The sequence below is a fragment of the Ruegeria sp. BHSA163 genome, assembly GCF_059613365.1.
In genome coordinates this window covers 1-49284 of the sequence record NZ_JBXWSJ010000034.1, presented here as the reverse complement: position 1 = coordinate 49284, position 49284 = coordinate 1, and the positions used below count along the sequence as shown (strand labels likewise).

General features: G+C 51.1%; 44 protein-coding genes. 27 read left to right on the top strand and 17 right to left on the bottom strand.

Going from position 1 to position 49284, the window contains the following annotated elements:
- Window positions 1-848: 848 nt before the first annotated feature.
- Window positions 849-1463, bottom strand: coding sequence for a response regulator transcription factor (locus AC2FNV_RS15830; RefSeq protein WP_170606231.1), 615 nt, complete (start codon window positions 1461-1463; stop codon window positions 849-851).
- A 135-nt stretch (window positions 1464-1598) separates the two neighbouring features.
- Here AC2FNV_RS15830 and AC2FNV_RS15825 point away from each other — a divergent pair, with 135 nt between their 5' ends.
- Window positions 1599-2078, top strand: coding sequence for a putative pterin-binding protein (locus tag AC2FNV_RS15825; RefSeq protein WP_170606233.1), 480 nt, complete (start codon window positions 1599-1601; stop codon window positions 2076-2078).
- An 88-nt stretch (window positions 2079-2166) separates the two neighbouring features.
- Window positions 2167-4638, top strand: a complete 2472-nt coding sequence (locus AC2FNV_RS15820; protein WP_170606235.1) for a hybrid sensor histidine kinase/response regulator — start codon at window positions 2167-2169, stop codon at window positions 4636-4638.
- Between the two features lie 646 nt (window positions 4639-5284).
- On the opposite strand, the gene AC2FNV_RS15815 is transcribed toward AC2FNV_RS15820, so the two are convergent.
- On the bottom strand, window positions 5285-6103 hold the full coding sequence (locus tag AC2FNV_RS15815; RefSeq protein WP_170606237.1) for a cyclase family protein: 819 nt from the start codon (window positions 6101-6103) through the stop codon (window positions 5285-5287).
- Window positions 6104-6711: 608 nt separating this feature from the next.
- On the opposite strand from AC2FNV_RS15815, the gene AC2FNV_RS15810 reads away from it, so the two are divergent.
- The 4 genes from AC2FNV_RS15810 to AC2FNV_RS15795 all read left to right on the top strand — a co-directional run bounded on the left by AC2FNV_RS15810 (window position 6712) and on the right by AC2FNV_RS15795 (window position 10202).
- Window positions 6712-8208, top strand: coding sequence for an AMP-binding protein (locus AC2FNV_RS15810; protein ID WP_170606241.1), 1497 nt, complete (start codon window positions 6712-6714; stop codon window positions 8206-8208).
- Window positions 8205-8441, top strand: coding sequence for a phosphopantetheine-binding protein (locus tag AC2FNV_RS15805; protein WP_170480690.1), 237 nt, complete (start codon window positions 8205-8207; stop codon window positions 8439-8441). Before AC2FNV_RS15810 ends, AC2FNV_RS15805 begins: the two co-directional genes overlap by 4 nt.
- Window positions 8442-8469: 28 nt before the next feature.
- Complete coding sequence (locus AC2FNV_RS15800) at window positions 8470-9621, top strand: acyl-CoA dehydrogenase family protein (protein ID WP_170610769.1); 1152 nt, start codon at window positions 8470-8472, stop codon at window positions 9619-9621.
- Between the two features lie 164 nt (window positions 9622-9785).
- Window positions 9786-10202, top strand: coding sequence for an Hsp20/alpha crystallin family protein (locus tag AC2FNV_RS15795; RefSeq protein WP_170606245.1), 417 nt, complete (start codon window positions 9786-9788; stop codon window positions 10200-10202).
- Between the two features lie 464 nt (window positions 10203-10666).
- Here the strand turns inward: AC2FNV_RS15795 and AC2FNV_RS15790 are convergent, their stop codons facing one another.
- Both AC2FNV_RS15790 and AC2FNV_RS15785 read right to left on the bottom strand, forming a co-directional pair.
- Window positions 10667-11029: a YybH family protein gene (locus tag AC2FNV_RS15790; protein WP_170480696.1), complete on the bottom strand. Its 363-nt coding sequence runs from the start codon at window positions 11027-11029 to the stop codon at window positions 10667-10669.
- Between the two features lie 419 nt (window positions 11030-11448).
- On the bottom strand, window positions 11449-11772 hold the full coding sequence (locus tag AC2FNV_RS15785; protein ID WP_170606247.1) for a hypothetical protein: 324 nt from the start codon (window positions 11770-11772) through the stop codon (window positions 11449-11451).
- 337 nt (window positions 11773-12109) lie between these two features.
- Between AC2FNV_RS15785 and AC2FNV_RS15780 the strand changes: the two genes are divergently transcribed.
- Complete coding sequence (locus AC2FNV_RS15780) at window positions 12110-12298, top strand: hypothetical protein (protein WP_170480700.1); 189 nt, start codon at window positions 12110-12112, stop codon at window positions 12296-12298.
- 85 nt (window positions 12299-12383) lie between these two features.
- Here the strand turns inward: AC2FNV_RS15780 and AC2FNV_RS15775 are convergent, their stop codons facing one another.
- Window positions 12384-14612: a HEAT repeat domain-containing protein gene (locus AC2FNV_RS15775; protein WP_170606249.1), complete on the bottom strand. Its 2229-nt coding sequence runs from the start codon at window positions 14610-14612 to the stop codon at window positions 12384-12386.
- Window positions 14613-14930: 318 nt separating this feature from the next.
- On the opposite strand from AC2FNV_RS15775, the gene AC2FNV_RS15770 reads away from it, so the two are divergent.
- The 5 genes from AC2FNV_RS15770 to AC2FNV_RS15750 all read left to right on the top strand — a co-directional run bounded on the left by AC2FNV_RS15770 (window position 14931) and on the right by AC2FNV_RS15750 (window position 19582).
- Window positions 14931-15266 carry a YegP family protein gene (locus AC2FNV_RS15770; RefSeq protein ID WP_170480704.1) on the top strand — a complete coding sequence of 112 codons (336 nt, stop codon included), beginning with the start codon at window positions 14931-14933 and terminating at the stop codon, window positions 15264-15266.
- A 912-nt stretch (window positions 15267-16178) separates the two neighbouring features.
- The gene (hydA, locus tag AC2FNV_RS15765; RefSeq protein ID WP_496773821.1) at window positions 16179-17609 is read left to right on the top strand and encodes a dihydropyrimidinase; all 1431 of its coding nucleotides are present in this window, start codon (window positions 16179-16181) and stop codon (window positions 17607-17609) included.
- Window positions 17606-17995: a VOC family protein gene (locus AC2FNV_RS15760; RefSeq protein ID WP_170480708.1), complete on the top strand. Its 390-nt coding sequence runs from the start codon at window positions 17606-17608 to the stop codon at window positions 17993-17995. Before hydA ends, AC2FNV_RS15760 begins: the two co-directional genes overlap by 4 nt.
- A complete protein-coding gene (locus AC2FNV_RS15755; protein ID WP_170606253.1) occupies window positions 17992-18672 on the top strand; it encodes an aspartate/glutamate racemase family protein in 681 nt (226 codons plus the stop codon). The genes AC2FNV_RS15760 and AC2FNV_RS15755 overlap by 4 nt, the downstream gene beginning before the upstream one ends.
- A complete protein-coding gene (locus AC2FNV_RS15750) occupies window positions 18665-19582 on the top strand; it encodes a dihydrodipicolinate synthase family protein (protein ID WP_170606255.1) in 918 nt (305 codons plus the stop codon). The genes AC2FNV_RS15755 and AC2FNV_RS15750 overlap by 8 nt, the downstream gene beginning before the upstream one ends.
- A 148-nt stretch (window positions 19583-19730) precedes the next feature.
- Here the strand turns inward: AC2FNV_RS15750 and AC2FNV_RS15745 are convergent, their stop codons facing one another.
- On the bottom strand, window positions 19731-20312 hold the full coding sequence (locus tag AC2FNV_RS15745) for a TetR/AcrR family transcriptional regulator (protein ID WP_170480714.1): 582 nt from the start codon (window positions 20310-20312) through the stop codon (window positions 19731-19733).
- Window positions 20313-20401: 89 nt separating this feature from the next.
- Here AC2FNV_RS15745 and AC2FNV_RS15740 point away from each other — a divergent pair, with 89 nt between their 5' ends.
- From AC2FNV_RS15740 to gntH, 6 genes are all read left to right on the top strand, one after another.
- Entirely contained in the window at window positions 20402-20875 is a 474-nt protein-coding gene (locus AC2FNV_RS15740) for a cupin domain-containing protein (protein WP_170606257.1), read from the top strand.
- 42 nt (window positions 20876-20917) lie between these two features.
- Window positions 20918-21751, top strand: a complete 834-nt coding sequence (locus AC2FNV_RS15735; protein ID WP_170606259.1) for a cytochrome c — start codon at window positions 20918-20920, stop codon at window positions 21749-21751.
- A 287-nt stretch (window positions 21752-22038) separates the two neighbouring features.
- Entirely contained in the window at window positions 22039-23967 is a 1929-nt protein-coding gene (locus AC2FNV_RS15730; protein ID WP_170606261.1) for a DUF3604 domain-containing protein, read from the top strand.
- A gap of 242 nt (window positions 23968-24209) precedes the next feature.
- Complete coding sequence (locus AC2FNV_RS15725) at window positions 24210-25061, top strand: 5'-methylthioadenosine/S-adenosylhomocysteine nucleosidase (RefSeq protein WP_170606263.1); 852 nt, start codon at window positions 24210-24212, stop codon at window positions 25059-25061.
- A gap of 226 nt (window positions 25062-25287) precedes the next feature.
- A complete protein-coding gene (locus tag AC2FNV_RS15720; RefSeq protein ID WP_496773819.1) occupies window positions 25288-25809 on the top strand; it encodes a DUF3299 domain-containing protein in 522 nt (173 codons plus the stop codon).
- Window positions 25810-25836: 27 nt separating this feature from the next.
- Complete coding sequence (gene gntH, locus AC2FNV_RS15715; protein ID WP_170480736.1) at window positions 25837-27267, top strand: guanitoxin biosynthesis MBL fold metallo-hydrolase GntH; 1431 nt, start codon at window positions 25837-25839, stop codon at window positions 27265-27267.
- 48 nt (window positions 27268-27315) lie between these two features.
- Here the strand turns inward: gntH and AC2FNV_RS15710 are convergent, their stop codons facing one another.
- From AC2FNV_RS15710 to AC2FNV_RS15665, 10 genes are all read right to left on the bottom strand, one after another.
- Complete coding sequence (locus AC2FNV_RS15710) at window positions 27316-28242, bottom strand: 3-hydroxyacyl-CoA dehydrogenase NAD-binding domain-containing protein (protein WP_170606267.1); 927 nt, start codon at window positions 28240-28242, stop codon at window positions 27316-27318.
- The gene (locus tag AC2FNV_RS15705) at window positions 28242-28982 is read right to left on the bottom strand and encodes an SDR family NAD(P)-dependent oxidoreductase (protein ID WP_496773817.1); all 741 of its coding nucleotides are present in this window, start codon (window positions 28980-28982) and stop codon (window positions 28242-28244) included. Before AC2FNV_RS15705 ends, AC2FNV_RS15710 begins: the two co-directional genes overlap by 1 nt.
- Window positions 28982-30223 (bottom strand): aldehyde dehydrogenase family protein, encoded by a 1242-nt coding sequence (locus tag AC2FNV_RS15700; protein WP_496773815.1) that lies wholly within the window; start codon window positions 30221-30223, stop codon window positions 28982-28984. The genes AC2FNV_RS15705 and AC2FNV_RS15700 overlap by 1 nt, the downstream gene beginning before the upstream one ends.
- A gap of 10 nt (window positions 30224-30233) precedes the next feature.
- A complete protein-coding gene (kce, locus tag AC2FNV_RS15695) occupies window positions 30234-31163 on the bottom strand; it encodes a 3,5-dioxohexanoate:acetyl-CoA acetone transferase (RefSeq protein ID WP_170606273.1) in 930 nt (309 codons plus the stop codon).
- Window positions 31160-31954 carry an SDR family NAD(P)-dependent oxidoreductase gene (locus AC2FNV_RS15690; protein ID WP_170606275.1) on the bottom strand — a complete coding sequence of 265 codons (795 nt, stop codon included), beginning with the start codon at window positions 31952-31954 and terminating at the stop codon, window positions 31160-31162. The genes kce and AC2FNV_RS15690 overlap by 4 nt, the downstream gene beginning before the upstream one ends.
- The gene (betC, locus tag AC2FNV_RS15685; RefSeq protein ID WP_170606277.1) at window positions 31951-33486 is read right to left on the bottom strand and encodes a choline-sulfatase; all 1536 of its coding nucleotides are present in this window, start codon (window positions 33484-33486) and stop codon (window positions 31951-31953) included. Before betC ends, AC2FNV_RS15690 begins: the two co-directional genes overlap by 4 nt.
- Window positions 33483-34622: an aromatic ring-hydroxylating oxygenase subunit alpha gene (locus tag AC2FNV_RS15680; RefSeq protein WP_170606279.1), complete on the bottom strand. Its 1140-nt coding sequence runs from the start codon at window positions 34620-34622 to the stop codon at window positions 33483-33485. Before AC2FNV_RS15680 ends, betC begins: the two co-directional genes overlap by 4 nt.
- A 139-nt stretch (window positions 34623-34761) precedes the next feature.
- Window positions 34762-35775, bottom strand: a complete 1014-nt coding sequence (locus AC2FNV_RS15675) for a GlxA family transcriptional regulator (RefSeq protein WP_170606281.1) — start codon at window positions 35773-35775, stop codon at window positions 34762-34764.
- A 182-nt stretch (window positions 35776-35957) separates the two neighbouring features.
- Entirely contained in the window at window positions 35958-37319 is a 1362-nt protein-coding gene (locus AC2FNV_RS15670; protein WP_170480760.1) for a sensor histidine kinase, read from the bottom strand.
- Window positions 37316-37984 carry a response regulator transcription factor gene (locus AC2FNV_RS15665; protein ID WP_170480761.1) on the bottom strand — a complete coding sequence of 223 codons (669 nt, stop codon included), beginning with the start codon at window positions 37982-37984 and terminating at the stop codon, window positions 37316-37318. Before AC2FNV_RS15665 ends, AC2FNV_RS15670 begins: the two co-directional genes overlap by 4 nt.
- Window positions 37985-38123: 139 nt before the next feature.
- Between AC2FNV_RS15665 and AC2FNV_RS15660 the strand changes: the two genes are divergently transcribed.
- The 6 genes from AC2FNV_RS15660 (at window position 38124) to AC2FNV_RS15635 (ending at window position 44733) form a co-directional block, all read left to right on the top strand.
- Window positions 38124-39212, top strand: a complete 1089-nt coding sequence (locus tag AC2FNV_RS15660) for a type 2 periplasmic-binding domain-containing protein (RefSeq protein WP_170480762.1) — start codon at window positions 38124-38126, stop codon at window positions 39210-39212.
- A 76-nt stretch (window positions 39213-39288) separates the two neighbouring features.
- On the top strand, window positions 39289-41319 hold the full coding sequence (locus AC2FNV_RS15655) for a tripartite tricarboxylate transporter permease (RefSeq protein WP_170606283.1): 2031 nt from the start codon (window positions 39289-39291) through the stop codon (window positions 41317-41319).
- Window positions 41316-42383: an isocitrate/isopropylmalate dehydrogenase family protein gene (locus AC2FNV_RS15650; protein WP_170606285.1), complete on the top strand. Its 1068-nt coding sequence runs from the start codon at window positions 41316-41318 to the stop codon at window positions 42381-42383. Before AC2FNV_RS15655 ends, AC2FNV_RS15650 begins: the two co-directional genes overlap by 4 nt.
- The gene (locus AC2FNV_RS15645; protein ID WP_170606287.1) at window positions 42380-43468 is read left to right on the top strand and encodes a 4-oxalomesaconate tautomerase; all 1089 of its coding nucleotides are present in this window, start codon (window positions 42380-42382) and stop codon (window positions 43466-43468) included. Before AC2FNV_RS15650 ends, AC2FNV_RS15645 begins: the two co-directional genes overlap by 4 nt.
- 51 nt (window positions 43469-43519) lie before the next feature.
- A complete protein-coding gene (locus AC2FNV_RS15640) occupies window positions 43520-43756 on the top strand; it encodes a hypothetical protein (protein ID WP_170606289.1) in 237 nt (78 codons plus the stop codon).
- Window positions 43753-44733, top strand: a complete 981-nt coding sequence (locus tag AC2FNV_RS15635) for a D-2-hydroxyacid dehydrogenase family protein (protein ID WP_170606291.1) — start codon at window positions 43753-43755, stop codon at window positions 44731-44733. The genes AC2FNV_RS15640 and AC2FNV_RS15635 overlap by 4 nt, the downstream gene beginning before the upstream one ends.
- Here the strand turns inward: AC2FNV_RS15635 and AC2FNV_RS15630 are convergent.
- The gene (locus tag AC2FNV_RS15630) at window positions 44702-45733 is read right to left on the bottom strand and encodes an AbrB family transcriptional regulator (RefSeq protein ID WP_170606293.1); all 1032 of its coding nucleotides are present in this window, start codon (window positions 45731-45733) and stop codon (window positions 44702-44704) included. The two genes, AC2FNV_RS15635 and AC2FNV_RS15630, sit on opposite strands and share 32 nt — an antisense overlap.
- 196 nt (window positions 45734-45929) lie before the next feature.
- Here AC2FNV_RS15630 and AC2FNV_RS15625 point away from each other — a divergent pair, with 196 nt between their 5' ends.
- From AC2FNV_RS15625 to AC2FNV_RS15615, 3 genes are all read left to right on the top strand, one after another.
- Entirely contained in the window at window positions 45930-47462 is a 1533-nt protein-coding gene (locus tag AC2FNV_RS15625) for a bifunctional aminoglycoside phosphotransferase/ATP-binding protein (protein WP_170606295.1), read from the top strand.
- Window positions 47463-47718: 256 nt separating this feature from the next.
- The gene (locus tag AC2FNV_RS15620) at window positions 47719-48096 is read left to right on the top strand and encodes a nuclear transport factor 2 family protein (RefSeq protein ID WP_170480775.1); all 378 of its coding nucleotides are present in this window, start codon (window positions 47719-47721) and stop codon (window positions 48094-48096) included.
- Window positions 48097-48292: 196 nt separating this feature from the next.
- Window positions 48293-49284 (top strand): ATP-dependent metallopeptidase FtsH/Yme1/Tma family protein (locus AC2FNV_RS15615; RefSeq protein WP_496773808.1); only part of this gene is annotated, 992 nt, incomplete at its 3' end.

Here is a 49284-nt window from a genome sequence, read left to right as displayed (position 1 = left end):
GTACCTGGCAGTGCGGTCGTCCAGAAAGGATTTTTTTACTTCAAGCGAGTTCGCAAATGAGATGGGAGGACACTTGGCAACAATCGGCAACGCCAGAGAAAACCAGTTCATCTATAACCTTGTAAAAAACGACAAACGTTTCTTTAGTACGGACAGCGTATGAAATATTCACGGCCCAGCTTTCGGGCTTTATCAACTGCCTGGCAGCAACGAGCCGTCTGGCGGTTGGGTTTGGAGCACAGGTGAGCCACTCACATATACGCGGTGGTCGAAGGGTAATCCTGACAATTTTCGCGGCAGGCAAGGATATGGTCACTTTTTTGCCAACCCAAAACATTCACGCGAACCACACTTTTGGGACGACGGGAGTGACTACGCAAGGACATTTGTTATCGAGATTGAATAGCAGGCGTCACTAAGTCCGTTTATTTAAAGTTACAGTTCCAAAGATGTATTTCAAACTCAGGTCACTTGCCCACTTCGGACTGGTCAGATTTTTCTGATGGCACCTCTTCTAACTGCAAACGCAAACCCCCGACAGTTTTTTTCTCGATTCAAGGCCAGAGATTTACTATACTAAAGTAGCAATCAGTGAGTGGTTGTGTTTTCAAACGATTCTGGCCGCTTCTCCGACACATCGGCGAAGCGGCCAATTTTTTGTGCGATGGGTTTAGAACGAACATTTTCTAGCAAATCTTGTTTGGGTTATGTTTAAAGATCTCTTTTGATCTCTTAGTCCTCGAGTTTGTTCCAAGCTGCAAACCAAACTAAAGTCTAGGGTCCGTCTATTGCTCAGAAATTCTCAGGGTTAAAGACCTCGACTCTTAACTAAGAAATCCTCAACTGCATCAAAGCGAAGTGCTCGAATTTGCGAGCAAAGCTGCCTGTGTTCTGTTACTGACCCTAAGTTTTCCTAAGATATTCGTGACGTGAAATTTCACGGTTACTTCTTTCAAACTCAGATCTTGCGCTATCGACTTATTGGATTGCCCCGAAGCAAGCATCCGCAGAATCTGTCTTTCTCGGACAGTTAAGCCATAGTTTTGGAGTTCGCTGTCAGGCTGACCCTGGGAATTGCCGGCAGAGATTTCAACGGGATTATTCGCTATCAGTTCATTGATGCCGGCTAGCATCAAGTCGACTGGCATAGATTTTGGGAAAAAAGCAAGCGCCCCAAGTTCAATGGCTTTATCCGCAACTTCAGGGGAAGCAACCCCTGAAATTATCACTGTTTTTTGGTCGGGAAACCGCGATCGGAGCCGGATCAAACCTTCCAAACCGTCCATCCCTGGCATCTGATAGTCGATAATTGCAAGATCGATGTTTCTGAAAGTTGAAAGCGCGACGTATGCCTCCTCAGCACTTGAGGCTACCTTCACTTCGAAACCGGCTTTTTCAGCCAGGTAGCTGGCCAATGTATCGCGAACCAGTTGATGATCATCGGCTAGTAAAATGGTGCTCATCAAGAACCGAACAGCCTCCGAGAAAGAACTATTATGCCTCAAACAACGATTGACTTAGACTCTGTTAATCTATGTTCGACGCTCAAATCAGTGATAGCTTGATTGTAACACCATGCAACCGGGGAGGCCAATTCTATGAACTTAAGAAATGCTCTGACTATCGTGGCTACTTTCGCCGTGATGTGTTTTTCATCAGCCTATGCACAAAATTCGATCCCGTTGACAGTTGTGCTTGTGGGCGGCGAGCAGAAAGAACTCTCGTTGGAGGTTTTGGATTCGCTAGACCAAGTTTCCTTTTCCACCTCTACTATTTGGACTGACGGAATTCACCAATTCAGCGGTGTTCCGATTTCCAGTCTTATCCAACACCTAAACGCCGATGGCGAACTCCTTAAACTTTATGCCTTGAACGATTATTCCGTTGAGATGCCGGTTGCAGAGCTCGAGGAAGAAGTTCCAATTATTGCAACTCGGATTGACGGGGCCACAATGTCGGTTCGGGAAAAGGGACCTTACTGGATAATGTTTCCGTTTGACGACAGTCCCGATTATCAGACCGAATCTAACTATGCGCGCTCGGTTTGGCAGTTGAAAAGAATTGACCTTCTCGAATGATTTGTAGGCATTTCTGGGCTTTAAAGCGAAGGTTTATGGAGGTGCAATGCGATTTAGGTTAGGCCGGATTCTTATTCCGGCATCTGTTTTGTTTCTTGTTGCGCTCGTGGTCGCCTTGGGCCGTAATCTTTGGCTTGAGCAGCGCGCGCTATCTACTGCTGGCAGCGAGAACGCCCAATGGACGATTTTGCAGTTGGACACCGAGTTCGCCAATCTGCGTTCCGTCTTGCTTGAAGAATCTTCCCGTATCAGCCCAGACACCGCAAGAATTTACGTACAGACCCAAATAGCCTTAAGTCGTATCGATCTCGTTAGCCAAGGAACGGCTCGAGAAATAATTGAGAGCGATAACCGCGCGTCGGAGTTGTTACGGGAACTTCAACAATTCGCCGATGAAACAGAAAGGCTTACGCAAAGTAACAGCTCAACCAACGATGTTGTTGAAATTGTCAACTTAACGACACGGTACCAACCGGTAGCCCGTGAATTGGCATTGTTGGGTATTTCCATCGGAGCCGAAAGAACCGAGGCCCGTAGGCAAGAATTTTCGTCAGCTCTCAGAAATGCCGGCCTGGTCGCGACTTCAGTCGTCATCGTATTAGCGGCAGTACTTCTGTTTCTGTACAGAATGCTAAGTCTTTCCAGAAAGCGCGACCTTGCACTTCGCGAAACAACAGCCCGGTTAGAGTCTACAGTGTCTGCTTCGCTTGATGCCATAGTCATCGGAAATGAGAGGGGTGAAATTGTAGAATTTAACCAGGCTGCTGAACAGGTTTTTGGTTCGAAGAAAAAAGACGTTTTAGGCAACAAAATCGAGGGCACAATCCTCCCAGATGTTCATTATCAAGAAAATAATAACGAGCCTAACGCGCTAATCCCAAAACTCATTCCCGGGCTTCCCGAAAATAAGCGGGTCGAGATTTTGGGAACGAGGCGAAATGGAGAAGTGTTCCCAGCAGAGGTCAATGTGACAAGGGTATCGAATACAGGCGGCGGCTTGGTCGCCGTCTATCTGCGCGACATAAGTGAAAGAAAGCGCAACGAGCAAGCGTTATTGGAGGCCAAAGAAAGAGCGGAGCGAACTGATCGAGCAAAATCACGGTTCTTGGAAATAATGAGCCATGAAATGCGAACTCCTCTCACCGGAATTCTTGGAGTTCTCGACTTGCTAAAAACTACAGACCTCACGGAGAAGCAAAATCACTTTCTGGAGGTAGCAATCGGGTCGGGAGAGATTCTGCTCGAACAAATCAACGAAGCCCTTGATATTACACGCATTGAGTCAGGTTCGTTGGTTCTGTCGCCCGTTACATTCAATCCGTACGAGAAAATTTCTCAAGTCATCGCAATTCTTGAACCATTAGCAATGAAAAAAGGATTGGAACTTGAAACCGACCTCGATCAAAACTTGTCGGCCAACTTTATTGCCGATGAAGTGCGGGTGGGCCAAATTGTCACGAACCTTGTTGGAAACGCTATCAAGTTCACTTCCCAAGGAAGTGTCCAAGTACAGCTAAGGGGTGATAGTGCCCAGCATATTACTGAGTTGGTTCTGACCGTCTCAGACTCAGGAGATGGGATACCAGCAGACCAACTTGAAAAAGTTTTCGAAGATTATGTGACCCTAGCTCCTGTCAAAGGCCGGCAGTCCAGAGGGGATGGTCTTGGGCTTCCTATTTCAAGAAAAATTGCGAGAATGATGGGCGGGGACATTACTGTCTACTCCCAATTAGATCGCGGAAGTCGCTTCACCCTCAACCTCCCCTTAAAAACAGCTTCGAAGCCTCAGCAAATTGGGTCCAAAGTTGAACGCACAAGTATAGGGAATTCTGTCTCAGCTACGCGAAAACTTTCTGTTCTTGTCGTTGAAGATAACGTAGTTAACAATTCGGTTCTTTGTGAAATGCTATCAAGCCTGGGTCATCGGGTTCACAGTGCGGTCTCAGCAACCGACGGCTACGAACTGGCAATAAACACTAAATTTGACGTTATTCTGTTGGACATTGGTCTGCCTGACGGTGATGGGTGCGAACTAACTGAAAAGATAAGAAAATCTGGCGGGTTGAATGCAACCAGTCGGATTCATGGGCTTTCCGCATACGACGAAGAGGAATACTTGGATAAGGCCTTGGCTTCAGGGATGGACGGATACACAACCAAGCCAATTCGGCTTCACGATCTACAAAAAGCATTGCTGGGAGAACCATTGGATTCGAGCCCCGTGCCTGCCGACAAACCATTAATAGACAGGAATATACTACAGGAACTTGGTGACACATTGGGTCAAGCGCAAATGGAAAAAGCTCTTTTGGAATTCTTCCGAGAGATGTCTGATTTCTTTGCGGAGCATGAAAATCTACCTGACTTGAGTGAAAGAAGCGAATTGGCGTCTCATCTCCATAAACTTAGCGGCGCTGCTGCCTTGTTCGGGTTTCGTTCGTTGACGAAAGTTATTGAGGACACACGAAAAGAAGCAACCGAGGCAGATATAAACGGATTGGAGATTGCCTTAGATCATTTAAAGCAAGAGACGGAAAACACTCGCAGGAGAATGGGATAAGCGAAATCAAACCTGAAGATCCGCACCAACCTAACGACCCGTCCATTTAGTCGTACTTTAGGCGAGTTTTAGTTCCCCAAACTATTCTAATTGGTAGGTTGATAAAATTTTGCGATAACAAATAATTAAGGAAAGGTTCAAATCAGAAGATCTGCAACCACTCACTGGAACGATCTATCGTTCTTAGCCCGCCGACGCAGCTCGGCGGGTATTTCTTTTCGGTGAGGCGGAAATTCGGTCAGGTGACATCTAACCACTTTGAGGTCTGCTCTTCCTGGACTCTATGGTCTCGTTAAATGGTAATGTTTGGCCGTCTTACCAACAGGCATGGCAAGAATTAGACGAACCTCGGCCATATTATTTCACCAATTCAGTTGCACCTTTTAGCGACCACTTGGCTCCCTATCCCCAAGTGGAAGAGCGGCTCGCGAACGGCTTCGTCATTAATACAGTTTTGGGCAAAGCCACCGCGAACGTTCGTCTACCCGCCCAGTGGTGGGCCGCTGGGCGGGTTTCAAGAGGGTCATTTCAGAGAAACTAATTAGGAACGCGCATCAACGACCGCAGAAAGGTTCTCAGGCAAACTAAAAAAGCGCTGAGGAAGTCGCGCAGGCGTCTCTTGCACCAAGACATTAGGTCACCACAATCATATCAACGCAAAAATCCTTGCCTGACCGCCAGTGCCACCTTGGATTTTCGGCGCGCCCACGATGAGTGTTGCTCCCGATGCTGGCACTTCATCTAGGTTTGCAATGCACTCGATTCCAAATCGCCCAGTTGGCAACCAAGCATAATGGGTCGCGAAATCCTGACTGGCCCCTAAGTCGAGCGAAAGTGTGTCTACTGCAATCGACCGTGCACCCGTCTCCAGGAGCATCTGCGTCGCTTCAATATGGAATCCCGGATAATGCTGAATGCCGTCTGCGTCTGCATTCCTGAATCCGGGGGTATCCGTCTTCGTACTCCAACCTGAATTCATGGCCACACAAGCTCCATCGGGGATCGGACCGTTGGCATCTATCCAAGCCTGCAGGTCCTTTGGCGTCACTTGGGTATCGGCATCCTCTGCAGCGCGAGCGCGGATATCGACTACGGCTAATGGGCAAACCAAATCGTTAACTGGGATTTCGTCCACAGACAGACCGTCTGCTGAGAAATGCAAGGGCGCATCAATGTGAGTTCCCGAATGCTCGTCCACTGTATAGACGAACACGTTGAACCCGTGGTCGGCGAAATTTGCAGGTTGTTCGCGGTTCAAACCCGGTTCGCCGACCCAGGTCGGGAATTCTTCACTAAAGGTGTGGGTCATATCTACAACACGACCATGACCGGCCGCCAAGGTGGCCGGCGCTGAGGCGACCAACCCTGCAGCCGCTGTTACTGGCACCGCGGCTGATGCACGCAGTATGTCACGCCGGCTCAACATCCGGTTCTTTACTGAATTCATTACGCAAATATCACACAAGGCAATTCTCCTTTCTTAGATTGTGTCCGGTGCGGCGCTTGTGAATAGCCAAACCGGGGGTCAGTAAGAAGGCAATGTCGCTCGATGGGATCGCAGCCATAACAAAAATCCAAGATCCACCGTCAATCGAACTTCCGGGATTGCACCGTCGCCAATGCCACTTCCAGTCCGGTGCAAGGGACGCATAACTTGCGATCCGAAGTAGAGCGAATAAACGTCTGCGATCAGTTTAAAGGACAGCGTTCCGAACACTCGGAATTCCCCATTCCACCACTCGACTCGCTCAGAACGTTAACACGTTTTCAAAATCATTTGCTTTGATGTTCGAAAAAGAAATTGGAAACCAAATTCGTATTGCGACTGTGCGAGTGTCTCTTGTTACGAGACCTCTGCACCCAACTTCGAACTGAAGCACACTTGACATATTTCGACAGGCCCAATTTCGAGACCAAGCAACTTTGCTTTTTTTTTGATTGGATTTGATCCAAAGTAATGGATCAAACGAATAAATCATATCGTAGGGTCAAAGGAAAGATTGCGGCGGAACTCAAGGCTGAGGCAAGCTTCGACGCTTACCGATACCACGAAACTGTCGTCAGAGTGGGAATTTGAATATCCTTCAAGAATTCAACGATATAGATAAATCGTTGCCTTTTGCGGCCGCTAAGTGGCCTTACCGGGTTGCGTTCCGAAGCAATGGCGAATCCATCTCGTACCTCACGCTTCTCAGAAAAGCCGAGGCGATGGCTGTCACCCTTCGTGCGGTTGGCGTCAAACCTGGCGATCGGGTGGCGTTGGCTTTGTACAAAGGTTTGGAAATGCCGATTGCCATACACGCAATTTGGATGGTCGGAGCAGCCTTTGTGCCATTAGACCCGATGGCGCCTGTGGAAAGATCCACCCAAATCATTTCAAATTGCGACACTTCAGTAGTGGTTGGCGCACCACGAAGTTCAGATTTACTTCAAAGAATTGCACTTGAAAACAAAGTTGTAGTCGTTGGTGCTTCAATCCCAAATTGTGACTGTGCCGTGCCTGATGAGCAGGTCACTAACTTTGTTTGCCACGAAAACGCACGTGATGATTTAGCTTACATAATTTTCACTTCCGGCTCCACGGGTACACCCAAGGGTATTTGCCACACTTTCGCTTCTGGAAGCGCTTTTGCTCACGCATGGCTAAGGCAATATGGGCTCAGACCCAGCGACGTTTTTTTCAACACCGTGCCCCTTCATTTCGATTTTTCTTTGGCCGATTTTTTTACTCCGCCTATGGTCGGAGCGACGACCGAGCTGGTTAAAGAGCAGGTGCTGATGTTCCCAGCAAGCCTTTCACAGTTGTTGGAGGAAAGCAGAGGGACAATCTGGAGTTCTGTTCCGTACACATTCTTACAACTTTGCGAGCGTGGAGCCTTGGAGCAACGCGACCTGTCCCATCTCAGGTGGATAATTTACGGTGGTGAACCAATGCCTCCGTCGGCTTTGCCAATTTTGCGAAACGCTTTAAGCGCCAAAATTTCAAACTCTTATGGGCCGGCCGAAGTAAATCAGGTCTCAGAATATACAGTGCCTAATGACCACCCTACGGACATGCCAATACCGATTGGTCATAACATGGATCACGCCACTTTCTTACGGGCGGATGACGGTGAACTGCTCGTGTCTTCAACTTCGATGATGCGCGGCTACTGGAACCGTCCAGACCTGAATGCCAGATGTTTTGCAACAATTAAGGGCAAAAAATACTACCGAACAGGTGACAGGGTTAAATTAGATTCTGAAGGTCGCTGGGTGTTTCTGGGACGGGAAGACCGCCAAGCGAAAGTACGCGGCTATCGCGTAGAACTTGACGAGATCGAACTAGCTATGAACTCTCACGAACTAGTTTCGGAAGCGGCGGCAATAGTTTCGCCTGACGGATCAAAAATACTGGGCTTTGCAATTTTGGCAGACAATCAGGAGCTGGAGATGTCTGACTTTAAAGGCTTCCTGAATTCCAAGTTGCCAGGTTACATGGTTCCCGACGAACTGGAATTCAGAAAGTCATTTGCCAAAACCAGCACGGGCAAGATCAATCGAAGAAGTCTTATGGAGACCGCCAAGTGAGCAGAATAAGCGATCAAGAAATTGCAGATTTCATCTCGAAAACCATCTTGGATGGTAGGCAGGTTTCAACGACGCAAGAATTGTTGTTGTCAGGAATTCTGGATTCGCTTGGGGTCATGACCCTAGTCGCGTTTTTAGAAACGGAAATGAAAATTCAAATTCCAACCGAGAAAATCACGTTTGAAAACTTTAGCAGTGTGGAACAGGTGTCGGGGTTTTTGAATACTATCTGAACTCAACCAATCAATGGGTTATACCCTAATGCTTTCGATTGATGAAAAGTGCGAAGAATTCCGCAACTTCGGCCATGAAGTTTTGAGCGAAGATGTGGAGGAACGAGATAGACGCGGGGCCAAAGACCCATCGGATTGGATGGGCCTGTGGCAGTCCGCCGCACTTAAAGGAGTGTTGGGTATAAACGTGCCGCAACAGTTCGGAGGCGAGGGGCGGTCTTTTACAGATTCTTTTCAAGCGCTGCATTCTCTTGGTAAAGGATGCCGCGACAATGGCATGTTGCTAGGCCTTAACGGGCAACTTTGGGCTATGCAGCATTCGATATCGGTGTTTGGGAACGAGCATCAAAAGGCTAAATGGCTACCTGCTCTCGTAGACGGTGAAGCGGTCTGCGCGCACGCTGTAACTGAGACGAATAGCGGGTCGGATGTGACCGGCATACGCGCGACGGCGGAAAAAACAAAATATGGATATCGTCTTAACGGGGAAAAGATTTGGATCGGCATGGCGCCTGCTGCAGACGTTGCTCAGGTATTCGCAATAACCAACCCGGATCACGGTGCCTGGGGAATGTCGGCGTTTATTGTTGATCTCAAGTCACCCGGAGTTTCAAAAAGCGCCCCATACGATAAGTCTGGTCATCGAACAGTACCGACCGGCAAACTAACGTTTGAAAACGTAGAAATCCCGGATGAGTCACTGTTGGGATCCGAAGGTTCCGGTCACGCAATTTTTAACCAGTCTATCGCCTGGGAACGAAGTTTCATTTTCTCTAGCCATTTGGGGGCCATGAAAAGGCAGCTCGACGAAACGGTTTTGTTTGCACGCGACCGCGCCCCGAATGGTAAACCGATCATAAACAACCAGACCGTTTCTAACCGAATTGCCGACATGCAGGTTCGCTATGAAATTTCGCGACTCTTGATAGAAAATGCTGCTCGCGAAATAGACGCTGGAGTTAAAAACCGAATGACACCTTCGGTTGTGAAATTATCTGTCGCCGAAGCACTTCTGGAAAATGCGTTGGAAGCACAGCGCATCAGGGGCGCAAGCGGATACCTGACCGGAGAATGCGAGAGAATGGTCCGGGATATGGCTGGAACGATAACGCTGGGTGGAACATCGGATATTCAACGCCTCCTAATTTCCGCTTATCAGAAAGGCGCCGTCAGAACTTAATCCGGTCACAACTGATTGTATTTGGACTTCTCAGCCTCTGCAGTTGGTACAACTAGGCCCCTTTGTAATTGCCGCGAAAACTACAAAATTGATCAGGGTCAAGGAGAAACATTCATATCTGATTAAATCTTGCTTTCGGAGAACTTACCGAAAGGAGTTTGGAGATGGTTGAGAAATCCCACACCAGCGGTTTTTGGCCTTCCCTCTATGATCCATTGCGCCAGATGGGCGAACGGGTTGCTGAATGGCTCGCGCCAGCATCCGAAGCAGCCGGAAGCGACGACTCATATCGAATTGCTGTCGAGCTCCCCGGAGTAGCGGAAAGGGATATCCATCTGAGTGTTGAGGAAGGCGTCGTTATTTTGAAGGGTAAGAAGCGATCCGAGCGCGAAGAAACAGGAGAAACCTGGTTCTTCTCCGAACGGCAATACGGCTCGTTTAGCCGTTCTTTTCGACTGCCCCCAGACGCAGAAGGGGACAAAGTCGACGCACAACTCAAGGACGGTGTTCTGACAATCACCATTCCAAAGAAGACACCAAGGAAGCAAGAAACCTCCAAAGTGGAAATTCGCAAGGGTTAGTATCAACCAGTGCTACCAATGCGTTGTCGGAGAAACCGGGTATGAGGCGTAAATCGGTCGACAATTGTCTGGCAACGACCGCCTCAGACCTTTCCAGGTGCGTGGTGTCCAGGTCATGATGGTTTTAGCGCTTGTCTGATTTTCCGGACTTATCATCAACTTTCCAACATGGATTCCGCCCAAGCACTTTTCTATCCGCATTTGAAACCGGGACGATTACTTAACGTTGCAAAGCAATCCTTGGAACGGTTGGCCGCTCAGGAAGAACTCGCAACGCATCAAACAGTACAAGGGTGTTTGCATAATAATTAGAGTATGAAAGCACTCATGTTAAAGGCGTGACGGGGTCCGAAGCTGGAACGCTCTCACGGTGAATGCGCAATAAATTGCAAACGCGCGGCACCACAAAAGCGTTCCGCCTACACATAGCAGCGACCTTTAACCACTATGCCGCTAAGTTCGCTTTAAGCGTCAAAGTTCCAGATGTCGCGTTGAACCTTCCATCCATCAGCTCCGTTGCGTAGGTAAAGAACATATTTCCCAGCAAGCTGTTGCCCTCCCATCGAGCCAGCCAGCGTTCCCATTGTTACAGCAATGTCACCGCTGACATGAGCCGCAGTGATAGTGGCAACCACATCACTCAGACCTCCGTCAATTGCGGCCTGCCAATACTCACGTATGGCACTAAGACCTGACATTGTGGGCGCACCAGGCGGCATCAACGCCCCGTCTTCGGCGTATGGTGCTGTTGCCATATCTGCGTCTTTCGCATTGATCCCTGCGATGATCGCCGCATCCAGTTCTTTAACTTTTTCAATGTCCGACATTTTCTCCTCCCACATTTTTTGTATGCCCCAAGACTACCACACATTCCTGAGTCGATGTTCTTCTATGGTTCCAAGTCCCTTTTAACCAAAAAACATAATGGGATACGTCGGATCAGGATAATCGGCAGGCGATGTTATTTAGTGACCATCACCCCTAGCTTCTTCGCTCAAAGTGTTCCTCAACTGGCCTGCGTTCAATCGACGGCGTGCCGTTGGATGTTTCCTTACTCTTGGGGTTGTCGAACAAAAATTTGACCACAACTTCAAACAGCAACCACAAGGCGACGACCCCCAGTACCGCCACAAATAAATGAAACATTGGGTTCGCCATATTTCAGTTCCTTTCACTAAGATATAAAGAACGGTTCAGGACAATGGATAACTACACGCCAGGGCTCAGGGCCGGTTTCAAATGCGTGTCATTTGCTCAGCCACCATGTGCCCCAACCAATGTGAAATACGCCGGTTGACAGGTTCCGCGTCACTTCCTCGAACCGGACATCAAGCAACACTGCATTCTTTCCGTCCAAATAGCGCTGCCCAGATAGAGCGAACGCATTCATCACGTCATGAATTGTGCACGGCTGTTGGATAGTCAGCTGCATTTCCATGGGTGGAGTTAGGTCGTCATCCTGATCCCACCCTTGTATCACGGTCGCAAATTTGGTGCCGGCCTCAAAGGTTTGAGCGGCCAGAGCCGGGTCAATCTCCCGTATTGCCGTTTCTGTGTTGTTCACAAACACGGGGCGTCTCCTCTCAGGTTTCGTGGCGCGGGGTTCTAAACCTCTGCACTACCGAAGTGGTGGCACCTGAAGTTCCTTTCATGTGAGATTCCGCCAACCTAATGCGAATTTCTGCCAGCCCAGAGTTGGCATAATAGATGTTGGCGTTCCCAGCATGCATCCCGCCGCATAGCCGTGTTTATTGAACCGATTGAGCTCGGCGCACATCAATCAAACTATCTTCCGAATAGTAGGTAAACTGACGGCACTGATCTCGATGCAGAAAATCCGAAAACTTAAAACGACAAGCGAATCTTGGCATCAGTGAAACAGTGATTGAAATGTGGTAAAGTGTATTATGACTTCAAGTGATCTTTCAGCTGAAGAAGAAATGCGCCGTCGAATATTTGGCGGGGGCAGATTGCTTCTTGAAAATCTATCCCGGGACGAGCTGTCAGCGCTGTATCCCATGTTGATCAACGGTGACGCGGAAATAATAAACGAAGCCTGTAAACCTTATGTAATCCGCAAGCTTCCACGTTGGTAGGTTATCAGCGTTTTCATTAGGCGGCTTAAGTTATTCAGGCAAGCCCTGAATCTGTTTGGGTTCTGTCTCAACTTAGGTACTTACTTCACTGCCTTTCCGATTGTTCGCGTATTTGCTCGATCGAACGGGCGGCGAAGTTGCCCGACAAAGATTCATCTACCATCGCTTCCAACGCCGGCAACGCCGAAGAGGCCGAACCGCCTATTTCTCCCAGTGCTATTGCCGCTTCTTTTCTGACAAAGACTGAAGGACTATTCAGAAGTAAGATAAGTTCCGGCACTGCAGGCGCCGCCTCAGCACCAAATAACGCAAGCGATTGTGCAGCCGTTCGTTGTTCGTTGGCATCCCCGCGGGATAGGTCAGACTTGAGACTCGCTACCGTAGTACTTGGGGGCAGCGCGGCCAATCGAAGACCCTTGTTAATTCGATTGTTCAAATATTGATGTTCTCCAACCCAACGCACGATAAAGAAATACTCGCGGACGACTTCCTGCAAGGCGCCCTCATGTTCTCCTTTCTGCCACCTATCTATCATTGCCCGCGCCGCACGGCGTTTTCCGTTCAAAGCCAGAACCGATGCTGCAAAAGGCATCAATTCAATTGCCTGAGGGTTTCGATCCAACTCCTGCAAAATGGCTGCCTCGGCACTGTTTAAATCATTCTTTGCGAAATGTGCCGCCCCTTCGAACAAGGCATAATGACTGGGATAGGCAGGATCGAGACGCATTGCAGCTTGGACAAAAGCCAGACCTTCCTCTGGTTCGCCGCCCGCAATTAACGCCCACCCCATAGTCAAATGTGCTGCGGGGTCACTGGGCTGTAAAGCAATCGCTTTTGCGGCTTCCTGTCTGGCTTCGTCCGTTCCCCGGCTTACACCCGCTGCGCTATCCCAATCCGGAAGGTTGAGGCTGACGATGGCCCTTATGACGTGGATCAGCGACGTATCTTGCTGGGTTACTTCACGGAAATACTTGTAAAACAAACCGATATGCATTTTTTCGTCGGAGTTGGCGAACCCTCGCCAATGGTGAAAAATGTGCGGTCGCAAGTGGGCCAAAGCCAGTGTAGCCCACGCGCGTCCGTAGTTTGGATCAAGTGCGACTGCTTGCTCGAAATGCGGAATCGCTGCCAGATTATCCCTTTCATTAAATTGCGAGTACAACTCCCAGCCACGTTGGAAAGCTTCGCGCGCCTCGACCATTTCGGTTTCAAAATTTTCGATCGCGAACCTACTTTGAGTGTTCAGCGGAACCTCCAGTTCCTGCGCGATCGCAAGTACGATGCTGCTTTGAACATCAAAGATGTCGTTGTCTTCCGAATCGTAACGTTCTGCCCAGATCAATCTGCCATTCAATGTGTCTGTAAGGCGGATATTGACCCGAAAGTCTTTCTCTGTGCGTCTAACACTTCCATCTACCACGTACCGCACACCCAGTTTCTCGGCAAAGCCTGCAATGTCGATGTCATTGTCCTGATAAGCAAAGGACGTGTTCCCCGCGATGACAAAAATCCCGGAAATACGAGATAAATCGGTAATCAAATCCTCGGAAATACCGTCAATCAGCATCTGATTGGAAGTATCGCCAGTCAAATTAGATATTGGCCGCACCGCGATCGACGGCAAATCCGGCAACGGGTAAGCCATTTGCGCCTCCGATGCCAGCAATTGGTCCTTTTTCCATAGGTACTCAGAGAAAAATCCTATTGCCGTCAAAACGGTCAGAACCGCGCCCAGCTTCATCCAACGGGGCAATTTCATTTGTTTTGTCGCAACTAAGGATGGTGTCGACTCTGTGCGGACGCGGAAAGCCTCAACGGGTTCCGCGATATTCTTAACATTCTGCGGACCGATTGGGACAAAGCTGCAAGGTACCTTTTTACGTGCGTATTCGACAATTGATTGTGAGGCAACGATACCCCCAGGATCTGCCAAGGCTTCAAGCCGAGCGGCTACGTTTACGCCATCTCCTAAGATGTCACTTGCATTTGAGATTACATCTCCGACATTCAGACCTATCCGAAACGTGATTGCACGGTCTGGGTCAACTTCTTCATTTCTTATCGATAGTTCTGATTGTATCGCCAAGGCAGCGCGTACTGCATCGACTGCGCTGTGGAACTCGATAAGAAAACTATCGCCCGCGGTGTTTGCAATGCGCCCAGCATGCATATCAATCGTTGGCTCGATGACTTCTTTGCGGATTAGTCGAAGTTGTTCAACTGTACCTTCTTCGTCCAAACCAACCAATCTGGAATAGCCTGCAATATCGGTGGCCAATATAGCTGCTAATCGACGATTTGGTCGGCTTTCCATGATATCTTAGATTATCAGTTGGAAATTTTCCTGGGAACTTATTTTCGCTGGAACGTTAATGTTCCAAAGTCGTGTCGAGTTCACGCGCAACCCCGGTTCTCCAAAAATAGCCGCGGTGCAATCACGAACAAAAAGCACGATGTTCAAGCGAGACCCTTAGATTATTCCAAACGCTTTTGACATAACTTAGGCCGATCCGTTTTGATGGACACTGACGCTACGATCTCGGTTGTGACAGAATTTAAAGTCAAATTTTTCTTGCTATTGGAAAAACTGTTTTCAAGACTGATTTTCAGCATATTTTGAGGAGAGAATATCATGGCTGGAAAATTTGAACTCTACACAGACAAAGCCGGCGAATTTCGGTTTCGGCTAAAGGCGGGGAATGGCGAAATTATTCTCGCCAGCGAGGGATACAAGCAAAAAGCCAGCGCCGAAAACGGCATCGACTCGGTGCGACGCAATGCAAGTGATGACAGCCGTTATGAGCGCAAGGATACCAGTTCTGGGAATCCTATGTTCAATCTAAGGGCGTCGAACGGGCAAGTAATAGGAACTAGCGAACAATACAGCAGTACCGCGGCTCGGGACAATGGGATTGAGTCCGTCAAAAAAAATGCGCCTGACGCAAGACTGGATGACCAAACTGGCTGACGGCTGTTTCCAGAAAATTACCCGCGAAAGCTGAAAAGAACCGCTTTCGCGGTCAACAAATCAAATCTAAATTAGAATTTTCACTTCCCCTTTGGGATAGTGAACCAACGTGCTTTTGACACCCGCAGTAACTTTTTGCGCTCCCCAAAAAGACCTCGTATTCGGACGCCTCATCACCAATTACACGACGGCCAGTACATCATCTCAATGGCGACCTGTCCGGCATGGCGTGCTAACTGCAGCTCTTCTGCAGATTTGGTCATGCGCATTCCGGCAAGAGTTGGCGTTACGCTTACCAAGCTCACATCCGAGGCCATAGTACCCGTGAAAACACGTACTGCGGGGGCATATCATCCGGTCCGATACTGACAGAATTTGCCCCTTTGATTGCTCCAGGAAGCTCAGCACGCAACTCATCCCTCATTCCATCATTTTAGGCAACGTATCCTCGTCAGCACGCAACCCAGTAGATCGGTTACCCTTGCAGACCTTAAATAGGCCGAAAATTCCGACGCCTTCATGAGCTGAAAGTACTATCTCCACAATTCGTCAGCTATTTTGGTCTTAGTTTAACAATCTTTGAAACCGAGTTCAGGGAATTGAAGGAATGTCAGCCTCAAGTTCTGAAGTTTCGGTATATCAAATCCCACCTACGCACTCGCTAACAAACCCAAGCGCCGCCTTTTTGCGGTGAACAGAATTGTTTGATCAATTGATAAGTTACAACTTACCATTGGCCCATGTGTTCTTGTTACAAAAATCATTCGAGTATTGTCCGCGCTAATGAGGTTTTTAACGCCCATTAACGGCAACCGACCAGCTACTTCGGTTCTCATTAGGTGTTTCGCTTTGCAGAACCGCCTAATGCGGGCATGTTAAAAACAAAGGCAACTGTTGATGAAGGCAGGATTTATGAGCTCTGGGGTCGACCTTGTAATCCACGATGGTCGGGTGGTTACGCCAGAAGGGATTGTTGAAGGCGATCTTGCTATTACCGACGGCAGGATCGTGTCGATAGGAACGTCGGTCACCAAAACCAAAAGGCGCATCTTTGCCAGTGGCAAATGGGTAATGCCTGGCGGCGTCGATCCTCATGCCCATATTGAACAGATGTCCGGCATGGGGCTTTGGAATGCAGACACGTTCGAAACTGCCACAAAGTCCGCTGCCATGGGCGGCACAACAAGCGTAATTTCATTTGCTGCCCAGGCCAGGGGGCAGTTGCTTTCTGAAACAGTTGCCGACTATGCCGCCCGTGCTGCACGAGGCGCGATGATCGATTACGCATTCCACCTCACTGTGACCGATACGGAAGTCGATGAGTTTGACAACGACCTTGCTGCTCTGATTAACGCCGGTCACAGGTCACTCAAAGTCTTCACGACATACAATATCCAACTTAACGATGGCCAACTGCTGGATATTTTTGAGAAAGCAAAGCAGAGCGGCGCTTTGGTATGTGTCCACGCAGAAAACGACGCCATTATTGCACAGGCCAAGGATAATTTGATCAGGGCGGGCCATGTCTCCCCGCTGGATCACGCCCGGTCGCGTCCAAGAATGGCGGAAATTGAGGCGGTAGAACGCATATGCCGATTTGCTGAATACTTAGACCAACCTGTGATGCTGTTTCACATTTCAACTTCCGACGGCGCGTCTGCGATTGCAGCGGCAAAGGCTCGTGGTGCTCCGGTTTGGGCGGAAACGTGTACGCATTACCTACTAATGACCGAAGAGATACTAGATAAACCTGGGCTTCAGGGTGCCAAGTGGATGTGCTCACCACCACAACGCACCAAGCATGATCAGGATGCTTTATGGGCAGCGCTGCTTGGCGGAACGCTCAGCTTGGTGTCTTCCGATCATGCGCCATACCGCTTTGATGAATCTGGTAAATTGGCAGCCGGTACCAACCCGGGCTTCCATCAGATAGCAAATGGATTGCCGGGATTGGAGACGCGATTACCGATTTTGTTCAACGCGATGGTAACTCAGGGGCGCGGTGGACCCCAAGCTTTCGCCGAGTTGACCTCACACTCTGCCGCCAGGATTTATGGGCTTCAACGGAAAGGTGCCATTGCTGAAGGCATGGATGCGGACATTGTTGTTTGGGACCCCGAGAAAACTGTGACGTATGGTACGAACGATTTGCACGATAATGTGGGTTACAACCCTTGGGCCGGATACAGCGTAACGGGATGGCCTGATCTTGTAATGCTCCGTGGCCAGCCACTTGTACAAGATGGTGTTTTCTTGGGATCGCCGGGGAACGGAAAGTGGATTCATCGACCGTTTCTGGCAACCAAACCCAATAGGCGAACCGCTGAGGCGGAAACAAAATGAAAAGACCTGAAACAAACAACCAACTGGCGATCACGTTTTTTTACTACCGCGATCTGCCAGCCGCGATGCAATTCTACGAAGAAGTGTTGGGTTTGCCGCTCGCCATCGATCAGGGGTGGTGCAAAATTTACCGGATTTGTCAGGCAGCGCATGTGGGCTTGGTGGACGAAAACAAGGGCATGCACAAATGGACGGCAGTTAAGCCGGTTCAACTGTGCATTAGGGTACCTGACGTAGATGACTGGTATTCCTATGCCAAAGGAAAAAATCTGGATGGTCTGTCAGAGTTTTTCGAGAATCGCGACCTCGGCATCCGCGCGTTCGTTTTCAATGATACTGAAGGCTATCAGATTGAAATCCAATCTGCGACGGGGCTTGGCGCATGAGTGCACTGATCATCATCAACCCCAACTCATCCAGTATAGTGACAAACAGCATTGATCAGGCCGTCGATCCGCTGCGAAGTTTCGGCATTCCAATCCGATGCCTGACACTTGCCGAAGGTCCCCCAGGCATTGAAAGCCAGCGACAAGCGGACCAGACTATCAATCCGATGCTGGCACTAGCCGCCGCTCAGAAAGATGCGGCAGGTTTTGTTATTGCCTGCTTCGGCGATCCGGGGCTGCATGCATTGCGGGACCAGACTGCCCTCCCGGTTGTGGGCATTCAGGAGGCCTCGGTCATGACCGCACTTGGCCTTGGCCACAGGTTTGGTGTAATTGCGATCCTTCCCAATTCGGTTCCTCGCCATTTGCGCGCCTTTGGCGGCATGGGGGTGCTGGGCCGATTGGCGGGGGATCGCCCTTTGGGCCTTGGCGTCGCGGATCTGACAGATGAAACAAAAAGCTTGGATGCCATGATCGCGACGGGAAAACGACTTCGCGACGAAGACGGTGCAGACGTATTGATAATGGGTTGTGCGGGCATGGCGCGTTACCGTGAACCATTGCAGGAGGCAACAGGTCTGCCAGTTGTAGAACCTACCCAGGCTGCGGCAAGTATTGCATTGGGACAGATCCGCCTAAGATTATCTCACAAATTGCAAAGGGTTGATCATGCTTAATGAATCAACAAAGGGCGTCTTCACCATAGCCGCCACACCTTTCCTTCCTGACGGTGCATTGGATTTTGACAGCATAGATCGCATGATCGACGCCTATATTGAACGAGGCGCCAACGGCCTGACCATTCTTGGCATGATGGGCGAAGCCGGAAAGTTGTCAGCCTCAGAATCTGTGTCAGTCGTTCAGCGCGTCATATCACGTTGCGCTGTTCCGGTTATCGTCGGTGTTTCGGCCCCCGGTTTTTCAGCAATGACAGCCCTTGGAAGCGAAGCGATGGGAGCTGGTGCAGCTGGCGTGATGGTTGCACCACCCATGGGATTGCAAACAGATGCTCAGGTCATCGGTTATTTCCACAACACGGCAGACGCCCTGGGCGATATTCCCTTTGTTCTGCAGGATTTTCCACTTGCAACAGGCGTACAAATATCACCGTCTGTGGTATTGAAAATCGTTGAAGATTGCCCGACCTGCGTGATGCTGAAGCACGAAGACTGGCCAGGACTCGAAAAAATCACAACACTGCGCAAGGCGTCCGATGCGGGATCGCGCCGAATATCAATTCTGTGCGGGAATGGAGGGATGTATCTGCTGGAAGAATTGCTTCGTGGGGCCGATGGCGCCATGACTGGCTTTGGATATCCTGAAATGATGCGACAGGTTCTGAATGCCTTTCTTGGCGGAGACATCGACCTCGCTCGCGATATCTTTGACGCCTATATGCCCATGATCCGGTATGAGGCGCAGCCAGGTATGGGTCTTGCCATCCGAAAGCACTCTTTGGCTAAACAAGGTATTATTGCACACCCCACTCTTCGCAAACCGGGAACTGAATTAACGGCCCTTGCGATTACAGAAATCGACGCTCTTGCCGCCCGACAGGAGCAGCGTTTAAGGGAGCTTGGGATTTAGGAAAGTGGCTCGCAATTCAGAAATCCATTCTCAAAGCTCTGGTCGAAAATGGGTTTCGCCGTCGTTGCCTGCATTGGGTTCTGAGCGCTTATAAAACGGACCGCGCTTTAAGGGTTCCCGTTGACCCTGCACCCTATGCCAGAAAATCTTATGTTTCCGGCAGATATTGATCCAACAATGCATCCACGAGACCTTCTTGAAGACGGTAGCCGGTATCCCGGTCCACCCGTAGAATGTCCTCAAGTATAATGAATTGTTCCATGCCAGTGGTCATGGATAACCGTAGTTTCAGATCTTCGTATTCCCTGGGCTTCATCGAATAGCGAAGGGGTTCAAGGGCTTCACCAAACGCATCTACTCTTCTGGCTCCGCGCATTTTGACAGTTCCTTTTTTCAACGAGACCTTTAGGGTCTCTCCTAGAAACTGGCGAAAATAGGTCTCGTGATCCCTCGAAAAATCAAGGTAGTAACGCGCAACAGCATGTACGCGGGTTCGGACATCATCGATTCCGACGAGCAATTCAGACGTAGGTCTCACTTCAATGTCCAAGGTCGCGTCCAGCGCCAGTACTCCTGGATCTGAAAAGTACCGGTAGACAGTCGCGCGGCTTGTCCTTGCGCGTTCTGCGACTTTCGCCAGCGTGACCTCTTGCCCTTCGGACATAAGCTCACGCGCTGCCACTAAAAGCGCTTCTCTTGTTCTATTCTTCTGGTTGATCCGTGTACTCAATGCTCTTCTCGTATAATGAGACACTTGTCTTATAACTGGATTTGTGTATCATAACAACACGCCAAATTCAAAAAAAGGGAGTTGTCTTGATGACGCAACCTCGCCCTCGAATTTATCACTTACTTGGTAACCTTTTGACATTTCACGCTTTCCCTTCTGAGACCGGAGATCGTTACACGATTGTCGAAATTAAAACCGCGCCGGGAGCTGGAGCCCCTCCCAATTATCACGCCGGCGAAGACGAAAGCTTTTTTGTACTTGAAGGCGAGTTTGAGTTTCTTGTGAACGGTGAGACAAGGAAAGTATCAGGCGGGGACTTCGTTAAAGTCCCAGAGGGCGCAATTCATGCATTTACTTGCACCGGGCAAGAACCCGGGCGTCTGCTTTGCATTAACTCACCAGGTGCCATGCACGACACGTTCTTTACAGAGGCTGGAGAAGAAATGCCGGACGGGACGACAGACGTTCCGAGGCCTGATGGCCCGCCGGATATTCCGGCGATCATGGCCGTCGCCGATAAAGTCGGCATGACAATACTTGCCCCCGACAAAGCTCCAGCCTGAGCCAGTTTCGATGTATTGCCCGAGCCAAATGAGGATAAAGAAATGAAACAACTAGCTTTTAACATTGTTTTCATACTTTTTCCTCTGTCCACCATTGCTGAACCGAGTTTGGAACGTGGTGAATACCTCGTACGAGGGCCTGCGGCGTGCGGAAATTGCCATACGCCGCAAGGACCGAACGGGACCGATATGACAAATGAGCTTGGCGGCATGATGATCGAAAAGAATGACATGATGGAGGCATGGGCAGCCAACATAACTCCGGGTAGCCGTGTTGCGGATTGGAGCGATGCAGACCTTGCCCGAGCGATACGCGAAGGTATCCGCCCTGACGGTACAGTCATCGGACCGCCGATGCCAATCGGCTTGTATCGCGGACTGAGCGATGACGATCTCATGTCGATGGTCATGTTCCTGCGAACAATACCCTCCAGTGACATTGAGACACCTTTGTCCACCTACAATTTTCCGCTGCCACCTGCCTATGGTCCGCCACTTGAGACAGTTTCGGCGCCACCGAGCGGCGTGACGGTCGAATATGGTGCTTATCTTGCTGGACCAGTCGCGCATTGTACGGAGTGCCACACGACTTTCGGGCCCAAAGGTCCGATGTTTGATACTCATCTAGGGGCAGGAGGGTTCGAGTTTCACGGACCGTGGGGCGTTTCCGTCGCACCCAATATCACGAGCCATCAGGACGGTCTTGCAGGATATTCAGACGATGACCTGAAGACCATTATCGTTTTAGGCAAAAGACCAGACGGAAGCCAAATGCTACCGCCTATGGGTTACGCCTATTATGCAACGATGTCGCCCGAAGATCTCGAAGCCATAGTAATGTATCTGCGTACCATCCCACCCCTGCCTGATCCATAAAAAGCTAAGCGAAATGCTGCGGATTTAGCGTTATCCAGTGCGCTATTTAGACTTGTTTCTACCGAGTGGAATACGCCTTGGGTTCCTATTCTGTCTTGTCGTGGGAATTCACCGAAAATTCTTTGAATTTCTGTTTGGAATGCGAATTAGGTTTCGTAAGTCAGCTAACAGCCTATGGAATTACAAATGCCGGAGCGTTCCAAATATGCTCGGTCCATAAATCTGTGTTATTGTTACAAATGATCATTGCCGAACATGATTAGTTTTATTGGAGATTGGAGGGAATTATGCTTCGTTCATCGGCCAACCTATCAGTAATAACGATTGCACTGCCGTTTACTGCATTTGCTCAAGACATTGCTCCTGCGGCGGAAGACATTGCTGGCCCTCCTCAGAACTATTCTCCGTTTGTCGAACGCACTGTGCGCAACCGGAACTTTGCGGAAGGCCTTTATTGGGGAGACACTCATCTTCACACGATGTTTTCCACGGACGCCGGAATGATTGGCAACACGTTAACTCCAGAAGATGCTTACCGATTTGCTCGCGGCGAAGAGGTGATCACATCCTCGGGTCAGCGTGTACGAATTGGGCGACCGTTGGACTTTCTGGTGGTTTCGGACCACGCCGAAAATCTTGGCATGCCGGTCATGCTAGCCGAAGCTAATCGCGATCTTCTAGCCACGGAATATGGAAAACGTTTTTACGATCTTGTTCAGGCCGGCGAAGGCTACGAAGCGTTCAGGCTTTGGGGCACTGATGGTGTATCGCAGAACCGGGACGTGATCGACAACCCAAAAATCAACCGGACGATCTGGGACCGACAGATAGAGCTTGCCGACCAATATAATGACCCTGGAAGTTTCACAGCATTCATTGGTTTCGAGTGGACTTCCATCAACAACCAGCAACAACCTTCCAACCTGCACAGGGTGGTTGTTTTCCAGGAAGACGGACGGAAAGCAGGGCAGGTTCTGCCGTTTTCAGCTTTTCACAGCCCGGACCCAGAGGATCTTTGGGCCTACATGGAGAGCTATGAAACTGAAACAGGCGGTTCTGTGCTCGCCATTCCGCATAACGGGAACCTCTCTAATGGCCTGATGTTCGCAACTGAAAAGCTTAACGGTGAACCCATAGACTCGGAATACGCGGAAACTCGCATGCGCTGGGAACCCATCGTCGAAGTTACTCAGATCAAGGGCGATGGTGAGACCCACCCAGCTCTGTCGCCAGACGACGAATTCGCTGACTATGGAACGTGGGACAAGGGTGATATCGCGGGGTTCCAAGCAAAGACGCCGGAGATGCTTCCATTTGAATACAGCCGATCAGCCCTGCAGGTCGGTCTTCAGCAAGAGCAGGAATTGGGCATTAATCCCTTCAAGTTCGGCCAAATCGGAGCAACGGATGCCCACACAGCCGTGGCCACAACCCGGGATGATAATTTCTGGGGTAAGATGCCTTCGTCGGAACCCTCCCCAACTCGTTGGGAACACTATGTCATACAGGCACTAAGCGGCGACGACATGCTCTCTACGTTTGAATACGAGGCGCTTGCCGCTGGTCTTGCAGGGGTATGGGCACGCGAGAATACTAGGGCTGCCCTCTTTGATGCCATGCAAGCCAAGGAGGTTTTTGCAACAACTGGAACGCGGATGGCCGTAAGGTTCTTTGGAGGTTGGGATTACTCAGAAGATGATGTCTTTCGCCCTAACGTCGTGGATATCGGATATGCCAGAGGCGTTCCAATGGGCGGCGATCTTCCGTCTGCTCGTAATGGCGCAAGTGCGCCCGTGTTCATGGTCGGTGCACTCAAGGACCCAGATTCCGGCAACTTGGATCGTATCCAGATCATAAAAGGTTGGGTCGACGCGGAAGGATCGCGCCAAGAACGCGTCTACGACGTTGCTGTCTCGGATGGCCGTGAAATCGGATCCGACGGGCGAGCGAGAGAATCTGTCGGCAACACCGTGGACGAGGCTAACGCAACCTACACCAACTCAATCGGCGACGCAGAACTGCGCGCCGTATGGATCGATCCTGATTTCGACCCCAAAGTGCCGGCTGTTTATTATGCCAGGGTGCTTGAAATACCCACACCCACTTGGCAAGCATATGATGAAAAGTTCTATGGCATCCAGATGACGGCCGATGTTCCAAGGAGTCATCAGGAAAGAGCTTATACCTCGCCCATCTGGTATACTCCGGAGGGCTAGATCAGAAATATTTCTTGATAAAGAAAACCGACATCCGGATCACTAATTAGGACAAGGTTGCTGTTCTTGGAAGCACGGGTACAAATTCGAAAACCGGATGGTCAATGTGACCATCTTCTCTTGATACGATTGTCCAAATTGTTTGCAGTCGCATTGACCTTGGGAGCTTATTTGGCGCCTAAAGAAAAGGATGATTTCATTCATGGATTGGTGTTCAGTTTACAGCGCCTTTCGGAGGTAAAATGATCGCGCAGTCCGTCGACAAAAAATCCCGGCTAGCTCTCATTTCTGCTTTTGATCCAGAAATTGAGGTGCTCCGCAGTAGGCTGGAAAATCCAAGTTCACTGAATATCTTAAATCGGGAGTTTTTGATCGGGGAACTACTCGGTAGGCCGGTTATCGTGTTTTCCTCGGGTGTCTCGATGGTCAACGCTGCAATGACCACCCAACTTGCGATCGATAATTTTGACATCACTGGAATAATCGTTTCCGGCGTTGCAGGTGGGGCTGACCCTAATCTTACGATCGGTGACATCTCTATTCCCACTCGCTGGGGACAATACATGGAGATGGCTTTCGCCCGAAAAACAGAAAATGGGTTCGAACTACCTACTTTTTTATCCTCGCAGTTTCCAAGGTTTGGGATGATGCATACTATCAACGTCGGCACGTTCGAGGAACTTGCGGGTCATGGAAAAAGTCGATTTTGGTTTCCGGCCGATGCCAAATATCTTGAGGTTGCAGAACGAGCTTCAAAGAAAGTCAAACTGACTGCCGTCAGCGCTGAAGGTCTCAAGCTTGATCATTTTCCAGAGGTCCATATCGGGGGCGGTGGTGTCACCGGAACCGCATTCGTTGACAATGCTGAATTTAGAGAATGGGCCCATAATTCCTTTGACGCTCGTGTTCTGGACATGGAGTCTGCGGCAATCGCCCAAGTAGCAGATGCAAATGAGATCCCTTTTTTAGCATTTCGAGCATTGTCTGATTTGGCAGGCGGCGAAAGCGGGCATAACCAATTTGACATATTCATGTCGTTAGCGGGAACCAATCTCGCAAACCTGATCGAAGCTTTCATTTCCGAGCTGGACTGAAACACGCCCTTTACAGGTCTTCCAAGACAGGCGGCCCAAAACTTGCTGCGTCCTAAGACATCAAACCATGACTGAAATCAAATTCTTGATTGGGCTGCCCGAGGTCACTCTTACAATTTCTTAAGCAACCGAATTCGAACGTTGCAATCATTGCGTTGTATAATTCATTCGATAATATGAATGAAAAACCGGATTTGGTTTAACATTTTAGAAACGTTGAAATTGGGTGTCTGAAACAGTGTCCGCGCTCACAACAAGGCGAGCTTTTTTATTAAGTGCTCCGACTGCTTTTGTCGGCATACGCTCGGTGTTAGCTTCAGATCTGCCGCACGAAATTAGGTGGAAGGACCTGGTTCCCTTAAAGGCTAGAGGAGCGTCCTACGACCGGCAGGCATTATCCCACTCTTCGCTGCCCAGCCGGACGTTCAGCGACCCCCGCCATTATGCAATTGTTCCCGAGCTCAACCACCAAAGAGTGAGATTGCCGGGTTTTCTTGTCTCTCTCGAATTCGACAAAACACGTGGGACCGAGTTCCTTCTCGTACCGTTTATCGGTGCTTGCATCCACGTGCCGCCACCACCGCCCAATCAGGTTGTTTACGCAATTTCAAAGCGACCACAAACAATCGAGGGGATGTTTGAACCAGTCTACGCCGTAGGCGTATTGCGTACCGTATTTGCGGAAACGGATTTAGCACATTCTTCATATTCAATGCAGGTGGAGGAATTCGAAAAAGTCGAATTCTGAGCCGGCAACAGGGATAAGGAAAAGACAATGATCTTAAAAAGACTTTGCGCGATGGCATTGGCCGCCTTTCCAACGATTGTTCAGACGCAAACCCCTACGCCTCCACCGGTTGCTGAAACTTCCACGGTCGAGGACATGCGTGCTGCTTTGTTTGGTGGAGTTCCCGGCGAAAGGTGGAAGGAAGGGCTTTTGTTCGAGGGTATCTCTCCACACCCTTGGTTGAATTCAGCTTCAAATTGGTTCCCAGGAACCGAGGACATTCAACCTAACGAGATGCGCATCATATTCATGGGCACCTCTCCGATTATCCGCCCCGGACAAATGAATACTTCGATCCTTGTTCAATTAGGCAATGGCGAGAACTATTTGTTCGATGTGGGCGAGGGTTCAGTTGCTAATATCAACGCATCAAACATTGCATTGAACGAACTCGACAAGATTTTTATTACCCACTTGCATGTCGATCATTACAACGCGCTACCGTACATATATGTGTTCGGCGGTTGGGCGGGCCGGTGGCACAATCCGCTACGCGTTTTTGGCCCATCCGGCAGCGCGCCTGAATACGGTCTAGCATCAATGATCGAAGGCATGAAGCAGATGGTGCGGTGGCATACCGATGCGTTCAGCGTTTTTCCGGTTGGACAGGGGCACGACATTGAAGTCAACGAGTTCGACTACACAGACGAAGGTGGCGTGATCCTTGATGAGAACGGCGTCAAGGTAATCCATTGGCAACGCAGCCACGCCAAGGATGGAGCTTCGGCCTATCGCCTCGATTGGAATGACCTGTGCTTTGTTTGGACAGGCGACGGCCGGCCGAATGAAAGAGACGTCAAATGGGCCAAGGGTTGCGATGTGTATGTGACGGAAACCCAGACTGAACTTGTTGAAATCAGCGCCGGCGTTCAGGGCGTTCCGCCGTTTCTGGCGCGTTACACGATCGATACGCACCACACTCCCGGTTATGCAGCTGGCTATGTTGCAAACCTAATCCAACCCCGCATGTTCATGACGACGCACATGCCGTTTGACCCTTACTTAAACGAAGAAACTGTTGCTGAGATCCGCGAACACTGGAAAGGTCCCTACCATTTCGGGGCTCCGGACGGAATCGTCGTAAACGTGACAAAGGACCAGATTTGGGTACGTGAAGGCATAATTCCGGATTACCCAAACAACCGGGCGCCGCAGTTCAATTTTGACAACAACCAACTAGTTGTACCTGCGCCTCCGAAATCTCGGGAAGACATTCAGAACGCGGATGTCAGGTCATCCGAAATCGATCCGGATTTATACTACCCAGAAGGTTACAAACCTGAGCTATTGCAGGAATGGCCGACCGCCGACCGCGACTTGGTTATCGAGCTTGAAGATCTTCCTCCGAGTTTCAGGGATGGCATGGGTGACACATGGGCCAAACGAAAAGCAAATCGTGCGACATTGGGATTAGAATAAACGCGCAAACAAAGTCGGCCCGGGTCGTAAGAACCCGCCGACGCCGCTTCAGCGCAGATCCTTGATAGATTGTTGCAATGCCACTATCAGTTCATCTCGTTTTTGCGACAACTCTGCAGGTGATAATCCGCGGGCCTCGGCCACAACGCCTTCGACAAGTTTATTGGAAACTTCTTCTGTTAGATGGACTTCGCCCAAATCGTCCCACCAACCATTGAATGTGTCCGAGAAATGATCGCAGAACGCCTTGAGGCCACCTTCGCCTGCCCCAAGGTTGAATAACATCGTTGGCCCCATAGCAGCCCACCTAAGGCCGGGCCCTGCCCAAACGGCTTTGTCGACATCTTCGACAGACGCGACTCCTGAAACTACAAGATTTACAGCCTCACGCCAAATTGCGGCTTGCAGACGATTGGCTACGTGACCGGGCACCTCTTTGTTTATCCGAATGGTTGTTTTGCCGACGCTCTTATAGAATTGTTCTGTTGCATCCACCACGCCACAACCAGTCTTGTCGTTGCCAATTACTTCAACCAAGGGAATCAAATGCGGTGGATTAAACGGGTGGCCCAACACAAAACGTCCCGGATCAACCCAACCGGGCTGCATTTGCTTTAGAGTAAGGCCAGAGGCCGAGCTTGCCACAATCGCATCTGGAGAAAGTGCAGGTTCGATGGCAGAAAAAGTTGCGTGTTTTATCGGCAGTCTTTCGGGCACGCTTTCCTGTACAAACAAGGCCCCATTCACTGCGTCTGCAGCTGATGGATGAAACGAGATAGCGTCTGGTGTTCCATTTTGCGTAAGTCCCAACTGGGCCATTGCGGGCCATGCGGACTCGATATATGCGCGAACTTTTGCTTCTACACCCGGTTCCGGGTCATACATTGCAACTGATCGGCCCGAGGCCAGAAACAAGGCGGCCCAACTGGCACCAATAACACCACCGCCCAAACACGCTGTATGTTGGAATTCCATCAGAATAATCCCGGATTTAGTGGCGAGGCCGCCGTCATGCCGCCATCGATTGTAAACAACTGGCCGGTTGCAAATCCGGCCTCATCCGATGCCAGCCAGACCGACATATTGGCAATATCCTCGGGGGTGCCAAACCGGCGCGAAGGGTGTCGCGCCAATGCATCACTGCGGGCAACTGCAGGATCGGTCGCCAGATCAAAGCCGGCATCCAACATGCCCGTTTCAATCCAGCCAGGGCAAATTGCATTGCAGCGGATGTCAGGTCCATGATCAACAGCGATTGATCTTGTCAGACCGTGCACGAATGCCTTGGAGGCATTATAGAGGGCCATTGATGGATCGGCGACATTTCCTGAGATCGAGCCGATATTTACGATCGATCCACCCGACAACATGCGCGGAATAAATGCGCGGCAGACATTGAAAACACCCCTGCAATTTACACCGATCACCGCGTCCCAATCAGCATCCGAGCTGTCAGTAACTGTCTTTTCAACTTGAACACCCGCGTTGTTAACAAGGATGTCCGTCGTTTTCATATTCGACGCCAGCTTCTGAACCACTACGGCATCGGTGACGTCAAGTGAATGCCAAACAATATCTGAAGATAACCCCTCAGGTCTGGGACCGCGCCCACAAGTCGTGACAGCTGCGCCTTCGCTTACAAAAGCATCAACGATTCCCCTTCCAATGCCCTGACGTCCACCGGTAACAAATGCATTTTTTCCCACCAGTCTCATCAGTGTGCCACCATTACGTGGCGAACCGAAGTATAGGCATCCAAGGCATATACGGACATGTCGCACCCGGTGCCCGAGCCTTTCATCGCGGCCCATGGCATTTCGGCAGCAGGCATCCCGTGCGTGTTCACCCAAGTCATTCCATAACGCAGCTGCGCTGACATTTTCATCGCGGTCGAAAGATCTTTAGTCCAGATTGACGAGGCCAAGCCATAACGTCCGGCATTGGCGGTCCGAAGCGCATCTTCGGAATCCGAAAACCGCGACAAAGTGACGACGGGACCCATTTCGGCGCCATCCGACCTTGGCGCTCCCACCTTGATCTGGCCGACCTGATCGGCAACCGCAGCAACGACCTTGTCGTAGATACCATTCTGCACCATTAACCGACATGGCTGAGCGCAATCCTGACCCGCGTTAAAGAACGAGCCGTAACGGATCATTTCGGCCACTGCGTCGATATCGGCGTCGTCAAACACGATAACCGGTGCTTTGCCTCCAAGCTCCAGATGCACATGTCGGATCTGGTTGGACGCGGCCCGCATTGCTGCCATACCTGTCGCGGGCGAGCCTGTTACGGAAATCCCTTCGATACGTGGGTCGTTTATCAGTGTATCCCCGACGGAAGACCCCCTGCCATGTAATATATTCAACACGCCTTTTGGCAGTACGTCGGTCAGCAATTCCGCCAACCGCAACGTGGCAATCGGTGTGATCTCGGACGGCTTCATAACAATAGTGCAGCCAGCAGCCAGCGGGGCAGCAATTTTCCATGCGGCCATCATTAATGGGTAATTCCACGGAGCAATAGAAGCTACCGGACCGATCGGATCCTTGCGGATCATCGAGGTATGGCCAACCGCGTATTCCCCCGCCACCGATCCGTTCATGGTGCGTGCGGCGCCTGCCATAAACCTGAAAGTATCGATGATCAGCGGCATCTCTTCGTCCCGGGCCATCGGCCACGGTTTTCCGACGTCGAGGGTCTCAAGTTCTGACAGTTCCTCGATGTTCTCTTCGATCACGTCGGCAATTGTGTTGAGCAATCCGGCGCGTTCGGCTGGTGTGACGAGGCGATAGGTCTCAAAGGCCTCATGTGCCGAAACTGTAGCAGCCTCGATCTGCTCAGGTGTGGCCTCAGGAACATGGGCAACTGTTTCACCAGTCGCAGGGTCCAGAATGGGCAACGCACTGCCGCCGCCTTCGAGCATCTCTCCATTGATCAGCATTTTTGTCTGCATTTTGCCCCCGTCAGAAAGCAGTCTGGTCGTTGCCCTTGAGGTCCAATCGTTTTCGGGCCTCGTCAGGCGTGGCGACCGTTAGACCAAGATTTTCAATGATCGAGCGGATTTTGTGGACCTGGTCAGCGTTGGATTTCGCTTTCTGACCTGGCCCAATATACAGGCTGTCTTCCAACCCTACGCGCACGTTACCGCCCAAGATTGCAGCTTGTGTTGTGAAGGCCATCTGGTGGCGACCTGCCGCTAGCACCGACCACTCATAGCTATCCCCGAAGAGCTTTTCAGCAATGGTGTGCATATGCATCAGGTTATCGGGATCGGCCCCGACACCGCCCAGAATTCCAAACACCATCTGGATGAAGAAAGGCGGTTTGACCCATCCTTGATCGACCACCCAAGCCAAGTTGTAAAGGTGGCCCAGATCGTAGCATTCGAACTCGAATTTTGTGCCATGCCCTTCCCCCAGTTCCTTCATCGCGTATTCGATATCCGAAAAAGTATTGCGAAATATGAAGTCACGCGTCATGTCCAGAAACTGAGGTTCCCATTCGTGTTTCCAGTCAGAGTACTTTTGCAACATCGGGAAAATGCCGAAATTCATCGATCCCATGTTCATGCTGGCCATTTCCGGACTCGCTCGTAACGCGGCGCGCAAACGCTCTTCGCGGGTCATTCCAAGCCCACCTCCGGTTGAAACGTTCATCACTGCGCCAGTCGCCTGTTTGATGCGAGGCAAGAACTGCATGAAAAGATCTGGGTCAGGATCAGGTTGGCCTGTTTCTGGGTTCCGTGCATGAAGGTGGATGATTGACGCACCAGCTTCGGCCGCGCCAATGCTCGCCTCGGTGATTTCGTTGGGCGTGATCGGTAAATATTTCGACATGGTCGGCGTGTGTATGCCTCCGGTAGGGGCACAGGTAATGATGATAGGTTTGCTCATAGCTTCATCTGCTGAACTTGCGCGCTCAGCCCTCCATCAAGAACCCATAGTTGACCGCTTGCATATCGCGCCTCATCTGAGGCCAGCCAGTTAACCAGATTAGCTATGTCTTCCGGGGTGCCATATGTGCGCATTGGGTGGACATCGCGTACGGCTTTTTGCAATTGGTCGATTGTTTTGCCGTCGCCTCCTGATCCATCACCGGTAAAAAAACTTTGCAGCATAGGTGTATCGACATAGCCGGGGCAGATGGCGTTAACGCGAATACCTTCTGGTCCGTGATCACAAGCCATAGCCCTGGTCAACGCATGAACTGCTCCCTTGGTTGCACAATAAGCGGCAAGGCCGGGATCTGCTATGAAGCCATCATAACTGCCAAAGTTAATGATCGAAGCCGACGTTCCTGAAGACGATGCAATTCGCATAAGTGGCAGCGCGTGCTTCGAAGTAAGAAATGTTCCCGTCACATTTACCGCGAAGGACCGATTCCATTCCTCCAGCGTTGTCTGCTCGATCGTCTTTTCGATCTCGATCCCCGCAGCGTTAACCAGAATATCCAATTTACCTGAGGCATTGGAAACTTCATCCATCGCCGCGATAGCATCAGCTTCCTTTGTTACGTCCAACTTGACAAAGACGCTGCCATCCTCGTCATGCGAGGCCAAAGATCCTTCTGGCGTCAGATCAGCGGCGTAGACACGAGCACCCTCACGCAAAAACCGGGACACTATGGCGCGACCGATACCCCCGCGCCCGCCAGTGACCAGCGCAGTTTTCCCCTTCAGCATCATATGTCATTCTCCTTCAGCGGCGGATATCGATAGCGTGCAGCTGCGACGGTCCAATCCATATGATTGCGAACATATTCCTGCGAAGCGTCTCGCGGCGGATTGTAATCCCACGCTTCGCCCGCCCCGGCCTCCATCGCCGCATGTAAAGTACGACGGGATTTCTGAGTGGCAATCACATCGGCGCGCAGCTTTTCACTGTTCCAACGATTCGATACCTCGGCAGCAAATTCTTCAGCCTGCATTGCATAGGCCGGGTCCGATGCCCGATTTTCTTGTTCCATCGGATCGCGTGACAAATCGTAAAGTTGCGGAGGGTCGGGATCGCAATGAATATATTTCAATGGCCCGCGCCGGATCATGAAGACAGGGTACGGCGTCATCTCAGCGCAGTATTCACCGATTGCTTCGTCGACCGGATCACTTTCACCGCGCGCCAGCGGCATCAGAGAGCGACCGTCCACGGGCTCGCCAAAAATGTCGTCAGAGCCTCCTGCGATTTCGACAAAGGTGGGAAGTAGGTCCAACAGTGAACAAGCATTCTGCGTTGATCCCAGGCCAACACCTGGACCAGCCATAATTAAAGGCACACGGGCCGAATGTTCGAAAAAGTTCATTTTGTACCATAGGCCGCGTTCGCCCAGCATGTCTCCATGATCTGCGGTTACAATGATGATAGTATTGTCCAGCTGTCCAATTTCATTCAGCGTCTTTGTTATCGCGCCAACTTTACTGTCAAAATAGCTGACGTTGGCAAGATATGCACGGCGGGCACGGAGAACTTCAGTGTCTGTCAAAGGAACATAGCTTGCCTCGATCCCGTCCATCACCCGGCGCGAAAACGGATCTTGTTCTTCAGGCGTCAAGGTGAAGCCCGGCATCGGCACGTCTGTGTCCGTGTACAAGTTCCACCATTCTGGTTTTGCCACATATGGGTCATGAGGGTGAATAAAGCTTGCAACCAAGCAGAACGGAGCCTCATCTCCGGCAGCCCGGTCGCGGCCACGATCGATCAGCCAGCGGCGGGCGGCGAATTCGACCTCGTCATCATAGTCGGTTTGGAAAGTGGCGATGGCCTCTCCGCTTTCCTTGACCGTCTGCATGTTGTGGTACCACTTGTCGATCCTTTCATCCGGAGCTTCCCAATCCGGGGTCCAGGCGAAATCAGCAGGGTAGATGTCGGTCGTAACCCGATCCTGAAACCCGTGCTTCTGATCTGGTCCGACAAAGTGCATCTTGCCCGACAGACAGGTGCGGTAACCCAACGCTTTCAAGTAGTGTGCAAAAGTTGGGACCGAGGCGCGGAACTCGCTTGCATTGTCATAAGCCGCGATGCGACTGATCAACTGCCCCGACATGAAGGCAAAGCGTGAAGGAGCGCATAGCGGTGAATTGCAATAGGCGGCGTCAAACCGCATTCCGCGCGAAGCCAGCGCATCAATATGCGGTGTTTTGACTGATGGATGGCCGTAAGGACCGCAGAAATGCGGCGCCAGTTGATCTGCCATCACGACAACGATGTTCGGCCGCGTCACGGAGCGGCCTTTGCGTAAGCATCCAGCACAAGACCGTGGAAGTGATGAACCGCGTGTTCCGACTTTCCTGAGCCATTCGGATCATGAACGATCCGTCCTTGAGTGAAGGCCGGTGTACTCATGCCACGTTGAACGCTTTCGACGATATCGATGTCTTCGCGCTGCAGAACTTCGTCGAGATAGCGTATCGCCTCAATTTCCGCTTCGTCCGGTTCCGGGGTTTCCAGGAAGAAGTCATAAGTCTCCAGCGTTCGATCCGGACCTACGGGAATTATGTTCAACACGATCATCGAAGACCGCCCCGGATAACGCATGAGGCAAGTGGTGGGCCATAGCCACCAGACGGCATGGGTTAGCACGGTTGCGTTAGATACATCGTAAGCAGTGTTTGAATTCTTGCCCGCTTCAGCCATGTGGCTCGAGTAGATACCGTAAGTGGTCACTTTGTAGGTATCCATATCCACCAGATCGCAAAAATCCTTATGCGCTGTTGGGCAATGATAGCATTCAAGAAAGTTGTCGACGACATTTTTCCAATTCGACTTGATGTCATAAGTCAGGCGGTGACCAAAGGTCAGTTGCTCAATATCCGGCGCCCAGTGACGAATTTCAGTCTCCAGATCACCAGATACCGTCCCAAGAGGTTGCGCCGATGGGTCGAGGTTCACAAATATAAAGCCCGCGAATTCCTCGACCTGTACCTGGTCCAGACAGATGTCAGCAGTACTGAACCCACTAAGGTTCTCGGTCTCAGGCGCACGTACGAGCTGACCGTCCAGCTTGTAGACCCATGCGTGATACGGGCACATGATGCGTGTGGTTTCACCTTCACCCGAAAGCAGGTGGTGGGCGCGATGCTTACACACGTTGTAGAAGGCACGCAGCACGCCTTCGCGATCCCGGATCACGGCAACGGGGCGACCCGCGATTTCAGCGGTTACAAAGGAACCCGGAGTCCGAAGTTTCTCGACATGACAGACCCATTGCCAGTTCTTTGCAAGAACCTCATTAATGTCGACCTGATGCCACGCTGGGTCTACGTAAGCTTCGGCCTTCAACGAACTCGTGTTGAAGGGGTCAGGATTGAACCCGTCAGAAATTCGCGCGAATTGTTCTTTTGATGGAAGCTCGCTCATAAGTGACTCCACATTTCTGGGTCGGTAAAAGCCCATGTGACTGATGTGTAGAGCATATGATCTTCACAATTACACGAACAGGCTTATCTTTTTTCGCCACAATTTTTACTTTTTTAGCCATCCAGCGGATTGCGAAATACTACCCGGATTTGCGATGCATTGGCCAAGCCCTGTATTCGAATGGAACGCGCCCTTCGATACGATCATGACTAGGCGGAAGGCCAAACCTTTCCTTATAAGAACGACTGAAATGCACTTGGCTGTCGAATCCGGACGCCATGGCAATTTCGGCGATAGGAAGTTCCGTCTGTGTGACAAGCCCGCGCGCCCGATCAAGCCTGATATCGCGGTAGTACAACGCAGGAGCTTTTTTAATGTATGTCGCGAACAATCGGTTTAGTTGACGGTGCGAAACGCCAGCTCTCTTACAGATTTCCGGGAGAGAAATCGTATCTTCCAGATTGGCTTCCATGACTTGAATTGCCGATTTGAGGGTGGAGGGAATAACTGCGCCCAAAGGCTCGTTGCCTTCAGGTTGTTGCATCGCAGTCGGTCCTCTTAACCGATCGTGGAAAACATATCTGGCCGCTGCATTCGCAAGAGCACTGCCATGTATTCCCTGTAATATCTGAAGAGCAAAATCCACCGATGCCGTTCCACCACAGCAGGTGACGCGGTTGCGGTCTAGTACATAAAGATTTTCGACAACCTCAATCTCTGGAAACAGCTCTTGAAAGGCGTCGATATGTTCATAGTGTACAGTTGCACGATGACCGACCAGCAATCCGGCCTGCGCAAGAATAAATGCTCCGGTATCCAACGCGCCCAAGGTCGAACCTCCCCTGCCCCAGTTGCGCAACGCCTTGCCAATATTGACTGTCATATGTTTTTCCGGCGTCCAGCTGGACGACACAATTGCGATATCCACCGGTTGAGCGGTGATCTCATCCAGTGCTTGAGTTTCGATATTTGTACCATTGCTCGAGGGGCAAATCCCTCCGGACTCTGATACAAATACCCATTTAAAATGGGACTTACCGTCAAGGTAGTTTGCGGCTCGAAACGGGTCGATGAAGCTCATCGTAGCGGACATGTTAAAACTTGGAGTAACGATCACCACCAGACGGGTTTCAACATCTGAGTTCTTCGCCATTTCGCCGTTACCTAGATTGCAGGACACTGCATTCAGGAAATGACTTTTGAGTCAGATGCGCAAGACTGTTTAAAAGTCGGTTACCGCTCAATTCTGTTCTGTCAAATTACATTGGTTAATTTTCTAGAGATCTCTGTTGAGCTCAAACTTCACGTAGCTTTTTGTTTGGTCAGTCGGCAACCCTATCGTGGCAACATTAGTGTAAGGCTCGCGCCTTGCGGCACGTTGTCGATAGTAATTTGACCACGGTGACGTTGCGCGACCGCCAATGCAATCGAAAGACCCAGCCCACTTCCTTCGGAATGCTCCAGTTGCGAAAAGCGATCAAAAACCGTTTTACTTTGGTCCGGGGACAGACCTTTGCCATCATCTTTTACGGTCAACATCACGGCCTTTTCATCCTGACGCACGGAGACCGAAATCTTGCTCAGTTTCTCGCCACCATGCTTCAATGAGTTGTCGAGTAAATTCTTGATGGCCTCGCTTAGGAAAATCCGATCGCCCGAGACAATGACCTTGGTATCGGGCATCGCGACCTCGAATTCGATACCTCTGGCAAGAATTTGAACGCCCATTTCTGCTGCAGCTTCCTCGGCTACTTTCCGAAAGTCGAACTCATCAATCTGATCTTGCCGAGTCGGGTACCTGAGCCGCTCGAGGGACAGAAGTTGTTCCGCAACTGTGGCCGAGTTTTTGGCGGCAGTGACCAATTCAGAGATGCGTTTTTCTTTGTCTTGATCTGTCTTCGCATCTTGCAGTGCCTCGGCCATGGATTGTACCGCCGCCGCAGGGTTTCTCAGCTGGTGTGCCGCTTCTGAAATAAACCTTTGATGCGCAATTATGCTCTGTTCCGTCTGCCGAAAGAGGCGGTTAAGGGTTTTGACGACACCTTGCACCTCGGCGGGCACTGGCCTTCTGATTTCACTGAGGTCATCTGGTGAACGCAAATCAATCGCGTCCTGCAAATCCAACAAAGGCCGTAAACCATGAGCGACACCAAACCAGACAACTATGGCGAGCGTAACAAGCAAAATCCCCATTAAAACAGCGGCGCGTATCGACAGTTGATTGGCAAAGGCATTGCGGTCCGAAGTAAGTTGCCAGGCGGTGACGGTCGCGTCTCCAACAAGGTTCTCCAAAGCGACCCTCTCGGTCATCCGAAGTACGCGAACCGGTTCGTTTCGATACTCAGCTTCAAAAAAATGCGGCTTATAGGGGTCCTGTTGGCCAGACGCCGAAGAAGACGGCGGATACGCATATCCTGTCACATATATGCCGCCCGGACCTGTCACGTGGTAGAAGATCTCTCCACCCGATGCTTGTCTGATCATGTTGCGAGTTGACGGAAGCAGCGCGTCCCCACCAGAAATTGCCACGTCTCGTGAAATCGCAAGACCAGCAGAAAGTAGACTGTCGTCAAAAAGCTCTTGCGCCGTACGCTGTGCGACTGCGAAACGCCAGACCCCTAACAAAACCGCGATCAGGATCAGTGGCGTCAAAATCAGAAAAAACAGCCTGCGCCTGAGCGATCCGTGTTGGTTCACTTTTGAACCTCAAGCAAATAGCCAAGACCCCGAGCCATTTTAATCCGGATACCCAAATCCAGCAGCCTTTTCCGCAGACGTGATACATGAGGTTCTACGGCAGATTCTTCTACATCGGCGCCTACGCCATATACAAAATCGATGAGTTGGCTTTTGGGTACTATCCTTCCGCGACGTTCCAACAGGCACTCCAATACGGCAATTTCTCGACGCGGAATTTCCAAGACTTGGCCATTTACGCTGACCTGTCGTGCACTGCGGTCGAACTCAAGCCCGCCGACAATCTCGCTGGCCTCATAATCCAGCTGTTTTCGCCGGGATAATGCCCGAATACGCGCTTCCAATTCGTCCATCTCAAATGGTTTTACCAAATAGTCATCCGCACCCATATCCAGTCCCGAAACCCGATCGCTCGTCTCGGAACGCGCTGTCAGCAAAATTACCGGAGCGCCATCCCCGCGGGCACGCAGGGATCGTAAAATCTCCAACCCGGAACGGCGCGGCAGATTGATATCCAACACAATCAGATCCGCACCTTCCTGACCTAGATGAAGTTCTGCCGCGTCTCCGTCCGTTAGAACATCTACCGCATGACCACGGTCACGCAGACGATAAGCTATGGCGTTGGCGAGGGTTTCGTTATCCTCGACGATGACGATCCGCATTCGTACTCCTGCAAGTTTCACGCAAGGTTGAAGCCTCATGATTGCCAGATGGGAGGGGGAATCAACCCCACAGTTTCATTTGATGTCACGGCGGCGCGTCAAGCTCGTCTGTGGTTTTCTGGTCAATAGGGAGGAACCAATGACCATTTCAAACTTTACCCGTCGCGCAGTCGTAGGACTGATAGCCGCTGTCGGTTTGGCCGCGCCTGCCGCTGCGGAGGTCGATTTCTCGGGCAAAACTGTTGAGTGGGTTATCCCATTCTCAGAAACTGGCGGCTCGGCCAAGTGGGCCAACTTTTTTGCTCCGCTTCTGTCAGAAGCCCTGCCGGGTCAACCCACCGTTGTCGTGAAATTCATGCCCGGCGCCGGATCGACAAAGGGAGCGAACTGGTTCCAGGAACAAAAGCACGACGATGGAACTCTTTTATTTGGCACCTCAGGCTCGACCCAGTTTCCATACCTGCTAAGCGACCCGCGTGTACGATATGAGTACAATGACTGGATTCCCGTGATGGCATCCGGCACCGGAGGTGTGGCTTATCTGAATGCTGAAGATGGTGCCAAATTCGATGGCTCCGCAAACGCGCTGAAGGACACCAACTTCATATATGGCTCACAGGGTGCAACGCGTCTGGACCTGGTACCCTTGCTGGCATGGCAGATGCTGGGCATGAATGTAGAACCCGTGTTCGGTATCAAGGGTCGTGGCGACGGTCGCCTGATGTTTGAACGCGGCGAAGCAAACATTGATTACCAGACATCCTCTGGTTACCTGGGCGGTTCCGTACCGCTGGTCGAGGCGGGCCAAGCCGTGCCGATGATGACCTGGGGCGCATTGGATGCCGATGGCAATATCGTACGTGATCCGACATTCCCCGATATCCCGACCTTCAAAGAGGTTTGTGAAGCCACCGATGGCTGCGAAACCAGCGGCGAGGCTTGGGACGCATGGAAGGCGTTCTTTGTCGCCGGTTTCCCGGTTCAAAAGCTGGCCTTTCTGCCCGGTGATACACCTCAGGAAGTTGTCGACGCTTACACCGCGGCCTTCCAGGCTGTTACTGAACGAGGTGACTTTGAAGAGATTTCCTCCAAGCGTGTTGGCAAGTACCCCGTTTTTGTTGGCGACGGCTCTAAGGCTGCACTGCAAACAGCGACAAGCGTTAACGATGACGCCAAGGCGTATGTACTAAATTGGCTCAAAGAAGCCTATGGTGTCGAGCTGAACTAGGCTGACGTCCCAGCGCGTGCCAAAACATAGGGCACGCGCTATTACATTCCCAAAAAAGTAATGAAAGGCGGCCGTTATGGAGGTTTTTGCCACTGCAATGCCTGCGCTGGGTGACGCGTGGGGATTGATCCTGCAACCTATCGTTCTGGGCTATCTCGTACTCGGCGTTGTAATGGGACTGGCCGTAGGTGTTTTTCCTGGGCTTGGTGGAATTGCTGGTTTGTCCTTGCTGCTGCCGTTCATGTTTGGAATGGACCCTATCCTTGGACTGGCGTTAATGATCGGCATGGTCGCAGTCGTTCCGACCTCTGATACCTTTGCCTCGGTATTGATGGGGATCCCGGGCAGTTCAGCATCTCAGGCGACGGTTCTCGACGGCTTTCCAATGGCCAAGAATGGTGAGGCAGCGCGGGCCTTGTCTGCAGCCTTTGCATCGTCTCTTTTCGGTGGCTTGGTCGGTGCAACATTTCTGACAATGTTCATCCTTGTCGCGCGGCCTATAGTTTTGGCTTTTGGCCTACCCGAGATGTTGATGATCACCATTCTGGGTCTTTCGATGGTCGCTATCCTTGCGGGTCGCATACCGTTGAAAGGAGTAGCGGCGGCTGGTTTGGGCCTGATGGTCGGAACCATCGGTGAGGCAGACGCCGGTGGATCGCTGCGAATGGCGACCTATGACATTCCTTATCTGACAGATGGGCTGAAACTGGTCATCGTCGGGCTGGGCATATTCGCCGTACCAGAAATCGTATCGCTGCTGCGACAGGATCGTTCGATTGCCAAGGGCGCTTCACTGGGGGCCGGGTGGCTTGACGGTGTGAAAGACTGGGCCGCGAACATTTGGTTGTCTGTTCGTTGTTCGATAATCGGCGTGGTCGTTGGTGTCATTCCGGGTCTCGGAGGTTCGGTCGTAGATTGGATTGCCTATGGACACTCGGTTCAATCAACCAAAGACAAAAGCAACTTTGGCAAAGGTGAAGTACGTGGAGTCATCGGCCCGGAAAGTTCGAACAATGCCAAGGAAGGCGGCGGTTTGGTTCCGACCTTGCTTTTCGGTATTCCGGGATCAGGCTCTATGGCAATCTTCATTGGTGCTGTCGCCCTGCTCGGTTCAGGCAACATCGAGGTTGGGCCAAGCATGCTCAAGGACAATCTCGATATCACCTATTCGATTGTCTGGTTACTGGCTCTGGCTAACGTTGTGGGCACCATATTGTGCATCGCGGCTTCGGGCGGTATCGCCAAGCTAACTACAATCCGCTTTACATATCTGGCTCCGTTCCTGTTCATGCTGATTAGCTTTGCAGCATTTCAATCCGGTCAGAACTTCGAAGACCTGCTGGCCCTGTTCGTGATCGGTTTGATCGGGATATTCCTGCGTCGGTTTGACTGGTCGCGCCCAGCCTTCCTTATCGGCTTTGTCCTGTCTAACCCAGTTGAGAAGTTTACCAATCAAGCGTTCCAGATCGCATCGTTCAGGTTTCGCAAAAGCTTTGGCGAGGGTATGGAATATGTCTTCAGCCCGATCGTGATTGTTTTGATCGTGGTTACAGTTGTATCGGTCATTTTTGGAGTTCGTCAGGCCAAGATGATCATGGCTGAAGGAGAGGTTCAGTCGGGCAGCAAGCGTGCGCCTTTGATTTTTCTGCTCGTTATTATGGCCTATTTGATTGTGGCCTTGGTTAACGCCAATATGATCCCGAACTATAACATGACCGACAAGATTATCCCGCTGGTTATCGGCACAGTCTCGCTCTTCTGTTGTGTTGTTTTGTTAATCCAAATGATGCGACGGCCCGAGGGCGATCCGATCTTTGCAGACAAGGAAATCGCAGGTGAGGATGCAAATGCACCTCATGGGCTTTGGTCCACACTGGCATGGTTTGCTGGTCTGATCGCAGCTACTTGGGTCGTCGGCTTCATCCTTGCGCTATTCGGGTTCTTGATCGCCTTCTTTCGCATTCGCGCCGGATCAAGCTGGCAGATTACACTGATCCTGACCGCATGCGGCATAGGCTTTATGTGTTTCATGGCCGGTGCACTAAACCGGGATTTTCCGCCCGGCCTTCTGCAGGGTTTAGTTGATCTGCCGTGGCCTCTAAAATGACAGAACCCCTAAGGCTTCTTTGCCTCGAAGGGGATGGCATCGGGCCAGAGATCGTGAACGCGACGCTGGCGGTTGTTCAAGCCGCCGGCCGTGTCCTTAATCGCAAGATCCAAACCGAGAAGATGGATATCGGTTTTGCTGCGTTGAAAGCCAAAGGATCGACGATCCCACAGTCGGTGATTGAGGCCGCCGAGTCTGTCGACGGTGTGATCCTTGGTCCGGTTTCGCACAATGAATATCCGCCAGTCGAACAGGGTGGGCGAAATCCTTCAGGCGTACTGCGAAAAGAACTGGAGCTTTTTGCAAATCATCGACCCGCCAAGACATGGGTCGGACTAGACGCACCTTCGCGCAAATCCTTCGACCTGATCGTGATGCGCGAGAACCTTGAAGGGTTCTATGCAGATCGCAATATGTTCGCAGGCTGTGGTGAATTTATGCCCGAACCGGACGTTGCGTTGGCTGTTCGGAAGGTGACGCGCAAAGCAAGTCTCGACATCGCACGCGCCGGTTTCGAATTGGCCGCGTCCCGTCCGGCCAAACATGTTACCGTCGTTCACAAGGCAAACGTCATGCGTATGACGGATGGCTTGTTCTTGGAATGCACGCGTTCAGTCGCCAAAGAGTTTCCTTCCGTTGCCTATAAGGAAATGCTTGTAGACGCGGCTGCGGCGCATCTGGTTCGCGATCCTACACGGTTCGACGTATTGATTACGACGAATATGTTCGGCGATATTCTAAGCGATCTCGCCTCAGAGCTAGCCGGTGGTTTGGGGCTGGCTGGGTCCCTCAATTTCGGTGCTCGTCATGCGGTTGCACAGGCGCAGCATGGCTCGGCTCCGGATATCGCCGGTAGAGACGTGGCAAATCCGGTTTCGCTTGTATTATCAGTTGAAATGCTGCTTCGGCATCTCGGTGAAACTAACGCAGCAGATCTTATCCGAGCCTCTGTGGGAGTTGCATTGGAATCGCCCGAAACACGCACGCGCGACCTGCAAGGTACGCTTGGCACAAGTGCATTCACCGAAGTTCTTTGCAAACTTGTTGAGGAGGGCGCGAGATGACCCAAACCGCAATACCCTACGTTTTCATGCGAGGCGGCACATCGCGCGGCCCCTATTTTCTCAGGTCTGATTTGCCGCAGGATTTGGATAAGTTGGCGGAAGTTCTGATTGCCGCCATCGGTGCCGGCCATCCACTAAATATTGATGGAATTGGCGGTGGCGCTGCAGTTACCACCAAAGTCGCAATGCTTTCGCCCAGCGATGATGAATGGGCAGACATCGACTATTTCTTTGCCCAGGTCTCGGTTGAGGAGAGGCTGGTCGACTTTAAGCCCACCTGCGGCAACATTCTGTCTGGTGTTGGTCCCGCAGCAATTGAAATGGGGTTGATCCAGACTCAGGGCGAAGAAACCAAAGTTCGCATTCGCGCAGTCAACACTGGTGCACAGGTAGAGGCCAAGGTCCAAACACCCGGTGGCCAATTGACTTATGATGGCGGGTCACAGATTGCTGGTGTGCCCGGGCAGGCGGCTCCGATCCAGTTGAGTTTTATGGGCGTAGTAGGGTCTTCGACCGGTGCATTCCTGCCCACAGGTAACTTGCGTGACTCTATTCAAGGGATTGAAGTGACCTGCATGGATGTCGCGATGCCCTTGGTAATAGCCCGCGCAGCTGACTTTGGTTTGTCAGGCTACGAAAGCGCAGAAGAACTTGATGGAAACGAAGAGTTCTTTGACCGTATGGAGAAACTTAGGATCGAAGCCGGTCTTGCAATGGGCATGGGAGACGTTTCGAAGTCTGTAACTCCCAAGTTTGGGCTTCTGGCACCCGCCAAAGACGGAGGAACCATTGCCGTCAGGTATTTCATGCCATGGAAAACTCATCCAACGATGGCCGTTACTGGCGCCCAATGCTTGGCATCCTGTGCACTGACGCCGGGAACAGTTTCTGATGGTTTACTAAACCGCCCCAATTCCTGCCCTGCGGAAATTGAGCTTGAGCATGCTTCGGGAACAATCGACGTCTTGATCGACTTTTCCAATAATGAAAGTTTTGTCCTGAACTCTGCAGGCCTGGTTCGAACGGCTCGCAAACTGGCAGATGGCTATATTTATGTCCCGAAAGAGGTTTGGGGTGGGAGTTGATTGGGTTGATGCCATTTGGTATACTTTAGTATACAATTAGGAGGAGCCACAATGACGGACTACTCTGAATGCCTCATGATCGCGCGTCAGGAACTCAGGCTTGCGCAAGCAGCCTTGCGGAGAGAAATGGCAGACTACCCAACACCGATTGCCGGTTGTGACGAGCAGTTCAATCACCTTTTGGACCAAAGTCAGCGCATTCGAAATGCGCTCGCCGCTCTTGAAGCGCCGCATTTTGTCCCAACCCCAAGAAGGTTGGATATCGGGATGAGCATTGAAAGCCGATGAAAGTTCACATTCTAGACGATTGGTTCGACACACTTCGAGGGTTGCCGTGTTTTGACAAGCTGGCGGGACACGACATTACGGTCTGGACGGACCACGTAGAAAGCTCTACCGAGCTAGCCGCGCGCCTACGGGACGCCGAAGTGCTGGTACTTTTTCGTGAACGCACCAATGTGACAAGGGAATTACTGACGCAATTGCCAAACCTGCGGCTAATCAGCCAGCGCAGTGTCTATCCTCATGTCGATGTGCAGGCTTGTACAGATAACAGAGTGTTGCTGTGTTCGAACATGCATGGAGGAACACCCTCGTATGCCGCGGCCGAGCTGACTTGGGCTCTGATAATGGCTGGCATGCGTGACCTTCCTGCGCAAATGGCATCTGTCAAGGCGGGTTGCTGGCAAGCCGGGGTAGGTAAAACACTGCGTGGTCGGCAATTGGGCCTTTACGGATATGGGCGTATCGCTCGCACGGTCGCCGGATATGCTGAAGCATTTGGAATGTCTGTCGTCTGGTGGTCGTCCGACGCAGGTCGCGCCCGCGCGACTGCCGATGGCGCGATCATTGCACCCAACCGCGAGGCATTCTTTGCCAACAGCGACGTTGTTTCCATTCACGTGCGTCTAAAACCGGAAACAAACGGTATCATAACAGCAGAAGATTTGGGCGCGATGCAACCAGGTTCCCTGTTTGTGAACACTTCCCGTGCAGGGCTAGTTGCGCAGGGGGCTTTGCTCAAAAGCCTCAATAGTGGCCGTCCTGGCATGGCAGCAATCGATGTTTTTGATACTGAACCACTTACTGATCCCAACGACCCTCTACTGGCACATCCGCACTTGATCGCGACGCCCCATATCGGATTTGTCACCGAAGACGAGTTTGATCTGCAGTTCGCGGATATCTTTGACCAAGTAAACGCCTTTGCCGAAGGTGAACCGATCCACATGATCAATCCCGAGGTTTGGTCCAACGCAGAATGAGATTGGCTGCAATCGGCGCGCCGATTATTACCAATACAATCCGTGTTAGATGGTGTGTGATAACAAAGCCTAAATCGGCACCCGAGACGATCGCGAGAACTGTCATTTCAGCCTGACCGCCTGGGGCAAAGGCCAGAAACGCCTCGACTGGGCGGCCGAGGCCCAATGCGGTGACGATGGCTGTGAATGCTGCTGCCAGTATCGCTAAAATGGTGACGTAAGCCACACCGGCGGCAACCACACGGCGCAGTTCACTCCATGTAACACCGGTAAACTGTACGCCAATCCCGCAGCCAATGAAGAACTGGGCCACCAGTACAGCTTCACGAGGAGGGCGTGAATGGATGAAGTCACCAAGTGACAGCATAGCTGTCAGAATCATTGGCCCAAGTATCGAGGCACCGAACAACCCGACTTTCTCGCCGCCTTTCCAACCCACAAGAGCTGCGGCCACCATGAGCAGCAGTTCATGCACGGGAAGGTCGCGCGCGGGCTCACCAACGGGGTTAGTCAATTCCGCGCCATAGAAGACCGTCAGAAACAAAGGCGCCAAGGTAACTATGATCAAAACGCGCGTGCCATGGATCAAGGACAATGTACGCGGATCAGCCCCAGCTTCGGTGCCAAAAATAATCATGTCCTGCAATCCACCGGGCATGGCTGCATAAAACGCTGTTTTGTCATCAAAACCCCAAACCCTGCGAAAAAAGGGGACACCGATAAGCGCGATCAAAATGATAAAGAACGGGATCAACATTATCGACGCAGCCATCTTTGGCAGATCTGCGAAAAGGGCTGGTGTAATCGACGCTCCGACGGCCACTCCCAAAATTGTTCTCGCAGCAACTGAAACCTGACCAAATCCCCTAAGCGGCGCTTTGGCCAAAGCCGCAATCAGGCACGCGGACATTGGACCAAACAAAAATGGCAGTGGCAGGTTTGCCGCCCAAAACAACAACGTGCCCAACGCTGCGAGGCCAAATGTTAGGGACCTCTGCATTGTTGGTGTGAGTTGAGAATTCCGGGCGGACAAGATTAGACTCCAGAAATACCAGCTTATTTGTATGCGGTTGTATACCAAGCAGTGCAATATGCAAGCGCACTAGGTTTTTTGCATCCTTTGATGCGTCTCAAATTAGTTCGGCTTTTTCTAGTCTATTCTGATTGCATCCTATTCTCGGCTCACGAGGTCCAAGATGATTGTCGGAGACCAAAGCAAAGTAGTTGCATTCCTATCAGACCCTGCCACTTACGGCGTCTACGAACCAATCGAAGTCATCGAAACTCATATCTCCATTATTTTTCTAGCGGGAAACCGGGCGTATAAACTGAAAAAAGCGGTCCAACTGCCGTATGCAGATTTTTCTACTCCTGAAATTCGCTCCAACGCCTGTGAAAAAGAATTTAAGCTGAACAAGATTACTTCGCCAGAGATCTACCTTGGCGTGCGTCATATCAGCCGAAACGGTTCAACACTAAGTTTCGGCAACTGCGGGGAAGTCATTGACACCGTTGTTGAAATGGTACGTTTCGAGCAAGAAACTATACTAGACCAAGTGGCCTTGCGAGGAGAACTAACCCCTGAAATTATGAGTGTTTTGGCAAAAACAATTGCGAAGGCTCACAAGTCGGCGAAGCCGGTCCAAACCGGTGGCGTTGATAACATCCATGCCGTGCTGAGCATTAACAAGGCAGGCTTTAAACAAGGCTCGGTGTTTACGCATTCTGAAATAGACCGACTAGACGAAGCCTTCCAAACCGCATTGAAACAGAAGGCCGGGATCTTTGAAATGCGAGCCGCGCGCGGTTGTATTAAGCGTTGTCACGGAGACCTTCATCTAAGAAATATTTGCCTCTTCGATGGGGAACCAAGGCTATTTGACTGTATCGATTTCAACGACCAACTCGCTACAGTAGATGTTTTGTACGATTTGGCATTTCTTGCAATGGATCTTTGGCACAGGGATTTGCGACACCTCGCAAACCTTGTCGTAAACCACTATGTTGATTTCTCACAAGAAGAGGACGGTTTTCCGCTTTTGCCGTACTTCATTGCACTTCGTGCAGCTGTACGTGCGCATGTTCTGGCAACACAGTCTGAGGACCTGCAAGACAACCCCGCAAACGCCAAGCGGAAAGAAGCCCGAACTTACTATGACTTGGCGACATCCCTATTAGGAAACACGAAGCCTCGATTAGTTGCAATTGGTGGCTTCAGTGGAAGCGGCAAGTCCACCATATCAAACGAAATTGCACCTGCGTTTGGGGGTGCCCCCGGAGCAAGAGTGATAGAAAGTGATCGGGCACGCAAAGCAATGTTTGGCGTCGATCCGCAGACGCCGCTACCAGAAAAGGCCTATCATCGCGATGTTTCGGATGCAGTATATGACTCGATGGGACATCGCGCCAAGGCTCTGCTAAAGGCCGGGAGCCCGGTGATAGTTGATGCAGTTTTTGATTTTCCTGGCCGAAGAGATAAAATCGAAAATGTAGCGCGAGAAGTTAATGTTCCTTTTGATGGTATTTGGCTGGACGCCGCATCGGCAGTACTTAAACGACGCCTTCAAACCCGGGCCAAGTCAGCATCTGACGCCACTGTGGATGTTTTGGAGATGCAACTTGAATGGAAATCGGTTCCCGTTTCTTGGACGCTGCTTTCAACCTCTTGTTCTATTGACGAAACCCGGCTGGAAATCGTGACCGCGTTGGGTTTGGATCAGCATAAATAAACTTGATTATCCCAACGCAGAAGACGCTTCGAACTAGCCCCGCTAAGGTTATTTCGTGCCCAAATCCTGTCACCCAGGTTGCTGAATATCGGTTGCCCGACATTGCCATAGGGCGCCAAAAGCGCAGTAAATTCTGTATTCAACCTTAGCTGAGCCATTTGCCATCCTCAGAAACGAGCTTTTTTGTACATTGATCTTTATCAAGATTGGCTAACGCAAGCAGTGGTACAGTGAACGCCAAATTAGGAGGGTTCGCATGGAAGATTTGGTGGAAATTGGAAGATCCTTTGTGCAGGCGATGCGTGAACGCAGGGGCATCTCAAACGTTGACGAAATGTATGCCGAAAACGCTCAATCAATAGAGGCGGTCGTGCCTCCTGTGCGGCAGTTTCGGATAACTAAAGGACGGGATGCGATCAAAGCGAAAAGAGAGGATTGGTTGGTAACACATGAAATCCATGAACTCGACGCGGACGGCCCCTACGTTCACCCTCCAAATCGCTTTGGCGTTCGTTACAGGGCCGAGGTAACGCAAAAGTCTACGGGTAAGCATATAACTCTCCGTGAAATCGCAATTTACTCGGTGGAGGACGACAAAATTATTCTCGAAGAGTTCTTCATGTTGCCAAAATAGAAAGCCACCTTGCAGTTCGGCTAAACTTGGTGCAGCCGTGAACCGGTAACTTGGATTTTTCCAATAATAACAAAGCACGGTTACCGCGGTGCAGTCAGCCTACTGATTTACTCCGGTCAGACACTAACTAGAGAAATCCGCTCAACCCGACCCAGCCCGAAACAACCAGTAACGATCCGATTGAAAGACTTCACTTATGCCGAAAGAGCCATATCAAAGTCCACGCGACGGACCAAACTGGCCCGATTGGATGTATTACGTTGCGCTTGCGGCTGTTCTAGGACTTTTGATTGTTACAAGCTTTTTTGCTCCGCCTGCCAATCAGCAAGCAACCACGCTGACATACAGCGCCATGAAAGAGCTTGTCCGTGCGGGGCGAGTGCAATCAGCTGAACTGCGCGAGCATAGCATTATTGTAAATACCAAGTCCGATGACAAGGACGGCGGACAAACTTTCAGTGCCGTTGTCCCGGTCCATGGCGATCCGGACTTGCTTGCGCTGCTGGAAGACAACGATGTCGACATAACGGCGACGGAACCATCTGAAACGTCAATCTTCATTTATCTACTGCCTTGGGTATTTATTCTCGCAGTCTACTTTTGGCTACAGCGGCGAATGACAGGCGGGATAGCCGGCGGTCCAGGTGGAATTTCCGGAGGGCTGCTTAGCGGACGTTTTTCCAAACCGAATGCATCCGCAAAGAAAGTGACGTTCCAGGATGTGGCGGGCCAGGATCAGGCTAAACGCGAGGTTGCAGAATTGGTGGAGTTCCTGCGCGACCCACAGCGTTTTGCCCGCGTCGGTGCCGAAGTCCCGCATGGCGTTTTGCTGGTTGGACCGCCGGGAACAGGAAAAACGCTGTTGGCTAAAGCACTTGCTGGCGAGGCCGATGTCCCATTTTTTTCCACGTCTGGTTCCGAATTTATTGAGATTTTCGTTGGCGTCGGTGCGGGCCGGGTCCGCAATTTGTTTGAGGAAGCGCGCAAGGCTGCTCCGTCAATTATTTTCATCGACGAATTGGATAGCGTCGGTCGCACCCGCGGAACAGGGCTTGGCGGCGGCCACGATGAAAGGGAACAGACACTAAACCAAATACTTGCGGAACTAGACGGATTTAGTGAACGCGAAGCGGTTGTTGTACTGGCAGCAACCAACCGACCAGATGTTCTGGATCCTGCTTTGCTAAG

Coding starts and splice junctions, on each gene's coding strand:
- AC2FNV_RS15830 (WP_170606231.1), bottom strand. CDS start 1,463: ATGAGCACCATTTTACTAGCCGATGATCATCAACTGGTTCGCGATACA.
- AC2FNV_RS15825 (WP_170606233.1), top strand. CDS start 1,599: ATGAACTTAAGAAATGCTCTGACTATCGTGGCTACTTTCGCCGTGATG.
- AC2FNV_RS15800 (WP_170610769.1), top strand. CDS start 8,470: ATGCTTTCGATTGATGAAAAGTGCGAAGAATTCCGCAACTTCGGCCAT.
- AC2FNV_RS15795 (WP_170606245.1), top strand. CDS start 9,786: ATGGTTGAGAAATCCCACACCAGCGGTTTTTGGCCTTCCCTCTATGAT.
- AC2FNV_RS15790 (WP_170480696.1), bottom strand. CDS start 11,029: ATGTCGGACATTGAAAAAGTTAAAGAACTGGATGCGGCGATCATCGCA.
- AC2FNV_RS15780 (WP_170480700.1), top strand. CDS start 12,110: ATGACTTCAAGTGATCTTTCAGCTGAAGAAGAAATGCGCCGTCGAATA.
- AC2FNV_RS15775 (WP_170606249.1), bottom strand. CDS start 14,612: ATGGAAAGCCGACCAAATCGTCGATTAGCAGCTATATTGGCCACCGAT.
- AC2FNV_RS15770 (WP_170480704.1), top strand. CDS start 14,931: ATGGCTGGAAAATTTGAACTCTACACAGACAAAGCCGGCGAATTTCGG.
- hydA (WP_496773821.1), top strand. CDS start 16,179: ATGAGCTCTGGGGTCGACCTTGTAATCCACGATGGTCGGGTGGTTACG.
- AC2FNV_RS15760 (WP_170480708.1), top strand. CDS start 17,606: ATGAAAAGACCTGAAACAAACAACCAACTGGCGATCACGTTTTTTTAC.
- AC2FNV_RS15755 (WP_170606253.1), top strand. CDS start 17,992: ATGAGTGCACTGATCATCATCAACCCCAACTCATCCAGTATAGTGACA.
- AC2FNV_RS15750 (WP_170606255.1), top strand. CDS start 18,665: ATGCTTAATGAATCAACAAAGGGCGTCTTCACCATAGCCGCCACACCT.
- AC2FNV_RS15740 (WP_170606257.1), top strand. CDS start 20,402: ATGACGCAACCTCGCCCTCGAATTTATCACTTACTTGGTAACCTTTTG.
- AC2FNV_RS15735 (WP_170606259.1), top strand. CDS start 20,918: ATGAAACAACTAGCTTTTAACATTGTTTTCATACTTTTTCCTCTGTCC.
- AC2FNV_RS15730 (WP_170606261.1), top strand. CDS start 22,039: ATGCTTCGTTCATCGGCCAACCTATCAGTAATAACGATTGCACTGCCG.
- AC2FNV_RS15725 (WP_170606263.1), top strand. CDS start 24,210: ATGATCGCGCAGTCCGTCGACAAAAAATCCCGGCTAGCTCTCATTTCT.
- gntH (WP_170480736.1), top strand. CDS start 25,837: ATGATCTTAAAAAGACTTTGCGCGATGGCATTGGCCGCCTTTCCAACG.
- AC2FNV_RS15710 (WP_170606267.1), bottom strand. CDS start 28,242: ATGGAATTCCAACATACAGCGTGTTTGGGCGGTGGTGTTATTGGTGCC.
- AC2FNV_RS15705 (WP_496773817.1), bottom strand. CDS start 28,982: ATGAGACTGGTGGGAAAAAATGCATTTGTTACCGGTGGACGTCAGGGC.
- AC2FNV_RS15700 (WP_496773815.1), bottom strand. CDS start 30,223: ATGCAGACAAAAATGCTGATCAATGGAGAGATGCTCGAAGGCGGCGGC.
- kce (WP_170606273.1), bottom strand. CDS start 31,163: ATGAGCAAACCTATCATCATTACCTGTGCCCCTACCGGAGGCATACAC.
- AC2FNV_RS15690 (WP_170606275.1), bottom strand. CDS start 31,954: ATGATGCTGAAGGGGAAAACTGCGCTGGTCACTGGCGGGCGCGGGGGT.
- AC2FNV_RS15680 (WP_170606279.1), bottom strand. CDS start 34,622: ATGAGCGAGCTTCCATCAAAAGAACAATTCGCGCGAATTTCTGACGGG.
- AC2FNV_RS15675 (WP_170606281.1), bottom strand. CDS start 35,775: ATGGCGAAGAACTCAGATGTTGAAACCCGTCTGGTGGTGATCGTTACT.
- AC2FNV_RS15665 (WP_170480761.1), bottom strand. CDS start 37,984: ATGCGGATCGTCATCGTCGAGGATAACGAAACCCTCGCCAACGCCATA.
- AC2FNV_RS15660 (WP_170480762.1), top strand. CDS start 38,124: ATGACCATTTCAAACTTTACCCGTCGCGCAGTCGTAGGACTGATAGCC.
- AC2FNV_RS15655 (WP_170606283.1), top strand. CDS start 39,289: ATGGAGGTTTTTGCCACTGCAATGCCTGCGCTGGGTGACGCGTGGGGA.
- AC2FNV_RS15650 (WP_170606285.1), top strand. CDS start 41,316: ATGACAGAACCCCTAAGGCTTCTTTGCCTCGAAGGGGATGGCATCGGG.
- AC2FNV_RS15645 (WP_170606287.1), top strand. CDS start 42,380: ATGACCCAAACCGCAATACCCTACGTTTTCATGCGAGGCGGCACATCG.
- AC2FNV_RS15640 (WP_170606289.1), top strand. CDS start 43,520: ATGACGGACTACTCTGAATGCCTCATGATCGCGCGTCAGGAACTCAGG.
- AC2FNV_RS15635 (WP_170606291.1), top strand. CDS start 43,753: ATGAAAGTTCACATTCTAGACGATTGGTTCGACACACTTCGAGGGTTG.
- AC2FNV_RS15630 (WP_170606293.1), bottom strand. CDS start 45,733: ATGCAGAGGTCCCTAACATTTGGCCTCGCAGCGTTGGGCACGTTGTTG.
- AC2FNV_RS15625 (WP_170606295.1), top strand. CDS start 45,930: ATGATTGTCGGAGACCAAAGCAAAGTAGTTGCATTCCTATCAGACCCT.
- AC2FNV_RS15620 (WP_170480775.1), top strand. CDS start 47,719: ATGGAAGATTTGGTGGAAATTGGAAGATCCTTTGTGCAGGCGATGCGT.